56 protein-coding genes (2 of these 56 only partly in view) are annotated in these 55,670 nt (G+C 67.5%); 35 read left to right on the top strand and 21 right to left on the bottom strand.

Annotated elements, in window-relative coordinates; genetic code table 11:
* Positions 1-1,099, top strand: partial view of a UvrD-helicase domain-containing protein gene (locus tag ACFYRU_RS01650; protein ID WP_387651818.1) — the 3' portion only. It extends 2,126 nt beyond the left edge of the window; the window shows 1,099 of its 3,225 coding nt (coding positions 2,127-3,225); the start codon falls outside the window, past its left edge; its stop codon occupies positions 1,097-1,099.
* On the opposite strand, the gene ACFYRU_RS01645 is transcribed toward ACFYRU_RS01650, so the two are convergent.
* The 5 genes from ACFYRU_RS01645 to ACFYRU_RS01625 all read right to left on the bottom strand — a co-directional run bounded on the left by ACFYRU_RS01645 (position 1,077) and on the right by ACFYRU_RS01625 (position 5,191).
* Positions 1,077-1,628, bottom strand: a complete 552-nt coding sequence (locus tag ACFYRU_RS01645; protein WP_387651816.1) for a Uma2 family endonuclease — start codon at positions 1,626-1,628, stop codon at positions 1,077-1,079. The two genes, ACFYRU_RS01650 and ACFYRU_RS01645, sit on opposite strands and share 23 nt — an antisense overlap.
* A gap of 92 nt (positions 1,629-1,720) precedes the next feature.
* Positions 1,721-2,263, bottom strand: a complete 543-nt coding sequence (locus ACFYRU_RS01640) for a Uma2 family endonuclease (RefSeq protein WP_387651813.1) — start codon at positions 2,261-2,263, stop codon at positions 1,721-1,723.
* 124 nt (positions 2,264-2,387) lie between these two features.
* Complete coding sequence (locus ACFYRU_RS01635; protein ID WP_387651812.1) at positions 2,388-2,876, bottom strand: Uma2 family endonuclease; 489 nt, start codon at positions 2,874-2,876, stop codon at positions 2,388-2,390.
* A gap of 39 nt (positions 2,877-2,915) precedes the next feature.
* Positions 2,916-4,604 (bottom strand): IucA/IucC family protein, encoded by a 1,689-nt coding sequence (locus tag ACFYRU_RS01630; RefSeq protein ID WP_387651809.1) that lies wholly within the window; start codon positions 4,602-4,604, stop codon positions 2,916-2,918.
* Positions 4,604-5,191, bottom strand: coding sequence for a GNAT family N-acetyltransferase (locus ACFYRU_RS01625; protein ID WP_387651807.1), 588 nt, complete (start codon positions 5,189-5,191; stop codon positions 4,604-4,606). The genes ACFYRU_RS01630 and ACFYRU_RS01625 overlap by 1 nt, the downstream gene beginning before the upstream one ends.
* 118 nt (positions 5,192-5,309) lie before the next feature.
* Between ACFYRU_RS01625 and ACFYRU_RS01620 the strand changes: the two genes are divergently transcribed.
* Positions 5,310-5,972 (top strand): GPP34 family phosphoprotein, encoded by a 663-nt coding sequence (locus tag ACFYRU_RS01620; RefSeq protein WP_387651805.1) that lies wholly within the window; start codon positions 5,310-5,312, stop codon positions 5,970-5,972.
* Here the strand turns inward: ACFYRU_RS01620 and ACFYRU_RS01615 are convergent.
* From ACFYRU_RS01615 to ACFYRU_RS01605, 3 genes are read right to left on the bottom strand one after another with little or no spacing between them, the layout of a single operon-like run.
* Positions 5,958-7,523: an AMP-binding protein gene (locus ACFYRU_RS01615; RefSeq protein ID WP_387651802.1), complete on the bottom strand. Its 1,566-nt coding sequence runs from the start codon at positions 7,521-7,523 to the stop codon at positions 5,958-5,960. The genes ACFYRU_RS01620 and ACFYRU_RS01615 overlap by 15 nt on opposite strands.
* Positions 7,523-8,653 carry a DUF5938 domain-containing protein gene (locus tag ACFYRU_RS01610; RefSeq protein WP_387651800.1) on the bottom strand — a complete coding sequence of 377 codons (1,131 nt, stop codon included), beginning with the start codon at positions 8,651-8,653 and terminating at the stop codon, positions 7,523-7,525. The genes ACFYRU_RS01615 and ACFYRU_RS01610 overlap by 1 nt, the downstream gene beginning before the upstream one ends.
* Positions 8,653-9,459: an SDR family NAD(P)-dependent oxidoreductase gene (locus tag ACFYRU_RS01605; protein WP_387651799.1), complete on the bottom strand. Its 807-nt coding sequence runs from the start codon at positions 9,457-9,459 to the stop codon at positions 8,653-8,655. The genes ACFYRU_RS01610 and ACFYRU_RS01605 overlap by 1 nt, the downstream gene beginning before the upstream one ends.
* A gap of 158 nt (positions 9,460-9,617) precedes the next feature.
* On the opposite strand from ACFYRU_RS01605, the gene ACFYRU_RS01600 reads away from it, so the two are divergent.
* Entirely contained in the window at positions 9,618-10,253 is a 636-nt protein-coding gene (locus ACFYRU_RS01600; RefSeq protein WP_387651796.1) for a TetR/AcrR family transcriptional regulator, read from the top strand.
* Positions 10,254-10,258: 5 nt separating this feature from the next.
* On the opposite strand, the gene ACFYRU_RS01595 is transcribed toward ACFYRU_RS01600, so the two are convergent.
* Together ACFYRU_RS01595 and deoD are read right to left on the bottom strand one after the other, a co-directional pair.
* A complete protein-coding gene (locus tag ACFYRU_RS01595; RefSeq protein ID WP_387651794.1) occupies positions 10,259-10,558 on the bottom strand; it encodes a hypothetical protein in 300 nt (99 codons plus the stop codon).
* A gap of 260 nt (positions 10,559-10,818) precedes the next feature.
* Entirely contained in the window at positions 10,819-11,532 is a 714-nt protein-coding gene (deoD, locus tag ACFYRU_RS01590) for a purine-nucleoside phosphorylase (protein ID WP_387651792.1), read from the bottom strand.
* 39 nt (positions 11,533-11,571) lie between these two features.
* Here deoD and nudC point away from each other — a divergent pair, with 39 nt between their 5' ends.
* Positions 11,572-12,495 (top strand): NAD(+) diphosphatase, encoded by a 924-nt coding sequence (gene nudC / locus ACFYRU_RS01585; protein WP_387651789.1) that lies wholly within the window; start codon positions 11,572-11,574, stop codon positions 12,493-12,495.
* Here the strand turns inward: nudC and ACFYRU_RS01580 are convergent, their stop codons facing one another.
* Positions 12,496-14,853, bottom strand: coding sequence for a hypothetical protein (locus ACFYRU_RS01580; protein WP_387651786.1), 2,358 nt, complete (start codon positions 14,851-14,853; stop codon positions 12,496-12,498).
* A gap of 99 nt (positions 14,854-14,952) precedes the next feature.
* Positions 14,953-15,192: a mycoredoxin gene (locus ACFYRU_RS01575; protein ID WP_387651785.1), complete on the bottom strand. Its 240-nt coding sequence runs from the start codon at positions 15,190-15,192 to the stop codon at positions 14,953-14,955.
* Positions 15,193-15,283: 91 nt separating this feature from the next.
* Between ACFYRU_RS01575 and ACFYRU_RS01570 the strand changes: the two genes are divergently transcribed.
* From ACFYRU_RS01570 to ACFYRU_RS01560, 3 genes are all read left to right on the top strand, one after another.
* Positions 15,284-17,401 (top strand): ATP-dependent DNA helicase UvrD2, encoded by a 2,118-nt coding sequence (locus tag ACFYRU_RS01570; protein WP_387651784.1) that lies wholly within the window; start codon positions 15,284-15,286, stop codon positions 17,399-17,401.
* Positions 17,402-17,736: 335 nt separating this feature from the next.
* On the top strand, positions 17,737-17,934 hold the full coding sequence (locus ACFYRU_RS01565; protein WP_387651781.1) for a hypothetical protein: 198 nt from the start codon (positions 17,737-17,739) through the stop codon (positions 17,932-17,934).
* A gap of 151 nt (positions 17,935-18,085) precedes the next feature.
* Entirely contained in the window at positions 18,086-18,373 is a 288-nt protein-coding gene (locus ACFYRU_RS01560) for a WhiB family transcriptional regulator (protein WP_131285495.1), read from the top strand.
* 371 nt (positions 18,374-18,744) lie between these two features.
* Here ACFYRU_RS01560 and ACFYRU_RS01555 read toward each other — a convergent pair whose 3' ends face one another.
* The gene (locus ACFYRU_RS01555; protein ID WP_387651778.1) at positions 18,745-19,266 is read right to left on the bottom strand and encodes an NUDIX hydrolase; all 522 of its coding nucleotides are present in this window, start codon (positions 19,264-19,266) and stop codon (positions 18,745-18,747) included.
* A 19-nt stretch (positions 19,267-19,285) separates the two neighbouring features.
* Between ACFYRU_RS01555 and ACFYRU_RS01550 the strand changes: the two genes are divergently transcribed.
* On the top strand, positions 19,286-19,450 hold the full coding sequence (locus ACFYRU_RS01550; RefSeq protein ID WP_387651776.1) for a hypothetical protein: 165 nt from the start codon (positions 19,286-19,288) through the stop codon (positions 19,448-19,450).
* 207 nt (positions 19,451-19,657) lie between these two features.
* On the top strand, positions 19,658-21,115 hold the full coding sequence (locus ACFYRU_RS01545; protein WP_387651774.1) for an MFS transporter: 1,458 nt from the start codon (positions 19,658-19,660) through the stop codon (positions 21,113-21,115).
* Here the strand turns inward: ACFYRU_RS01545 and ACFYRU_RS01540 are convergent.
* Together ACFYRU_RS01540 and ACFYRU_RS01535 are read right to left on the bottom strand one after the other, a co-directional pair.
* Entirely contained in the window at positions 21,102-22,415 is a 1,314-nt protein-coding gene (locus tag ACFYRU_RS01540) for an ABC1 kinase family protein (RefSeq protein WP_387651771.1), read from the bottom strand. The genes ACFYRU_RS01545 and ACFYRU_RS01540 overlap by 14 nt on opposite strands.
* Before the next feature lie 160 nt (positions 22,416-22,575).
* Positions 22,576-22,734, bottom strand: coding sequence for a DUF5679 domain-containing protein (locus ACFYRU_RS01535; RefSeq protein WP_012922897.1), 159 nt, complete (start codon positions 22,732-22,734; stop codon positions 22,576-22,578).
* Between the two features lie 524 nt (positions 22,735-23,258).
* On the opposite strand from ACFYRU_RS01535, the gene ACFYRU_RS01530 reads away from it, so the two are divergent.
* The 3 genes from ACFYRU_RS01530 to ACFYRU_RS01520 all read left to right on the top strand — a co-directional run bounded on the left by ACFYRU_RS01530 (position 23,259) and on the right by ACFYRU_RS01520 (position 26,962).
* Positions 23,259-23,795 (top strand): YgjP-like metallopeptidase domain-containing protein, encoded by a 537-nt coding sequence (locus ACFYRU_RS01530; RefSeq protein WP_387651768.1) that lies wholly within the window; start codon positions 23,259-23,261, stop codon positions 23,793-23,795.
* 190 nt (positions 23,796-23,985) lie between these two features.
* Complete coding sequence (locus ACFYRU_RS01525) at positions 23,986-26,181, top strand: MMPL family transporter (protein WP_387651765.1); 2,196 nt, start codon at positions 23,986-23,988, stop codon at positions 26,179-26,181.
* A 106-nt stretch (positions 26,182-26,287) separates the two neighbouring features.
* Complete coding sequence (locus ACFYRU_RS01520) at positions 26,288-26,962, top strand: uridine kinase (protein WP_387651764.1); 675 nt, start codon at positions 26,288-26,290, stop codon at positions 26,960-26,962.
* Here ACFYRU_RS01520 and ACFYRU_RS01515 read toward each other — a convergent pair.
* Entirely contained in the window at positions 26,952-27,551 is a 600-nt protein-coding gene (locus ACFYRU_RS01515; protein ID WP_387651761.1) for a CGNR zinc finger domain-containing protein, read from the bottom strand. The two genes, ACFYRU_RS01520 and ACFYRU_RS01515, sit on opposite strands and share 11 nt — an antisense overlap.
* A gap of 69 nt (positions 27,552-27,620) precedes the next feature.
* On the opposite strand from ACFYRU_RS01515, the gene ACFYRU_RS01510 reads away from it, so the two are divergent.
* Positions 27,621-28,850: an MFS transporter gene (locus tag ACFYRU_RS01510; protein WP_387651758.1), complete on the top strand. Its 1,230-nt coding sequence runs from the start codon at positions 27,621-27,623 to the stop codon at positions 28,848-28,850.
* On the top strand, positions 28,825-29,085 hold the full coding sequence (locus tag ACFYRU_RS01505) for a hypothetical protein (protein WP_387651755.1): 261 nt from the start codon (positions 28,825-28,827) through the stop codon (positions 29,083-29,085). Before ACFYRU_RS01510 ends, ACFYRU_RS01505 begins: the two co-directional genes overlap by 26 nt.
* A gap of 5 nt (positions 29,086-29,090) precedes the next feature.
* Here the strand turns inward: ACFYRU_RS01505 and ACFYRU_RS01500 are convergent, their stop codons facing one another.
* Positions 29,091-31,343 carry an FdhF/YdeP family oxidoreductase gene (locus ACFYRU_RS01500; RefSeq protein WP_387651753.1) on the bottom strand — a complete coding sequence of 751 codons (2,253 nt, stop codon included), beginning with the start codon at positions 31,341-31,343 and terminating at the stop codon, positions 29,091-29,093.
* A gap of 146 nt (positions 31,344-31,489) precedes the next feature.
* Here ACFYRU_RS01500 and ACFYRU_RS01495 point away from each other — a divergent pair, with 146 nt between their 5' ends.
* The 13 genes from ACFYRU_RS01495 (at position 31,490) to ACFYRU_RS01435 (ending at position 45,298) form a co-directional block, all read left to right on the top strand.
* Entirely contained in the window at positions 31,490-32,218 is a 729-nt protein-coding gene (locus tag ACFYRU_RS01495; protein ID WP_387651750.1) for a 3-hydroxybutyrate dehydrogenase, read from the top strand.
* Positions 32,219-32,234: 16 nt separating this feature from the next.
* Positions 32,235-33,536 (top strand): MFS transporter, encoded by a 1,302-nt coding sequence (locus tag ACFYRU_RS01490; protein WP_387651747.1) that lies wholly within the window; start codon positions 32,235-32,237, stop codon positions 33,534-33,536.
* Between the two features lie 3 nt (positions 33,537-33,539).
* Complete coding sequence (locus tag ACFYRU_RS01485) at positions 33,540-35,294, top strand: helix-turn-helix domain-containing protein (RefSeq protein WP_387651744.1); 1,755 nt, start codon at positions 33,540-33,542, stop codon at positions 35,292-35,294.
* A gap of 120 nt (positions 35,295-35,414) precedes the next feature.
* The gene (locus ACFYRU_RS01480) at positions 35,415-36,176 is read left to right on the top strand and encodes a CpaE family protein (protein WP_387651742.1); all 762 of its coding nucleotides are present in this window, start codon (positions 35,415-35,417) and stop codon (positions 36,174-36,176) included.
* Positions 36,177-36,223: 47 nt separating this feature from the next.
* Complete coding sequence (locus ACFYRU_RS01475; protein WP_387651739.1) at positions 36,224-36,574, top strand: type II secretion system protein; 351 nt, start codon at positions 36,224-36,226, stop codon at positions 36,572-36,574.
* Between the two features lie 81 nt (positions 36,575-36,655).
* Positions 36,656-37,750 carry a type IV pilus twitching motility protein PilT gene (locus tag ACFYRU_RS01470; RefSeq protein ID WP_387651736.1) on the top strand — a complete coding sequence of 365 codons (1,095 nt, stop codon included), beginning with the start codon at positions 36,656-36,658 and terminating at the stop codon, positions 37,748-37,750.
* The gene (locus ACFYRU_RS01465; protein ID WP_387651734.1) at positions 37,747-39,384 is read left to right on the top strand and encodes a GspE/PulE family protein; all 1,638 of its coding nucleotides are present in this window, start codon (positions 37,747-37,749) and stop codon (positions 39,382-39,384) included. The genes ACFYRU_RS01470 and ACFYRU_RS01465 overlap by 4 nt, the downstream gene beginning before the upstream one ends.
* A 3-nt stretch (positions 39,385-39,387) precedes the next feature.
* Positions 39,388-40,593, top strand: a complete 1,206-nt coding sequence (locus ACFYRU_RS01460; protein WP_387651732.1) for a type II secretion system F family protein — start codon at positions 39,388-39,390, stop codon at positions 40,591-40,593.
* A complete protein-coding gene (locus tag ACFYRU_RS01455) occupies positions 40,590-41,033 on the top strand; it encodes a prepilin-type N-terminal cleavage/methylation domain-containing protein (RefSeq protein ID WP_387651730.1) in 444 nt (147 codons plus the stop codon). Before ACFYRU_RS01460 ends, ACFYRU_RS01455 begins: the two co-directional genes overlap by 4 nt.
* Positions 41,027-41,668 carry a type II secretion system protein J gene (locus ACFYRU_RS01450; RefSeq protein ID WP_387651727.1) on the top strand — a complete coding sequence of 214 codons (642 nt, stop codon included), beginning with the start codon at positions 41,027-41,029 and terminating at the stop codon, positions 41,666-41,668. The genes ACFYRU_RS01455 and ACFYRU_RS01450 overlap by 7 nt, the downstream gene beginning before the upstream one ends.
* Positions 41,665-43,719 carry a hypothetical protein gene (locus ACFYRU_RS01445; RefSeq protein WP_387651725.1) on the top strand — a complete coding sequence of 685 codons (2,055 nt, stop codon included), beginning with the start codon at positions 41,665-41,667 and terminating at the stop codon, positions 43,717-43,719. Before ACFYRU_RS01450 ends, ACFYRU_RS01445 begins: the two co-directional genes overlap by 4 nt.
* Entirely contained in the window at positions 43,716-44,486 is a 771-nt protein-coding gene (locus ACFYRU_RS01440; RefSeq protein WP_387657975.1) for a prepilin peptidase, read from the top strand. The genes ACFYRU_RS01445 and ACFYRU_RS01440 overlap by 4 nt, the downstream gene beginning before the upstream one ends.
* A gap of 146 nt (positions 44,487-44,632) precedes the next feature.
* Entirely contained in the window at positions 44,633-45,298 is a 666-nt protein-coding gene (locus ACFYRU_RS01435; protein ID WP_387651723.1) for a response regulator, read from the top strand.
* A 3-nt stretch (positions 45,299-45,301) separates the two neighbouring features.
* Here ACFYRU_RS01435 and ACFYRU_RS01430 read toward each other — a convergent pair whose 3' ends face one another.
* Positions 45,302-45,613, bottom strand: a complete 312-nt coding sequence (locus ACFYRU_RS01430; protein WP_387657972.1) for a zinc-binding dehydrogenase — start codon at positions 45,611-45,613, stop codon at positions 45,302-45,304.
* Here ACFYRU_RS01430 and ACFYRU_RS01425 point away from each other — a divergent pair.
* Entirely contained in the window at positions 45,527-45,700 is a 174-nt protein-coding gene (locus tag ACFYRU_RS01425; protein ID WP_387651721.1) for a hypothetical protein, read from the top strand. The genes ACFYRU_RS01430 and ACFYRU_RS01425 overlap by 87 nt on opposite strands.
* Before the next feature lie 23 nt (positions 45,701-45,723).
* Here the strand turns inward: ACFYRU_RS01425 and ACFYRU_RS01420 are convergent, their stop codons facing one another.
* Positions 45,724-46,224, bottom strand: coding sequence for an alcohol dehydrogenase catalytic domain-containing protein (locus ACFYRU_RS01420; RefSeq protein WP_387651719.1), 501 nt, complete (start codon positions 46,222-46,224; stop codon positions 45,724-45,726).
* Positions 46,225-46,329: 105 nt separating this feature from the next.
* On the opposite strand from ACFYRU_RS01420, the gene ACFYRU_RS01415 reads away from it, so the two are divergent.
* Both ACFYRU_RS01415 and ACFYRU_RS01410 read left to right on the top strand, forming a co-directional pair.
* The gene (locus ACFYRU_RS01415) at positions 46,330-46,734 is read left to right on the top strand and encodes a winged helix-turn-helix transcriptional regulator (protein ID WP_387651716.1); all 405 of its coding nucleotides are present in this window, start codon (positions 46,330-46,332) and stop codon (positions 46,732-46,734) included.
* Entirely contained in the window at positions 46,731-47,339 is a 609-nt protein-coding gene (locus tag ACFYRU_RS01410; protein ID WP_387651715.1) for a DUF2064 domain-containing protein, read from the top strand. Before ACFYRU_RS01415 ends, ACFYRU_RS01410 begins: the two co-directional genes overlap by 4 nt.
* An 883-nt stretch (positions 47,340-48,222) precedes the next feature.
* Here the strand turns inward: ACFYRU_RS01410 and ACFYRU_RS01405 are convergent.
* Together ACFYRU_RS01405 and ACFYRU_RS01400 are read right to left on the bottom strand one after the other, a co-directional pair.
* Positions 48,223-48,768 carry an NUDIX hydrolase gene (locus tag ACFYRU_RS01405; protein WP_387651712.1) on the bottom strand — a complete coding sequence of 182 codons (546 nt, stop codon included), beginning with the start codon at positions 48,766-48,768 and terminating at the stop codon, positions 48,223-48,225.
* A 69-nt stretch (positions 48,769-48,837) separates the two neighbouring features.
* Positions 48,838-50,148 carry a zinc-dependent metalloprotease gene (locus tag ACFYRU_RS01400; RefSeq protein ID WP_387651710.1) on the bottom strand — a complete coding sequence of 437 codons (1,311 nt, stop codon included), beginning with the start codon at positions 50,146-50,148 and terminating at the stop codon, positions 48,838-48,840.
* A 304-nt stretch (positions 50,149-50,452) separates the two neighbouring features.
* Here ACFYRU_RS01400 and ACFYRU_RS01395 point away from each other — a divergent pair, with 304 nt between their 5' ends.
* The 5 genes in view from ACFYRU_RS01395 to ACFYRU_RS01375 are tightly spaced (at most 43 nt apart) and all read left to right on the top strand, a layout consistent with a single transcriptional unit that may run on beyond the window.
* On the top strand, positions 50,453-50,878 hold the full coding sequence (locus tag ACFYRU_RS01395; protein ID WP_387651708.1) for a molybdenum cofactor biosynthesis protein MoaE: 426 nt from the start codon (positions 50,453-50,455) through the stop codon (positions 50,876-50,878).
* A 30-nt stretch (positions 50,879-50,908) separates the two neighbouring features.
* A complete protein-coding gene (locus tag ACFYRU_RS01390; protein WP_387651706.1) occupies positions 50,909-51,181 on the top strand; it encodes a hypothetical protein in 273 nt (90 codons plus the stop codon).
* Positions 51,178-52,215, top strand: coding sequence for a PDZ domain-containing protein (locus ACFYRU_RS01385; protein ID WP_387651703.1), 1,038 nt, complete (start codon positions 51,178-51,180; stop codon positions 52,213-52,215). The genes ACFYRU_RS01390 and ACFYRU_RS01385 overlap by 4 nt, the downstream gene beginning before the upstream one ends.
* Positions 52,216-52,258: 43 nt before the next feature.
* Complete coding sequence (locus tag ACFYRU_RS01380; protein ID WP_387651700.1) at positions 52,259-52,876, top strand: PPA1309 family protein; 618 nt, start codon at positions 52,259-52,261, stop codon at positions 52,874-52,876.
* Positions 52,873-55,670 carry the 5' portion of a UPF0182 family protein gene (locus ACFYRU_RS01375; RefSeq protein ID WP_387651698.1) on the top strand. Its footprint extends 172 nt past the window's final position, so only the first 2,798 of its 2,970 coding nucleotides appear in the window; the start codon lies at positions 52,873-52,875; the stop codon falls past the right edge of the window. The genes ACFYRU_RS01380 and ACFYRU_RS01375 overlap by 4 nt, the downstream gene beginning before the upstream one ends.

The raw sequence follows: 55,670 nt of genomic DNA, 5'->3' as shown, positions 1-55,670 counted from the left end.
CGGTGACGCCGACACGTTGCCGGACATCCACGACCTGACGAACGCCGGGCTGAAGGTGTTCGCCGACGAGTGCAAGGACCTGAACGCGCTGGAGGAGCGACGGCTCGGGTACGTCGCGTTCACCCGGGCGAAGGAGATGCTCGTCGCGACCGGGCACTGGTGGGGTCCGACGCAGAAGCGGCCACGCGGCCCGTCGTCGTACCTGTCTACTTTGAAGAAGTTCGCAGGCGAACGCGTGGTGCAGTGGGCCGAGCAGCCGGAGCTCACCGACGAGAACCCAGAGCTCGCCGAACAGACCCAGGCGCCGTGGCCCACGCCTTACGACCGGGACTCGTTCCAGCGCCGGCTGGAGTCGGCAGCCCTGGTCGAGCAGGCGCGTGCCGAAGGTCCGTCGGCCGAGGCGGAGGAGTCGCTGCTGCTCGACGAGCAGGCGACGGTCGCCCGCTGGGACTCCGAGCTCGAACGGTTGTTGTCCGAGGCAAAGGAAAGCCGGAGCCGGAAGGCGTACGACGTGACGCTGCCGGCCGCGCTGTCCGCGACCCAGCTGATGCGGCTGGCGAAGGACCCGGACGGGCTCGCCGCCGAACTCGCCCGGCCGATGCCGCGCAAACCCAACCGGGCGGCGCGGTTCGGCACCCGCTTCCACGCCTGGGTCGAGAGCTACTTCGGCCAGCAGCTACTCCTCGACCCCGACGACCTGCCCGGCGCCGCGGACGAGGACATCGTCGACGACACCGACCTGACCACGCTGATGGACGCCTTCCGCGACGGCCCGTTCGGCGACACCACCCCGTACGAGATCGAGGCCCCGTTCGCCCTGGCCCTCGACGGCCGGGTGATCCGCGGCCGCATCGACGCCGTCTACCAACTGGTCCGCCCCGACGGCTCCCGCGGCTACGACGTCATCGACTGGAAGACCACCCGCGGCGAAACCGCCGACCCCCTCCAGTTGGCCATCTACCGAGTCGCCTGGTCCGAACTGATGAACATCCCCCTGTCCCAAATCACCGCCGCCTTCTACTACGTCCGCACCGGCGACATAATCCGCCCCCAAAACCTCCCCGACAAGGCAGAACTCACCACCCTCCTGAACGGCTGACCCCCACCCGCACCGGAAACGGCACCTCCGCCTCGAACACCCCACCCTCACCAACCACAGCCCGCTCGACATACCGCCCACCCTCCAGCTCGAGCACGGTCAAAGTCCCCACCTCCACATCAAGCATCCAGTAAGCCGGCACACCGGCACGCTCGTACAACACAGGCTTGAGCACCCGATCCACGGTCCGTGTCGTCGACACGACAACCTCAACCGCCAACGCCAGGTCCTCGACCCATCGCGTCCCGGTGTCCTCGGCAGGCAGCACCAACAGGTCCGGCACTACCGCCAGACGACTGTTGGGCCGGAACTCCAGCGGCCCGTGCAGAACCTCGAGATGATCAGGGCACGCGGCAACCATCTGCATCAGCAGGTTGCTGAGCGCGCGCTGATGTGTCGCCGACGACATGTAGGTCAGTAGTAGGACTCCGTCAACAAGCTCGTACCGTGCGCCCTCGTCGGGCGCTGCGTCGAGGTCGGCAGTTGTGAACTCACCGGGTCTTATTGGCCACATGCTCCGACCCTGCACCAGGCAGGCACAGTTACGGGAGGGCAGATGAGCATCTGCCCCAGGTTGCCCCGAACGCGGGCGAGCCGGAGCGCTCGGCGTGTTGAGCGCGGCTAGTGGAGCCGGAACAGATCGGCCGGGACGATCCGTACCGGAAAGGGCAAGGTCGCGTCGAGGACGTCGTCGCCATGAACGACGTCCCGCTCGACATATGCGCCGTCCACAAGCTCAAGCACGGTGAGGCTCTCCTTGTCCGGATCGAGGATCCAGTACGAGTGGACGCCGGCCTGCTCGTAGACGCCCCGCTTCAGCAGGAGATCGATCATTCTGGAGCTGGGGGACAGAATCTCAACTGCGAGGAGCAGCGGCCGCTCGGCATGCTGCGGGTTCGTATCGTCTGGACCACAAACGAGCACGTCAGGCTGCAACGATCGCTCCGAGGTCGGCTGGTAGTCGAAAGGCGCCTCGAAGATGTCCAGTCCGCCAGGTGATGCGAGTTTCAGCTGGAAATGCAGTTCCGCGGCCGCTCGCTGATGGAGCCGCGAAGGTCCGGGAGTCACGAACAGGCCGCCGTCGATGATCTCGCGCCGCCTGCCGTCGTCGGGCGCGGTCTCGAGGTAGGCCAAGGTGTAGGCCCCTGACTCAAGTGGTTCCACGGACACAATGGTGCCTCCTTCTCGGTCACAGGACCAGCATGGTGGGCATGAGTGGGTGTTTGGAGCCGATTTGGCGATCTGCCCCGGGTTGCCCCGTGATCTGCCCCGGGATGCCCCGTTTGGGTTAGTTGGTGAGGGTTGCGGGGGTGAGGGTTATGGGGAAGGGGTCGGTGGTGTCGAAGGATTCTTCGGATTGGAGTACGGCTTGGCAGGTGTAGCCGGTGGGGGTTAGGGACAGGATGGTCAGTTCTTGGGTGGTGGGGTCCAGGAGCCAGTAGGACGGGACGCCGTGGGTTTCGTAGAGGGTGCGTTTGAGGACTACGTCTGTGGTTCGGGTGGTGGGGGAGAGGACTTCTACCGCCAGCAGGGGTGGGGTGGTGAGGAGTGAGGTCGGGGTGCGGTGGCAGACCAACACGTCGGGGCGTAGGGATGTGTTGAGGGTGGGGCGGAAGTCGATGGAGTCGACGGCGACGAGGAGGTCCGGTGGGCAGGCCTGTTTGAGCTGCACCATCAGGGCGAGCACGGCCGTCTGGTGGGCGGGTGGTTGGGGGCCGGTGACCAGGAGGCGGCCGTCGGCTACTTCGTAGCGGGTGGTGGCTTCTGCTGTCGGCACCACACCAGCGTGGACCATTTCGTCGTACCGGCGCGGAAGTTATCCACAGGCGAGAGGGTTCTGCAGGGTGCCGGCGAACTGCAGGGAGCCGGCCACGTCGGTGAGGTCGACCATCTGCTGGTTGTTGCGGAGCTGTAGCCGGTTCAAGCAGGACAGGGCGAACGAAGGCGTGAAGATGTCGTACTTCGCGAACGCTTCTGCCAGTTCGGGCGTCGCCGTCTGGTAGTCGCGGACCGCGGCCCCGACCACCGACCAGAACTCGTCGACCGTCAGCAGGCCTTCGCGGTCCAGCAACGGTGCGAGGAAGCGGAAGATGCAGTCGAACACGTCGGTGAAGATCGACAGCAACTTCTCGTCGTCCGGTACGTCGGCCCGTACCCGCTCCGCCTCCGGCGGCACGTCGGTCGACGGGCTGAGTACGGCGATCTCCTCCGCGATGTCCTTCATGATCACGCGGATCGGGATCGCGCCCCGCAGTACCAGGATCAGGTTCTCACCGTGCGGCATGAACACCAGTTCGTACGCGTAGAAGCTGTGCAGCAACGGGATCAGATAGGCGTCGACGTACGCGCGTACCCAGTCCGCCGGCGCCAGCCCCGACGCGCGTACCAAGGCCGCCGCGAGCGAAGCGCCATGCCGATCGACATGCAGCAACGACGCCATCGTCGCCAGCCGCTCGCCCGGCTCCAGCGCGGGCACCGGGCTCTCCCGCCAGAGCGCCGACAACATCTTCCGGTACGGAGACGTCTTGTCGGTCGCGTTCTCGTAGTAGTGGTTGTGGTACCCGACCGCGGCGATCTCCCGCAGTACGGTGAACCCGTAACGCTTGAAAACAAGGTCGTTCGAGACCACCGAATGCACCCAGTCGTTGATCGCCGGCGTCGCCGCCATGTACGACGGTGACAGCCCACGCATGAACCCCATGTTCAGCACCGACAACGCGGTCTTCACATAACACCGCTCCGGCGCCGACCGGTTGAAGAACGTACGGATCGACTGCTGCGGTTGGTAAACGTCATCGGTTGACCCGAGATACACGATGTGCCGCAATGCAATATCGGCGGCGAACGTGATCGAGGTCTTGTTGTCCCACTGCCACGGATGCACCGGCATGTAGACGTACTCCACCGGATCGGCAATCGCAGCGAAGCGAGCCAGTACGTCGTCGCCCAACTCCGACCGCATCAACGCGTCGAACTCCAGCGCGGCACTACAGGAAACCGTCGTCCGATCCCGCCGGGTGGCGATCCACGTCAGCCGAACGCCCGCACCGGTCTCCGGCGCGTACGCCAGGTAGTCCGACAGCCCGAACCCGAGCCGCCCGTTGTTGGCGACGAAACACGGATGGCCCTCGGTCATCGCGGCCTCGATCGTCTGGAAATCCGCACCGACGAGGTCCGCCGCGGTCAGATCCGGTTTCGACAGCTTGTACGCAGCCGACGCCAGCGTGCTGCTGATCTCCTCCAAATAGACGGGCAGCATCTCCCGCCCGATCCCGAGCTGCTCGTGAAACTCCGTGACGAACTCCAACGCGTCGACCGGCAACCCGTTGGACCGCTCGACCGACAACACATCCCAATGATTCAAGGCATAACGCCGCGCCGTGAACCGATAACCGCCAAGGACATACTCATTGCCGTCGGCAACCGGTTCCAGAATGCGCTCGTGGGTGAACTCCGCCAATGCCTTCCGGACCAGCGCCTGATTGACAACGCCCCAGGAATCCATCAGCCCGCCTCGTTCATTCGCAGTGCGTCGGCGTACTGGTCGCGGGTGCAGAAGCTCAACCACGCCTGCTTGTCCGGCAATGACACGATGCTGTGTTTCCGGAATCCCATCCGTGCGTTCAGCGCCTGGATCTTCGTGTTCCGTACGTCGGGTTCGACCACGACCCGGTCCACCAGCGGATCCCGGAACAGGCTGTCCATGATGGTCTCGAACACCGCCCCGGTGAAACCGGCCAACCGTACCGTCGGCGGACCGACGAGTACGTGCATCCCGATGTCTCCCGGCGCCACGTCGTACGTCTGCCCGACCGCGTCGTACGCCGGCAGGTACCGCTCCATCAGGAACGCCGGCCGCCCGTCGTGCTCGCCCAGCAACGCCTGATGGTGCTCGGAGGCAGCGATCCGCGAGTACTCGGCGCGGACGTCGGCGACCGTTGCCTCGAGCAACCCCCAGTACCGGGCATAGGGCTGGGTGACCCAGCTGTGCAACACCTCCACGTCCGCGTCGAGGTCGAACGGCCGGAGGCTGAGGGTGCCGAGACCGGGGACGAAGCGCCGGTACGTCGGCTCGGGCAGTGCTCTGGTCATAGCAGACTCCAAGGCGGTGGGGTTAGCTAAGGCTTACCTTACTCGACCTGAAGGCGGACCCGGCAAGTAGCCCGTACGACGGATGCGTCACACCGCCCGTCGTACCTACCGTGGTGCCATGTTGATCGCGGAGGATCTGCTGCTGCTCCTGTACGACGACCGGACCGGCAAGCCGATCGCCGGCTCGCCCGGGCTGGACTTCGCGCTGGCCGGTGCGGTGCTGATCGAGCTCACCCTGCAGCAGAAGCTCGACGTCACCACCAACGGCCGGCTGCAGGTGCTCAACGGCGCTCCGACCGGCGACCCGATCCTGGACGAGCGCCTGGCGTACGTGGCCAACCGGCCGGGTAAGAAGCCCAAGGATCAGATCAAGCCGCTCTCGAAACACCTGCGGGACCAACTGCTGAGCAGGCTCGCCCAGAAGGGCGTGCTGGAGGCTGAGCAGGGCAAGGTGCTCGGTCTGTTCCCGGTGACTCGTTGGCCGGCCAAGGACGCGCGGCACGAGCTGGAGGTACGGGCTCAACTCGAGAGTGTGCTGACCCACGGGCTGGCGCCGGACCAGCGTACGGCTGCGTTGATCGCGCTCGTCAGCGCTCTGAACATCGTGCCGAAGGTCGTCACCGACGCGGTCGACAATCGGGCGCTCAAGCGGCGTGCGAAGGAGATTGCGGACTCCGACTGGGCCGCGGCCGCGGTCAAGAAGGCAGTCGCCGAGATGCAGGCCGCGATCACGGCCGCCATCGTGGTGTCGGCGACCGCCGGAGCCTCAGCGAGCAGCTAGCCGCGCCTTGATGTCCGGCTTGACCACCTTGCCGACCTTGGAGCGCGGCAGGTCCGGCCAGACCAGGACCTCCTTCGGTGCCTTGACGCTCCCGATGCGTGCCTTCGCGAACGCAATCAGCTCGGCCGCGTCGACCGATGCGCCGGGCTGGAGTTGTACGACGGCCACCACCCGCTCGCCCCATTTCTCGTCCGGCTGACCGATCACCGCACAGTCCTGGACGGCGGCGTGCGCCATCAGCGCCTGCTCGACCTCGGTGGAGTACACGTTGAAGCCGCCGGTGATGATCATGTCCTTGGCGCGGTCGACGATGTAGAGGTAGTTGTCGTCGTCGAGGTACCCGATGTCGCCGGTGTGGTGCCAGCCGTACGCCGAAGCCGCTGCGGTGGCCTCGGCGTTCTGGTAGTACCCCTTCATCACCAGCGATCCGCGCACCACGATCTCGCCGCGCTCCCCGTGCGGCAGCAACGTACCGTCCGCGCCCATGATCGCCACCGTGACCAGGGGGGACGGCCGTCCCGCGGATGACAGCCGTCCCCAGGCGATGTTGCCGTCGGCATCGAAGTGTGCGGCGGGCGGCAACATCGAGATCATCATCGGTGCCTCGGTCTGCCCGAACAGCTGCGCCATCACCGGGCCGATCCGGTGCAGCGCCTCTTCGAGCCGGGCGACCGACATCGGCGCGGCGCCGTACCAGAAGCACCGCAACGACGACAGGTCCGTGGAGTCCAGCTCCGGCGCCGCCAGCACCATGTAGATCAGCGTCGGCGGCAGGAACGTGTGCGTCACCCCGTGTCGCGGTACGAGTTCCAGGAAGGCGTGGACGTCCGGAGTGCGCATGATCACGATCTCGCCGCCGGACGCGAGCACCGGGAAGCACAGCACGCCGGCCGCGTGCGTGAGTGGCGCCAGCGCCAGGTACACCGGCCGCTCGCCGAACGGGTACCCCATCAGGGTCAGCGCGGTCATCGTCTCCAGGTTGCCGTTGCCGAGCATGACCCCCTTCGGGCGTCCCGTCGTCCCTCCGGTGCCGACGATCATCGCGAGGTCGTCGGGGGAGGTCAGATCGGGTGCCGGCTGGGACGCGCCCCCGCAGAACGCGTCCCAGCCGACGGTGCTCCGGCCGCTGGGGTGGGGGTCTTGGCCGGAGCGGGAGGGCTCACGGTCGAGGCACACGAACGTGTGGATCTTCGGCAGTGAGTCCCGTATGCGGTCCACCAGCGGCGCGAACGCCGCCTGGTAGACGAGTACTTCACAGTCGAACTGGTCGAGCAGTTCCCGGTTCTCGGCCGCCTCGTTGCGCGGGTTGATCGGGCACCAGACCGCGCCGGCCCGGCTGATCCCGAACACGCAACTGAACGCTACCGGGTCGTTCGCGGACAGGATCGCGACCTTGCCGCCGGGCCGTACGCCGGTCGCCGCCAGCGCACCTGCGATCCGGTACGAGAGCTGCTGTACGTCGGCGTACGTCAGCGTCTCGCCGTCCGTGGTGAGACAGGCGGCGTCCGGCGCGAGCGAGGCGCCCTTGTCCAGGTACTCGACCAGTCTCATCAGTGTTGAACCGTCAGCTGCGGCTCCGCCACCAGTCCGAAGCTCCGCAGTACGCCGAGCAGTTCGCGGTGACCGAACGCCTGGCAGCCACTCGCGAACCCGACCCGCTTCGGCGGCGTCTGCAGCAACGAGTACGCCGCGTACGCCTGCATCAGACCGGTCTGCTGGTAGTTGCTGTTGCCGTGGATGACACAGTGCGCCCGCCCGAGCGGCCCGGACGCGTGCACCGAGTCCAGCGACTTGTTCACGCGTGGGTTCTCCCGAGGCGGCATCTGGTTCATCACCTGACGTGCCGTCTCGGTCAGCGCCGCGTTGCGGTCGTCGGGCGTCATGTCCTTCGTCGCTTCCAGTGCGGCCGCGACGATCTGCGGTACGCCGTTCATCAGCGCCGCGTTGAACACGCCGCCACGAACCTTGCAGTTGGCGACCCGCGGATCACGTTTGAACCAAACGGGATGTGAGGTGCCACCCCAGGGCAGCGACAGGGCCAGCTCGTGCTGGCCGGGCACGACCAGGGGCACCAGGCCCTGCTCTGCTTCGGCGAACTCGACGTAGGTGTTCTGCTCCAGGTAGTGCGCCTTCGAACCGGCCGCGTTCACCAGAATCGTGCGGGTCGAGGCGATGGTCGGGCTGCCTCCCCAGAACACTGCGATATCGAGCGTGTCGAGGCCGGGCTCTTCCAGGCACAGCTGCGCAGCGATCTCACCAGTCGTGTACATCTGCGCGATACCTGGTGCGAGTAGTAGACCCGCTTCGGCGAACTTGGCGCCGTACTGCTCGTCGCAGGTGATCAGCCAGTCCTGCTCGCCCGTGGTGTCGGTGTAGTGCGCCCCCGCCGCAAGAGCGGCCTCTACTGCTGCAGGGCCTAGCTCGCTGAACGGTCCGACCGTGTTGAGTACCACGGAGGCGCCCTTGAACAGGTCGGTCAGTGCTGCGACATCGTGGTCGACCGCAGCGATCTCGTAGTCCGCTGTCTCGATACCGGGGACGTTCGAGTCCATCGACGCCTTCAGCGTGTCCTCACTGCGACCGGCTGCGACGAACGGTACGTGGTAGTGCCGCAGGTACTCACAGATGAGGCGGCCGGTGTAGCCGGAGGCGCCGTAGACGACTACAGGTTTGGTCGCCATCACATCCCCATTCCGCCGTCGACCGGCAGGCCGATGCCTGTGATGAACCGAGCCTCGTCGGACGCCAGGAACACCACCGCGTCCGCCATGTCCGAGACCTCGCCGAGCCGCCCGGACGGAGTCAGTCCGATGACCGCGGCCACTGCGGCCTCGGGCGACTCGAACAGGCCGAGCTGGGCGACGTCGTTCGCCAGGCCGGCGCCCATCGCGGTCGGGACGAGACCCGGGTAGATGCAGTTGACGCGTACGCCGTACCCGAGCTTGCCGGATTCCATCGCGGCGACCCGGGTGAGCCTGTCGACGGCGGACTTGGTCGCGGAGTACACCGCGATGCCCGGGAACGCGATCGTGGCCGCGACCGACGCGACGTTGATGATCGCGCCGCCCTGACCCGCAAGACCCTCGGGCCGCATCGTGCGCAGGCCCCACTTGATGCCGAGCGTGGTGCCGAGGACGTTGACGTCGAGCATCTTGCGGATCTGGTCCGCGGTGACTTCGGTGAGCAGGCTGGTGATCTCTACCCCTGCGTTGTTCACCAGGATGTCCAGGCCGCCGAGGATGTCGTTCGCGGCGACCACGGCGTTCTCCCACTCGCCGTCGTCGGTGATGTCGTGGGCGACGAAGCCGTTGCCGTCGCCGAATTCCTTGTCCAGCGCGTCGGCGACCGCTTCGCCGGCGTCCTTCTGGATGTCGCTGATCACAACCTTCGCGCCGGCTGCTGCGAGGGCGCGTGCCATGCCCTCGCCCAGACCCTGCGCGCCGCCGGTGACCAGGGCCTTGCGGCCGGAGAGATCGAGTGCACCCATCTGAAGCTCCCTTTGCTCGTACGGGTTGAACACAGCCTGGCCAGTCCTTTGACACTCGTCAAGACTTTGTTTGACACTTGTCAAGAAATCATCCCGCGCCGGGACGCGCCTGGCCCGGCGCGGGGTACTCTGACGCAACGAGTCGAGCAGAAGAGTGGGTGAGTGCCGTGGTGTCCGCCGCTGAGGAGCGACCTGCCCGCGTCTCGGGGATCGACAAGATCGAGCGTCGCCGGGTCGCGCTGGCCGAGTCCGCGCTGAAGACCCTCGGCGAGCTCGGGTACGCGCGCACCAGCCTGCGCGAGATCGCGAACAACTCCGAATTCACGCACGGCGTCGTGCACTACTACTTCCGCGACAAGATCGACCTGATCAGCTACTGCGTGCGCTACTACAAGACCAAGTGCGCCCGGCGCTACGACGAGGTCGTGGAGACCGCGACGTCCGCGGAGGAACTCGCGACCGGCTTCCTGGGCAAGATGACCCAGACGCTGGTCGAGGAGACCCCGATGCACAAGCTCTGGTACGACCTGCGCGCGCAGAGCATGTTCGAGGAGCAGTTGCGCCCGGACGTCGAGGCGATCGACAAGCTGCTCGAGGAGATGATCTGGCGGATCCTCTCGCGCTACGCCGACCTCACGCAGACGATCCCGACCGTGGACGCGCCGACGGCGTACGCCCTGGTCGACGGCCTGTTCGAGCAGGCCGTGGTGGGCTACGCCGCGAACCCGGACAAGACACCCGCCCTGCTGGCCGACCGCATCATGCAGGTGCTGCCCAAACTGGTCGCGGCGTAGCTCTTCTACTCAGCCCCGCAGTCCGCCTTGCAGAGCTTGTCGGTCAGGGTCAGGATGGCGCCGGGCTGATCGGTGCCGGACTCGGTGGAGTACTCGACGGTCCAGTTGCCGGCCGTGGTGGTGCCGGCCTTCTTGCCCGACTGCTGCTTGAGCCAGTCGACGATCGTGCCGCGAGGGTTCACGTGCGCGAGCTCGAGTGCCCCAGGTGCGAACTCGACCAGCGCAGTCGCCGCCTCCGTCGCCGCACCGGTCGCCTGCAGTGAGAGCACCGCAGGGCGCGGCTGCGTACCGATCAGCACCTGCACGGACGTACTGCCCTTGCTGCAGGTCTGGTACGCCTCGTCGGTGGCGCACTGGTACTGCTGGCCGGCGAACGCGGCGACGACCTGTGCCTCAGTGAGATCGGGCAGCGTTTCCTCAGGACCTGGGGTCCCGCTGCTCGTCGGTCCAGTGGTGGAGGTGCTCGGGCTGCTGCCCCCGGACGTTGACGACGGCTTGTTGCCGGAGCAGGCCGTCGTACCTAGCAGCAGCGCGGCGCAGGCGAAGGCCGCGCCGAGCCGGCGGTTCAGACCGGCACCTCGATCGCCGCGTCCAGCGCGATCGTGATCATCTCGGAGAACGTCGTCTGGCGCTCCTCCGCGGACGTCACCTCATGCGTGATCAGGTGGTCCGAGACGGTCATGATGCCGAGCGCGCGACGGCCGAACTTCGCCGCCAGCGTGTACAGCGCGGCGGCCTCCATCTCGATGCCGAGAACGCCGTACTCCGCGGTCCGCGAGACCAGGTCCGGACGGTCGTTGTAGAACAGGTCGCCGGAGAACACCTGGCCGACATGTACGTTCAGCCCGGCCGCCTCGGCCGCGTCGACGGCCGCGCGGAGCAGCTTGTAGTCCGCGGTCGGTGCGTAGTCGATGCCGTGGAAGCGCAGCCGGTTCATCTGCGAGTCGGTGCTCGCGGACATCGCCACGATCACGTCGCGGACCCGGACCGCCTCGGTCAGCGCGCCACAGGTACCGACCCGGATCAGGGTCTGTACGTCGTACTCCTCGAACAGCTCGTTCGCGTAGATCGAGGCGGACGGCTGGCCCATGCCGGAGCCTTGCACGGAGATCCGCTCACCCTTGTAGGTGCCGGTGAACCCGAACATGTTGCGGATCTCGGTGTAGCAGATCACGTCGTCCAGATAGGTCTCGGCGATCCACTTGGCCCGCAGCGGGTCCCCCGGGAACAGCACCCGCGGTGCGATCTGCCCCTTCTCGGCGGCGATGTGAATACTCATGCGGGGATGCTCTCACGCCCTCGGGGTAGGTTGGCCCACGTGGCCTACTCCATCACTGCCGGCTCGCTGGCCCTGTCCCGCTCCGTCCTCGACCGCGCTGCCGATCGGCGCCGTGACGACGACTGGCTGGAGAAGGCCTGGGCCGCACCGGACACCCAGGTAGTAGCCGTGGTGGGCGACCAGATCCAGGTCGTCGACGACCGCTCGGCGCTGCGGTTCGTACCGCCGGCGGACGCACCGGACGGGATCCGGATCTTCCTCGGCATCGACCGGGAGTCCGGGGCCGGGATGACCGCGGACGGCCGGGCGGTGTTCGGCGTGCTCGTCGACGGTCCGGCCGACGAGTCGTACGGCGGCCTGCGCGAGCTGGGTGCGCTGCTGGACGACCGCGAGGCCGGCATCGCCGTACATGTTATCGGCCTGTCGAACTGGCACGGCGTGCACACGCACTGCGCGAACTGCGGCGAGCACACCGAGGTGGTGGAGGCCGGGCACGTCCGGCGCTGCCCCAACTGCGGTCTGTCGCACTTTCCCCGGAGCGACCCGGCGATCATCGTGCTGGTCACCGACGACCAGGACCGCGCGCTGCTCGGCCGGAACGAGGCCTGGCCCGCGGGGCGGTACTCCACACTGGCCGGCTTCGTGGAGCCTGGTGAGTCGCTGGAGGCCGCCGTCCGGCGGGAAGTGCTGGAGGAAACCGGGGTGATCGTCGGGGCGGAGATCGAGTACGCCGGCAGTCAGCCGTGGCCGTTGCCCGCCAGCCTGATGCTCGGGTTCTACGCGAAGGCGACGAACTTCGACATCGACGTGGACCAGGACGAGATCGCCGAGGCGAAGTGGTTCACCCGGGAGGACCTCCGCGTGCTGGTCGAAGCCGGCACGATGGCCCTCCCGGGTGCGATCTCCATCTCCCGCCGCCTGATCGAAGGCTGGTACGGCGAGAGCCTCAGCGGCAGCTGGTGATCAGCGGCCCACGTTCGACCGGGCTGCGGCCACGACGATGAGGGTGCCTTCCCAACGCTCGATGGAGCCGTCAGCCTGAAGCTCATGCACCTTCTTGACGACAGCTGCGACGTACGCGCTGTGGCTGGGCCAGTTGGCCTTCGCGCTGGGTAGTACGTCGGTCAGCGTGCAGCCGTACGTCAAGAACCGGTTCTGGACGTGGCTGTCGATGTTGCCGGTCCACACGGTTGGCCGTACGTCGGACTGCGGGCACGGGTCGACCGGTGGGGTGTACGACCCCAGGTTGGTCGGGTTGATGTACCCGTCCGGTCGCAGCAGCGTGTAGTACGTACCGTCCGGCGTCTGCGTCAGCCGGTTGAGCCCGTGGTCGCGCAGTACGGTCGCCTGGCCGCTCAGGATGTCCAGTACGAACAGCCGTCCGCCTGCGACCCCGTAGAGATAGCCGTCCCGCCAGGACAGTGCACCGTCCTGTGAGCCGGTGAACCCGCTGAACACGGGCAGCAGCCGCTTCACCGCACCGGTCGCCGGGTCGATGGCGAACACGATGCCGTCGGCCAGACCCCAGATGTTGCCGTCCGGACCGGTGATCAGTTCATTGATACTGGCTGCACCTGGTACCGGCACGACGTCGGTCAGGACCTGTCCGGTCGCCGGGTCCACCTTGACCAGGTGTGCCTCGCTCGCCTTCGGTTCGGTGCCCTGGCCGCCCTCGATGCTGGAGCCGAGCCAGACGTCGCTCCCGTCCGGAACGATCGAGGCGATCGTCTGGTCGGTCACGAGATTCCGGTAGACCGTGTGGGCTCCAGTCAGTACGTCGTACACGGTCAGCGCGCCACCGTACTCGCCGTACGCCGGGGTAGTACCGACGTACACGTGGTCGCCGTCAGGTACTACAGCCACCGGCCTGTTCTGGTGGTCGCTGTCGACGAGGCTGAACAGTTCCTTCGGGTTGGTGGCGCTGTCCGGTTGGGTCGGATCCCAGAGCGAGAGCCTGCCGTACGGATAGATGCCGACGTACATCTTGCCGTGTCCGTCCCACGCCCAGCCCTCCACCTGTCCCTGGCGGGTAGTGATGGTCGACTTACCGGTTGCGGGGTCGTAGATGGCGGTAGAGCCGTTCAGGTAGACGTTGACGAACACCTTGCCCGTACTGGGATCCGCCAGCTCGTGCATGAGCGGAGAGGGCACGTACTGGAACGGAGAGCTCCACTGGGCGAGCGTGCCGTCGGCAGGGTTGTAGCGGAACGTGCCGCCGGAGTAGTTCCCTGCAAGGCCGTACAGGACAGGCACACCGTTCTCTGTCACCCAGCCGTACCCGATGGACGCTCCACGTGTCAGCGTGCGTGCAGGCGTCACCGGGCCGACCGTGTTCGTGTCCAGGTCGTAGTGCGTGAGCTTCAGCGTGTTGTCGGTGAAGTAGACGCCGCCTGGTCCGGCAGCGGACACACCGCGCGCAGCGATCGGGTAGTCCATCACCTGCTGGCCCGTGGTCGCGTCGGTGTACTTGAGCTGTTCCCCGGTCACCGCGTCCACCACGACCAGCCGGCTGCTCGCGTTGGCGAACACCCTGCCGCCCGCGTAGTCCAGGTCGATGAAGTCCTTGGCCGTAGTACCCGGGGGAGTGATGTCCTCGACGGCCTTGGTGGCCACGTCGATGCGGAGCAGCCGCGCGTGTGGAGTGGAGACGCCGACGAACAGCTTGTTGTGGTCGGGGTCGTAGACCGTGGAGCGCGCGTACTGCTGCACGGGGTCCAGTGAGCCGTAGTCGGTGAACTCGCCGGTCGTGGCGTCGTACTTGAACGCGTGGGCGTTCGGGTACGTTCCGGCGTACACGTTGCCGTCCGGGTCGGACGTGAGGCCGTAGATCTGCGACTGTCCCGGGATCGGCTGGCCCAGGTCGGTCACCTCGCCGGTGACCGGGCTGTAGCGGTAGAGATGCGCGTTCGCGTACGTACCTAGGTACACGTCTGCGTTCGGTACGACGACGATCGCCCAGCCGCCGGCCGCGCCGGGCAGTGGGACCGTACGCAGCAGTTGGCGTGAATGGAGGTCGACGACGTTCAAACGGGCGTTCTCACCCGCGGGTACGGCGTACACGACGTCGCGACCGTCGGGGGTGCGGCCGACCGCACCCTCCATGATCGTCAGCGAACTGACCGGTGAGCCGAGGTCCTTGATGACATCGGCGGACGGCACCAGCGGTCTGACCGCCGGGCCGAGTGGCCAGTTCTCCGACGGGAACGGCTCCGGCAGATCACCCGGCGGAGCCGCGGCCGCGTGCAGCACACCCGATGCGAGCAGGCCGAACGCGGCGGCGAAAGTGATGAGGGCATGGCGGAATTGACGGCGCGAGAACATGGGCGGACTCCCTGCGACGTGGTTCATCGCAAGGTATAACGGCCATGGCCGTAAAGTCCATGGCTCAGGCTGAATACGGCCTGAGCCGTATTTACTTACTTACGCGGCGAGCTTCTCCGCGACCTGGGCCAGCGACGGGTTGGTCATCGCGGTGCCGTCCGGGAAGACCACCGTCGGCACCGTCTGGTTGCCGTTGTTGATCTTCTCGACGATCTCCGCGGCCCCCGGAACCTGTTCGATGTCGATCTCGGTGAACTCGATTCCGGCTCGGTCGAGCTGGCCCTTCAAGCGGTGGCAGTAGCCGCACCAGGGGGTCGAGTACATGGTGAAAGCCGACATCGGCGGACTCCTTCGGAGGTTTCTGTCGGACGACCGGTCTAGGGTTGCCCTCGACGTATTCGAACCATGGTCCAGGTGGTGCTGTTCCCGCATGTCTCAGTCCGTGAGCGACTTCACACGACCGGCCTCCGCCGATGACCTCTTGGAGGCACTCGACCCGGAGCAGCGGGCAGTCGCGACCGCCCTGCACGGGCCGGTCGTGGTGATGGCGGGCGCGGGCACCGGGAAGACGCGGGCGATCACGCACCGGATCGCGTACGGCGTGCGCACCGGCACGTTCGACCCGGTCCGGGTGCTCGCCGTGACGTTCACCCAGCGTGCGGCCGGCGAGATGCGCGGCCGGCTCGCGCAGCTCGGCGTCCAGGGCGTCCAGGCGCGGACGTTCCACTCGGCGGCGCTCCGCCAGGCGCGGTTCTTCTGGCCGAAGGTGTACGGCGGGGAGCTGCCGCCGATCGTGGACCGCAAGTTCCCGCTGCTCACCGAGGCCGCGTCGCGGTGCCGGATCCGCGTCGACACGCCCGCGCTGCGCGACCTCGCCGGCGAGGTCGAGTGGGCCAAGGTGAGCAACGTCCGGCCGGACGACTACGCGAAGCTGGCGCCTCGTTCCGGTCGTCAGCTCGCCGCCTTCGACCCGCCGACGATCGCCCGGATCTTCGCGGCGTACGAGGACGTCAAGCTCGAACGCGGCCGGATCGACCTCGAGGACGTGCTGCTCTGTGCGGTCGCGCTGCTCGCGGAGGACGAGCGGGTCGCGGCCGAGATCCGCCGGCAGTACCGCACCTTCGTCGTGGACGAGTACCAGGACGTCTCGCCGCTGCAGCAGAGCCTGCTCGACCTGTGGCTGGGCGGCCGCGAGGACGTCTGCGTGGTCGGCGATCCGGCGCAGACCATCTATTCCTGGGCCGGCGCCGAGCCGGAGAACCTGGTCCGGTTCGCGTCCCGGCACCCGTCCGCGACGCTGATCAAGCTGGTCCGCGACTACCGGTCGACCCCGCAGATCGTCGACGTGGCGAACAAGATCCTCGACGCGGCAGGTCCGACCGGTCTGCCCGGACGGGTCACGCTGCGCTCGCAGAAAGAGGCCGGCCCGGTTCCGGTCTACCGGGAGTACTCCGACGAGGTCGCGGAGGCGGACGCGGTCGGACGCGCCGTCGTCCGGCTCCAGGAGGAAGGCGTCGCGCTGCGCGACATCGCCGTACTGTTCCGCACCAACGCGCAGTCGGAGAACTTCGAGCAGGCGCTGGCCGAACGGAAGATCCCGACCGTGCTGAAGGGCGCGGAGCGGTTCTTCGAGCGGGCCGAGATCCGGCAGGCCGCCGTACTGCTGCGAGGGCAGGTGAAGGCCGGCGGGGTGTCGGACGACCTGCTGCCGACGGTGACCGGCGTACTGGCCGGTGCCGGGTGGACCGCGGAGCCGCCGACCGGGACCGGCGCGGTGCGGGACCGGTGGGAGTCGCTGAGCGCGCTCGTGACGATGACGGCCGACTTCGCCGCGGAGCATCCCGAGGCGCGGCTGCCCGAGTTGATGGCGGAGCTGGACCGGCGCGCGACGATCCAGCACGCACCGCTGGCGGAGGGAGTCACACTGGCGACCCTGCACGCCGCGAAGGGCCTGGAGTGGGAGTGCGTGTTCATCGTCGGGGCGCATGAGGGGACCCTGCCGATCGCGTACGCCCAGACGCCGTCCCAGGTGGAGGAGGAGCGGCGGCTGTTCTACGTCGGTGTCACGCGGGCGAAGCAGCAGCTGTTCGTCAGCTGGTCGACGTCTCGTTCGCCGGGCGGGCGGGGGACACGTGGGCCGACCCGGTTCCTGGACCCGATCGGCGTCCGTACGGCGCGGTCCGAGTGGACGCCGCCCTCGTCGGTCGGCTGGGAGCGCCCGGCGCGGTCCCAGCGGTCCGACCGGCCGATCCCGAAGTGCCGGGTGTGTGGGAAGGGCCTGCTGGACCCGGGCGCGCGCAAGCTCGGTCGCTGCGAGGACTGCCCGTCCTCGATGGACCAGAAGCTGTACGACGCGCTCCTGGAGTGGCGGACCGAGCAGGCGGAGTCCGAGAAGATGCCCGCGTTCGTGATCCTGACCGACGCCACGCTGACCGCGATCGCCGAGACCCGGCCCGCGGACGCGCAGGCGCTCCGGCAGATCCCGGGCATCGGCCACACCAAACTGAGCAAGTACGGCGAGCAGATCCTCAACCTCTGCACCCGGTGACAAACCTGTTGCCAGGCACGCGAACCGCGGCGCATGCTGGACGACAGGCCGTGTTCTGCTCATGGCAGACGTGGCAGTTAGGTGACAGAGGCAACGATCCCGCAGCGTGCGGACGGCGTCCCGGAGCGTGCTGGAAAGCTGTGACGACGGTCAGATCCGGTCGTCGGAGCGGCAACTTCCGGCCAACTTCGCGAACTGGCGATAAATAGTTTGCGGGGTCCGACGCGGACGGCGTACTGTTCTTTCTGCGGTCGAAGCCTGGCCGAAAACTTCAAACCACCATAGCGATCGAGCTAACCGCCCGCTTCGCCACAACGAGAGGAGGTGCCCTGGAAATGATTACCAACACGGTCAAGAAGCCGTTCAGCGACGCTGCCGCGCTGCCGTGCGCCCACATCCCGGGTGCCTCGCCGCGCCTGCACGTCGCGACCGTTGTGCTCATGGCTTCCGGCGCTGCCCAGTTCAAGGGCGGAGCTGTCGGCGATGTGAAGTACGGCGGTTCGGGTTCTCGAGCATGGAGTCCACCGGTCTGACAAGCGTCAGAGCCGGCACCTCCAGGCCGCGGAACCCACCCAAGGGTCCCGCGGCCCTTTTGTTTGTCAACACAGATTTGGCGGCTGCCAACCGGTAGCCGTCAGGGACGACAAGAGACCAGCAACAAACAGTCACTGGGAGGTGACCGGAATGAGCGTGAGCTTCCTCGATGTCTTCACCGAGGTGGCAACGTCGCAGGACCTGCCCTGTCGGTCCTACGCGCCAGAACTCTTCTTCGCCGAATCGCCGGCGGACGTCGAGTACGCGAAGTCGCTCTGCACGACCTGCCCGCTGAAGGCCGAGTGCCTGGCCGGAGCGCTCGAGCGTTCCGAGCCGTGGGGAGTGTGGGGTGGCGAGCTGTTCGTCCAGGGTGTGGTGGTTCCGCGCAAGCGGCCCCGTGGGCGTCCCCGCAAGAGCGACACCGTAACCGCTGCCTGACGACGACAACCCCTACGAAAACGAGTCCGAACGATGACTACCCAGACTTTCAACAGGAGCACCGAAATGCATTTACTCAATGAAGATCTCGCCCGTGCTCATTGTCGTTCCACACTGAACGACGCAGAGCAGAACCGGCGTTTCCACTTCGCTCGCCAGCTCGAGCGGGCGCAGAAACACGCCGAGCGGGCCTCGCAGCGAGCCGAGAGGGCCAGCGCACGCGCGCGCCTCGCACTCGCCCGCCTGGTCTGATCCACCCAGCAACATCCAGCCTGACCAGCTGAAACATCGAGGGGCGGCACCCACCGGGGGTGCCGCCCCTTTCAGCTGCCACCCCTTTCAGCCTGCGCCCCTTTCAGCTGCCGACCAGTTCAGTTGCCGACCAGCAACCGGAGCAGACCGATCAGCGTGATCCCGCTGACGATCTCGTGCCGGGCGATCATCGCGGTCAGGTCCGTGATCGGAACCCACTCGATCCGGTCCGACTCGTTCCGTTCGGTCGGCTCACCCACGCGCTTCGCCGACGCCGCCCGGAAGACGAAGTGCCGCGAGTCCATGATCCCGGCGGCCGGCTCGGACCGGATCAGCTCGGTCAGCCCGTCCGCCCGCCACCCGGTCTCCTCCAGCAACTCCCTCGCGGCCGCGTCCCGCGGCGTCTCACCGGGCTCGATGATCCCCATCGGGAGCTCCCACGCCCACGTGTCGGTCAGGAACCGGTGCCGCCACATCAGCAGTACGTGCTCGTCCCGGGTGACGACGGCCGCGGCGATGTCCTTCAACCGCACGGCGTGGTAGTCGAACCGTTCCCCATCCGGCTGCTCGACGTCCAGCCGCCGCACGCTCAACCACCGGTTACCCCAGACCTCCGCCTCAGCGTGAACTGTCCATCGCACGCAGTGCACACTAGGACACGTGAGAGCTACCTGTGCACTATGCGGTCAGCAGGCGGAGTCGGAGGATGTGCCGCTGACCTGGATGACGTCGATCGAGGACGGACGCAAGCTGGCGTACTGCGACCGCTGCGCCCGCGAAAACGTCCGCAGCATCGAGAGCAAACTCGACTCCGTCTACTGGTGAGAACCGCGCTCGATGGGCGCGACCTGCTGAGTTGATCCTATCGAGGCGGCGGCGGGGAAACTTCTGGTCACCCTGTGACGATTTGTTTCCCTGCCACCCGCCGGCAGCGCCTGCCGGGGGCACTGGGGATTCTCGGAGCCGAGTGTCGAATCGGGGCTGGTCCGCTCGACGTAGTGAGTGACAACACTCCTGCGGAAGGACCGGATCATGACCCTCGAGGCGGACACCGTGGCGACGGGCAAGCGGCAGTGGGTCGCGCTGGGCGTCCTGTGTCTGGCTACGCTGCTGGTCTCGTTGGATCTGTTCGTGATGCTGCTGGCGATCCCCGCGGTCACCGAGGCGCTCGGAGCGACCAGCAGTCAGCAACTGTGGATCCTGGACGTGTACGGGTTCATGGTGGCCGGCCTGATGATCACGATGGGCAACCTAGGTGACCGGCTCGGTCGCCGACGCCTGCTGCTGATCGCGGCCGCGGTGTTCGGCGTCGCCTCGATCGTCGCCGCGTACTCGGTGAACCCCGGGATGCTGATCGGCGCCCGCGCGGTACTGGGGATCGCCGGCGCCGCGATCGCGCCGTGCACGCTGTCGCTGATCTCCACGCTGTTCCCGGACGAACGGCGCCGCGCCACGGCCCTCGGCGTCTGGGGCGGCTGCTTCACCGTCGGCGCCATCGTCGGCCCGATCGTCGGCGGCGTACTGCTGAACCACTTCTGGTGGGGCTCCGCGTTCCTGATCGGCGTACCCGCGATGGTCGTGCTGCTGGCGGTCGGGCCGGTGCTGCTGCCGGAGTACCGCAACGAGCAGGCCGGGCGGATCGACGTACCGAGCGTGCTGCTGTCGCTGGCCGCGATCCTGCCGGCCATCCACGGCCTGAAGCACCTGGCGGCGCATGGCGCGGACCTGCAGGCGATCGGCGCACTGGCGTTCGGCATCGCCTTCGGTGTCGTCTTCGTACGGCGGCAGGCCCGGCTGGACGACCCGCTCGTGGACGTACGGCTGTTCACGCGGCGGACGTTCAGCGTGACGCTCGGGAGCATGACGGCGTACTCGATGCTGTCCGGCGGCGTGATGGTGTTCGTCGCGCAGTACTTCCAGCTGGTCAAGGGCATGACGCCGCTGCAGGCGGGGCTGGCGCTGGTCCCGGGGATGATCACGTCGACCATCGGGTTCCAGCTCGCGCCGCGGCTGGCGCAGCGGATCCGCCCGGGCGTACTGATCCCGATCGGGGTCACGTTCACCGTCGTCGGGATGATCGTGATCAGCCTGACCACGTCGACGACCGTGCTGGTGGCCGCCTTCGCGTTCGAGGCCTTCGGGCCGGGCGCGCTCGTGATCCTCGGTACGAACCTGGTGATCGGCTCGGTTCCGCCGGAGAAGGCGGGCTCGGCGGGCGCACTGACCCAGACCGGCAACGAGTTCGGGTACGCGCTCGGTATCGCCGTACTCGGCAGCGTCGTGACCGCCGTCTATCGCGGCCGGACGGGCAGCAACTCGCTCGGCGAGACGATCGCGTCCGGCGCGGCGGGCGACGTACTGGACCAGGCCCGGGACGCGTTCACCTCAGGCCTCCACCTGGCGGCCGGGATCACCGCCGCCGCGCTGGCCGTGATCACGATCCTGCTCGCGGTGACGCTCCGGGCGCTGCCGGCCCTCAGTCGTCGGTGAAGCCGGGCAGGAACTCCTCCAGCACCGCCCGGAACGGCGCGTGCGCCTCGAGCTGCGACAGTACGGCGATACCGCCGATCCAGACGCGGTGGATCAGCACGTACGACGGGGGCAGGTTCAGCCGCAGGGCGAGCGACGCGTTGGGCGAGCGGAAGTCACTGGTCCGGTTCGCCTGCGCGCGCATCCACGCCCGGCTGAACTGGAACGTCTCCTCCCGGGCCGGGTCCGCGAACGGCGCCAGGTAGTCCATCAGCTGTTCCGGGTCGATCTCCATCCGCGGCTTGATGAAGCCCTCGGCCTTGAGCCCGTCCCGGACGGCGATGCCGTCGCCGAGCAGCGAGATCCGCAGCAGCTTGCCGATCGCCGGCGGCAGCCCGTCCGGGAGCCGGGCGCAGAGGCCGAAGTCGACGACGCCGAGCCGGCCGTCGGCCAGGACCCGGAAGTTCCCGGGGTGCGGGTCCGAATGCAGCAGGCCGGCGTACTTCGGCCCGCTGAACATGAACCGCGCGTACTTCAGCCCGATCGCGTCCCGCTCCTCCTTGGTGCCGTCGCTGATGTACGACGACAGCGGCCGGCCCTCGATCCACTCCGACACGATCACCGTGGGGGAGTGCTTCACCACCCGCGGAACGACGAACTCCGGGTGGCCCTTGAAGGCGTCGGCGTACTGCTGCTGGGCCTGCGCCTCGCGGTCGTAGTCGAGCTCCTCGCCGATCCGCTCCTGCAGCTCGGCGATCAGTGGCTTCACGTCGAGGCCCGGGATCATCGTGCCGATCGTGCGGCCGACCCGCCCGAGCTGGCGCAGATCCGAGCGCAGCGCCTCGGCCGCACCCGGGTACTGCAGCTTGACCGCGACCTCACGGCCGTCCTTCAGCCGCCCGCGGTGCACCTGCCCGATCGACGCGGCGGCCGCGGGTACCTCGTTGAACTCGTCGAAACGGTCCCGCCAGCGCCTGCCGAGCTCCCGGGACAGGATCGTGTCCACGGTCGCGGCCGGCATCGGCGGGGCGGAGTCCTGCAGCTTGGTCAGGGTCGCCCGGTACGGCGCCGCGAACTCCTCCGGCATCGCCGACTCCATCAGGCTGAGCATCTGCCCGAACTTCATCGCGCCGCCCTTGAGCTCGCCCAGGACGGAGAACAGCTGGTCCGCGGTCCGGCGCTGGAACTCGGCGAAGACCGCCTCGGCGGGCGCGCCGCCGATCCGTTTGCCCAGGCCGACCGTCGCCCGCCCGGCGGCACCGAGCGGCAGGCTGGCAAGTTTCGCGGTCCGGCTCAGCGCCTTACGAGGAAGGTCCGACACGTACCCATTCTGTCCGGTCGCCCAAGTCCGGACGCCGCGGGGTGCCGGGTGTCGACCGGTTAGTTGCTTTCAAGGCGAGAGGCGGCGCCCGGCGGGATGCCGGGCACCGCCTCCGCGGTGCTACTGGTGTTGCTCGGTCCTACTGGTGCTACGTGGTGCGTCAGGCCTTGCCGAGGATCCGGTTCAGGTTCGTACCGCACTCGGGGCACTTGGCCTTCGCCATGCGCGTGCCCTTGTCGTTGACCTTGACCTCGCCGTCGGCGGTGCGCTTGGCCTTGCACTTGACGCAGTAGAACTCGCCGCTCCAGGTCTCTGCCATGAGGGCCCTCTCCTTGCTCTGAATTCCAGCCCGGGGGTCTGGCCCCGGGCAGTCGTTGGATGCTAACGGCAGACCGTCCTGCCGTAGGCCGTTCGGCCCAGTCGGGATTCACCCTACGGCAGCTTTCCGCAGGCTCAAGCGCACCTGGCGGTCCGCGTGCCGCGTCAGGCCGCCTGGGAAAACCCTTACCGAAACTTTCGGTGGCGCGGAACAGGCTCCCGGTGAGCCGCCTCCGGAGCCACTCGGCTTCCCCTCCGAGCAGCCCCGGAGGCGGTCCGGGAGCCTGTTGCAGACGACGCTAGGAGGCCGCGGCGGCGGTGGCAAGCCCAGGTTGTCCACCCCTGTGGATAACTCTGTGCGCAACCTGTGGGACGCGCCGCCGGGCGCTGTGGACGGGCGGGGGAACACGGTGTGAACAACCGGGGTCGGAGGGTTCAAGATCTGGCGTCTGACCTGCGGAAACACAAATTCACAGGCTGTGCGCGGAAGAAAGTTGTCGGATTCGGGGGGTACATTTTTGAGCCATGGCCGACTCCCCACCGCGCCCGATCCCGCCGTACGTGGACATCCGCCGCAGCAAGCGCCGCAAGCGCACGGTCAGCGCGTACCGCGACGGTGAGCGGGTGGTCGTACTGATGCCCGACCGGCTGTCCGCCGCCGAGGAGGCGCGCTGGGTCGAGACCATGCTGGCGCGGCTGGACAAGCAGCGCAGCCGATCGCGCGTGTCGGACGAAAAATTGTTGGCCAGAGCACACGAACTCGCGTGTCGTCACCTCCCCGAAGTGCCCGAACCTGCGTCTGTGAGGTGGGTTTCGAACCAAAACAGACGGTGGGGATCCTGCACTCCGGCGGACCGGTCGATCCGTTTGAGCACCCGGCTGCAGTCGATGCCGGCCTGGGTCGTGGACTACGTCCTGGTCCACGAACTGGCCCATCTGATCGAGCCGGCCCACAACGCGAACTTCTGGGACCTGGTCCACCGCTACCCCAAGGCCGAGCGTGCCGAGGGCTACCTCGAGGGTGTGTCGGCGGCCGCCTCGCTGGACTTCGAGGACTTCTGAGGTCCGATCACCCCGGCGGCGTACGGCGTACGGGAAAGGGTGGGGTGGGGCCTGCCCCAGGGGTGACTAGGGGGCTTCCTGCATAGTCCTGGCCGGTGCCTGCCAGCGAGGCTTTTGTCCCGTAGCCAGTGCCACGCCAGGTGCGCTGGGTGGGGCGCCGCCGGTGGGGGCGCAGAGGGGCAGGGAAGGTATGGCCAGGGGACAGATCACGGTGCGGGCGGCGCGCTGGAGCGCCACCCATCCGTGGCGGGCGATCGCGATGTGGGTGGTCGTCGTGGCCGCGTGCTTCGCGCTCGGCTCGGTGACCGGCACCAAGAAGTCCACCGACGAGGGCAACATCGGCGAGGTGACCCGGGCGGACAACATCGTCAAGTCCGGCAACTTCGACGACCCGGACGTGGAGAGTGTGCTGATCACGGCACCGTCCGGGCAGCTCGACCACGCCGCCGCGACGAAGGCGGCCGGCACGGTGATCCAGCAGATGCGCGCCCTCGGTGGGGTCGCGGAGGTCGGTCAGCCGATGCCGTCGCCGAAGAACGACGCGGTGATCGTCCGGGTGACGCTGAAGGACGCGGCGGAGGGTGCGGACGACAACGCCCGGGTCCAGCCGCTGCTCGACACCACCGCGAAGGTCCAGCAGCAGTACCCGAACCTCCGGATCGAGGAGGTCGGTGGACTCTCGATCGGCAAGGCGCTGAACGAGACGCTGGGCAAGGACTTCAAGCGGGCCGAGATGTTCAGCCTGCCGGTGACGCTGGCGATCCTGCTGATCGCGTTCGGTGCGCTCATCGCCGCCTCGGTACCAGTACTGCTCGCGCTGTCCGCCGTCGCAGCCGCCATCGGTCTCTCGGCCGCGGCGTCGCAGCTCGTACCGGCAGTCGACGCGGTCAACAGCGTGATCTTGCTGATCGGTATGGCGGTCGGCGTCGACTACTCACTCTTCTACCTGCGCCGTGAACGCGAGGAACGCGCGAAGGGCCGCGGCCACGTCGACGCTGTCGAGATCGCCGCGGCGACCTCGGGCCACGCGGTCGTGGTGTCCGGTACGGCAGTCATCATCTCGATGGCCGGACTGTTCCTGGCCCGGGACGCGGTGTTCTCGTCGTTCGCGGTCGGATCGATCCTCGTCGTCGCGGTGGCCGTTGTCGGTTCGCTGACCGTACTGCCCGCCGTACTCGCAAAGCTCGGCCGCTGGGTGGACCGCCCGCGCATTCCGGTGCTGTGGCGGCTGACCGCCAGCAACCGCCGGCCGCGGTTCTGGCCGACCGTACTGAAGCCCGCGCTGAAGCACCCGGTCGCCACGCTGCTCGTCGCCGTCACGGCCCTGCTCGCGGTCGCCTCGCCAGCGCTGGGCATGACGCTGAAGTTCCCCGGTACCGAGGATCTGCCGCGGACCACGTCGGTGATGAAGGCGTACGACCGGTTGACGGCCGCGTTCCCTAGTACGGGTACGAGCCACGAGGTCGCCGTACGAGCCCCCGCTAACGAGCTGCCCGCGGTGAAGGCCGCGCTCGCGGAGCTTCAGCAGAAGACCAAGGGCGACAAGCTGTTCGCGTCGGACGGTCTGGAGGAGCCGCGCTTCTCGAAGGACGGTACGGTCGCGACGCTGGAGGTCGCTACGCCGTACGAGGGTGGTAGTCAGCAAGCCCGTGATTCGCTGGCGAAGCTGCGCAAGGAGCTGATGCCGGAGACGGTCGGGAAGGTGCCCGGAGTCGAGTACGCCGTCGGTGGGTTCGTGGCGGCGGACGTGGACTACGCAGCCCACACCCGTGCCAAGCTGCCGCTGGTGATCGGCTTCGTGCTGCTGCTGACGATGATCGTGATGATGGTGACGTTCCGCTCGGTCGTCGTAGCCGTCACCGCGATCGTCCTGAACCTACTGAGCGCCGGGGCTGCGTACGGAGTCGTCACAGCGGTCTTCCAGAACACCTGGGCCGAGGGCTTGCTGCACTTCCGCTCCAACGGCTCAGTGGTGAGCTGGCTCCCGCTCTTCCTGTTCGTAGTGCTCTTCGGCCTCTCGATGGACTACCACGTCTTCGTGGTAAGCCGAATCCGCGAGGCCGTCCTCCGCGGCGTACCAACCCGCCAGGCCGTCGCCGAAGGCATCACAGGCTCAGCCGGCGTGGTTACCAGCGCGGCCGCCGTCATGATCGGCGTCTTCGCAGTCTTCGCCACCCTGAGCACCCTGGACATGAAGCAACTGGGCGTAGGCCTCGCAGTCGCAATCCTGATCGACGCCACGATCATCCGAGCGGTAGTCCTCCCCAGCATCATGACCCTCCTGGGCGACACCAACTGGTGGGCCCCCAAGTGGCTCCGCCCCAAGTCCCCCAAGCACGCCACGCTCCCTCCGTCCCCCGAACGCGAACTGACCCCGGTCGGCTGACCGGCGTACCCACGGCGGCCCACCCGAACCACTCGGGTGGGTCGCGTGGTTGCGGGATGATCGGCTTTCCGGAAGTTTTACGGCTGTGGGCGACGAAATTGTTCCGATGATCAGCGACCGCATCCGGGCTCGCGTCCTGCAGAAGCTGGCGTCCGAGGTGCTGGCCGTTGAACGGGCGCATCCGGTGCGGGTGGCGGTGGATGGATGTTCGGCGGCTGGGAAGACGACGTTGGCGGACGAGTTGGCCGACGTACTGCGGGGGCGTACGGGGCGGGAGGTGATCCGGGCCGAGGTCGACCACTTCAAGCGGGCGCCGGAGTTGCGTACGACGTACCCGCTCGAATCGCCGGAGAGCTACTACTACGAGGTCTATGACAACGAAGCGATCCGCGCCCGCCTGCTCGAGCCGCTCGGTCCCGGTGGCAACCGGCGCTACACGGCCGCAATCCGCGAGTCCAACGCCGTCACCGTCCTCGACACACCCATCCGAACCGCTTCACCCCAAGCGATCCTGATCGCAGACGGTTGCTTCCTGCAACGACCCGAACTGAACAACTACTGGGACCTCCGCATCTACGTACACGTCCCCTTCGAAACCGTCCTCCACCGAGGCGCCAACCGCGACGCCGCATGGATGCCCTCCCTCGCAGCAGCCGAGGAGCGCTACCGCACCCGCTACATCCCAGGCGAACAGCTCTACGTCTCCGAGGTCCACCCAGCCGAGTCAGCAGATCTGGTTGTCCACAACGAGGACCCGGCCAGTCCGGTCCTCACTCGGTAGCGGTCTGGCGGGCTCGGTGGGCGGCGGCTTTTACTCGGCTTTGGCATTGGGGGGAGTGGAAGCGGCGTTGGCCGTTCTTGGAGACGTCTACGAAGACTCGGTCGCAGTGGGGGGCTGCGCAGACGCCTAGGCGGCCGGCCAGGTCGCTGCCTACTGCCAGGGCGAGGCCTGCGGCGCAGCCGGCTGCCCAGCCGTTCGCCAGTTGTTCGTCGGGGCCGTGGAAGTGGAGGCTCCAGGGGCGGTCCCGGCCGCGGTCCAGTTGCGGGCGGGCATTGGTGTCGAGCAGGAGCGCGTTGATCTCGGTGGCAGCCGCGTCCAGGTCCCCGGCGTTGGCGGCCTCGAAGACGACCCGCATGCGCTGGGCGAGCTGGACCAGGCGGCGGGAGTCGTCCAGCGGCGGGCGCGCGCTCGGCGGGTACCCGATCGCGGTCAGCGCGTCCGCCACCGCAGCCGTGACCGATTCCGGGTCGTCGGCCGGCGCCGCGTATGGCGTACCGCCCGCGTAGCCCGCTGTCAGGCGGTTGACGTACTCGACCGACGCCGCCAGCACACTCCGGGCATGACTATCAAAAGACACTTGACCAGTCATGCGATCCCTCCGTAGGCTCAGGCTTGCGTGACCGATCATAGCCACTTAGACAGTCATGGGGGTACGAGGATGAGCGTCGTCACCGCGAGCGGCAGAATCTCCCGAACTGTCTGGATCCTGGTCGCCGCGCGGGCGGTCAACAAGATCGGCGCGTTCACGCTGCCGTTCCTCGGGGTGGTCCTGACGGTCGAGTTCAAGGCGTCGCTCAGCCAGACCGGGTTGATCCTCGCGGTGTTCGGCGCGGCGACGATCCCGTCGCGGTTGCTCGGCGGCCAGCTGGCGGACCGGCTCGGCCGGCGCCGGACGATCGTGCTCGGCCTGACCGGGTGCGCCGTCGCCCAGTTGTGGATCGCGCTGAGCCACGCGTTGTGGTCCGCCGTACTCGCGACCGTTCTGCTGGGCCTCGCGTTCGAGATCTACGAGCCGCCGAGCCAGGCGATGATCGCCGACGTCACGTCGCCCGAGGACCGTCCTGCTGCGTACGGTCTCTACAGCGCGGCACTGGCCGGTGCGGGAGTTCTCGCCGGTCTGCTCGCCGCCGCGATCAGCCACTGGGACCTGCGCTGGCTCTTCGTGGCCGACGCCGTCACCTGCCTCTCGTGCGCCACACTGGTCGCGCTCGCGTTGCCGGCCGACGTACGACGAGATGCCGGCGCAGGTGTGGACACAGGGGTGGAGAGTGGACGTGGGTATGACGGATCTGCCTGGCGGGATCGACGGCTCTTGTTGTTGCTGGCAAGTGGCACGGTCTTCGCGACGATCTACATGCAGCTCGTCGTCGGCATTCCGCTGACGCTGCTCGAGCAGGGCATTCCCAAGTCCGGTACGGGCGTGATTCTCGCAGTCTCCGCACTGGTCCTGATCGTCGCCCAGCGTCTCCTCCGCGTCCAGAAACTCGACGACTTCCGATCGATTGCGATCGGGTACGTACTGCTCGCCGCCGGCCTGCTGGTCAGCGCCGTCGCTCACACGTTGCCGGTCTTCCTGCTCGCCTCAGTCCTCTGGAGCCTTGGCGACCTCTTCCTCCTCACCCGCTACCTCACCCAGGCCTCGGGACTCGCGCCCGACAACGCCCGCGGCCGATACCTGGCGATCTTCGGCCTGAGCTGGGGGATCGCGACCACGATCGCCCCGCTCACGGTCACCCAACTCCTCGAGACCGCCGGCCCGCGGGGACTCTGGCTGACCAGCGCCGCGGTGGCCCTCGTACTCGCGATACTTCAACCGTGGGTCAAACGGCAGGTCGCCGACCGACGAACGCCAGGGAGGCACGGTGGACGCATCGCAACCGACGGGTGACCTGGACCTGGAGGCCGTCGTCCAGGAACTGACGGACATCGGCAAGGCCGAGAACTACCTGGACGCCGGCCCCGGCGAGGCCCGTGCCCGCGAGCTCGGTGCCCAACTGGACGCGCACGGCGGCATGCGGGCGATGCGTACGGCGCTGGCTCAGGTCGCGTCCCGCCTGCCGGATCCCGCTGTCGCGGACGAACTCGAGTACGCCTGGGACGGCGTCGGCTCCTGGTTGGGCTGACGTCCTCAGCTGCGCGGCTCCAACCTGACGGTGAGGCCTTTGGCGACCGGCGTATTACTGCCCTTCGCCAGGTCATCGGCCGACATGAGTACGTTCGTCTCCGGGTAGTACGCCGCCACGCACCCGCGCGCCGTCGGGTACGACACCAGCCGGAAGTGCGGCGCCCGCCGTTCAACCCCCTCGAACTCGCTCACGATGTCGACGTACTGACCGTCCTTCAGCCCGAGCTCCGCCAGGTCGTCCGGATGTACGAACACGACCTCGCGCGTCCCGTGAACCCCGCGATACCGGTCCTCGAGCCCGTAGATCGTCGTGTTGAACTGATCGTGGCTGCGCAACGTCTGCAGCAACAACCGGCCAGGCGCAGTCGGCAACCAGGTCAGGTCGTTCGCGGTGAACTGTGCCCGCGCGTCCGACGTCTTGAACTCCCGCTTGTCCCGCGCCGCATGCGCCAGCAGGAACCCGCCGTCCCCGGCCCGCAGCCGGTCCTCGTAGTTCTCGTACCCTTCCGCGACCCGCCCGATCCGCTGCCGGATCAGGCTGTAGTCGTCCGCGAAGTCCGCCCACGGAATCTCCCCGACGTCCGGCACGACGGCCTGCGCCAGCCCGCAGACGATCCCGATCTCGGACTTCATCTCCGGCGCCGGTGGAATCAGGTTCCCCTTCGACAGGTGGACAGCGCCTTGCGAGTCCTCGACCGACACCGACTGCGGTCCCGCGGCGGTGTGGTCGTGGTCCGTACGCCCGAGCGTCGGCAGGATCAGCGCCTCGCGGCCGGTGATCGTATGCGACCTGTTCAGCTTGGTCGACACGTGCACGGTCAGATCGCACGCGCGCAGCCCGCGATGTACGACCTCGGTGTCCGGCGTCGCGGACGCGAAGTTCCCGCCCATCGCGAAGAACACGCGGACGTCCTCGTCCCGCAATCGCTTCACCGTCGCCGCGGCGTCGACGCCGTGCTCGCGCGGCGAGGTGATCGAGAACTCGTGGTCCAGCCGGTCCAGGAACGCGTCGGGCATCTTCTCCCAGATCCCCATGCTGCGGTCGCCCTGGACGTTCGAGTGCCCGCGGACCGGGCACGGGCCCGCGCCCGGCTTGCCGATGTTGCCCTGTAGGAGCAGCACGTTGACGATCTCGCTGATCGTCGCGACCGCCTCGCGGTGCTGCGTCAGCCCCATCGCCCAGCACACCACGGTCGCCTTCGACGTGATGAAGCGCTGCGCGAGCTCCTCGATCTCGGTGCGCCGCAGCCCGGTCGCCTGCTCGACGGCCGGCCAGTCCAGCTCGGCGTTGTGCTTGGCGTACAGCTCGAACCCGCTGGTATGCGAATCGACGAACGACTTGTCCAGTACGGTGCCCGGGTGCGCCGCCTCGGCCTCGAGCAGGAGGTGGCCGAGGGCAAGGAACAGCGCCTGGTCGCCGCCGATCCGGATGCCGAGGTGCTGGTCGGCGAGCTGGGTCCCCTTACCGACCAGGCCGCGCGGCTTCTGCGGGTTCATGAAGCGCATCAGGCCGGGCTCGGGCAACGGGTTGACCGACACGATCGAGGCGCCGTTGCGCTTGGCGATCTCGAGATGGGTGAGCATCCGGGGCGCGTTGGTGCCCGGGTTCTGCCCGACGATCACGATCAGCTCGGACTCCTCGAGCATCTTCAGCGTGACCGCGCCCTTACCGCTGCCGATCACCTTCGACAGCGCCGTACCCGAGGACTCGTGGCACATGTTCGAGCAGTCGGGCAGGTTGTTCGTCCCGTACGCCCGGACGAAGAGCTGGTACAGGAACGCGGCCTCGTTGCTGGTCCGGCCGGAGGTGTAGAAGACGGCGTCGTTCGGGTCGGCGAGGGCCTTCAGGTGCCGGGCGACGACCTGGAACGCCTCGTCCCAGCCGACCGGCTCGTAGTGCGTGGCGCCGGACCGGAGCAGCATCGGCTCGGTGATCCGGCCGAGCTTGCCGAGGTCGAACTCGGAGATCCGGTCCAGGTCCGCGACCGAGGTGGCGGCGAAGAACTCCCGCGGCACCCGCTTCCGGGTCGCCTCCCAGGCCACCGCCTTCGCGCCGTTCTCGCAGAACTCGGCGGTGTGCTTGTGCTCCGGGTCCGGCCAGGCGCAGGAGGGGCAGTCGAAGCCGCGGTCCTGGTTCATCTTCAGGAAGGTGCGCGTACTGCGGACCGCGCCCATCTCGCGGAGACCGAACTTGAACGACGACAGCACGGCGGGCACGCCGGCGGCCTTCTGCTTCGGCTGTTCGATATCGACCATGTTTCAACAATAGGTCCAGCTATCGTGCCGCGCTGCCTTGATAGCCCCGCCTGTGGATAAGTGGCGCACCCTCCCACACCGCGGACACCGGATATGTGGGCTCATCCCATAGTCCCCGCGGGCTCGGATTCCTACAGTCGTCCGCCATGGAGACCCGTCGAGCCCTCGTCACCGGTGCAGCGTCCGGTATCGGTGCCGCCTGTGCCCAGCGCCTGGCAGCGGACGGCGTCCACGTGGTGGCCGTCGACCTGGACCAGGCCGGTCTCGACGCTCTGGAGGGTGTCGAGACCGTAGTAGCCGACCTGTCGGACCTGGAGCGTCTGCAGGACCTTCCGGCAGACATAGACATCCTGGTGAACAACGCAGGCGTACAGCAGGTCGCACCGGTCGAGCAGTTCCCACCGGAGCGGTTCAGCTACCTCGTACGCCTCATGCTGGAGGCCCCATTCCGGCTGATCCGCCAGACGCTGCCACACATGTACGGCGCCGGCTGGGGCCGTGTCGTGAACATCAGCTCGGTCCACGGGCTCAGGGCCAGCCCGTTCAAGGCGGCGTACGTCGCGGCGAAGCACGGGCTCGAAGGCCTCAGCAAGGTCGTCGCACTGGAGGGTGCGGCGCACGGGGTGACCAGCAACTGCGTGAACCCGGCGTACGTGCGCACGCCGCTCGTCACCGCGCAACTGGCGGACCAGGCCGCGACCCACGGTCTGTCCGAATCAGAGGTACTGGACAAGGTCCTGCTCGAGCCGGTCGCGGTGAAGCGGCTGATCGAACCGGCCGAAGTGGCGGAGCTCGTGGCCATGCTGTGCGGCCCCGCTTCCGCCTCCATCACGGGGAGCTCGTTCGTACTCGACGGCGGCTGGACCGCCCACTAACTGAGGAGTCCGCCCAATGACAGCCACAGATCCCGTCCGCACCCGTACGTCGATAGTCCGGGTGGTGGGCGCCAGTCTCGTCGGTACGACGGTGGAGTGGTACGACTTCTTCCTGTACGGGGTCGCCGCGTCGGTGGTGTTCGGCGACCTGTTCTTCCCGAAGGGCGAGCAGCTCACGGGAACGCTGCTGAGCTTCGCTACCTTCGCAGTCGGTTTCTTCGCACGCCCTATCGGCGGTGTCGTCTTCGGGCATTTCGGAGACCGCCTGGGACGCAAGCAGCTGCTGGTGCTGTCCCTGCTGATGATGGGGCTCGCCACCTTCGCCATCGGTCTGCTCCCCACGTACGCCCAAGTCGGTGCGCTCGCTCCGGTACTGCTGACAGTCCTCCGGCTCGTCCAGGGATTCGCACTGGGCGGGGAGTGGGGCGGAGCGGTTCTTATCGTGTCGGAGCATGGTGATCCGGCACGGCGTGGTTTCTGGGCGTCCTGGCCGCAAGCGGGAGCTCCGGCGGGTCAGCTGATCGCCAACGGCGTACTGGCCGGGCTGGCCGCGTTCCAGTCGGACGCCGACTTCAACCGCTGGGGTTGGCGCATTCCGTTCCTGCTGTCCGCAGTACTGGTCCTGGTGGGGCTGTGGGTACGGCTGCGGATCGAGGAGTCGCCTGTCTTCAAGCAGGCGCAGGCCAAGCAGGAGCCGGCCGACAAGATGCCGCTGCTGGAGGTCCTGACCCGCTACCCGCGCGAGGTACTGACCGCGATGGGCGCACGCATGGCGGAGAACGTCAGCTACTACATCTTCACGATCGTGATCGCGACCTACGCCAAGGAACACCTCGGGATGGGCAAGTCGTTCGCACTGAACGCAGTACTGATCGGTGCGGCCGTGCACTTCTTCGCGATCCCGCTGTGGGGTGCACTGTCGGACCGTATCGGCCGGCGGCCCGTGTACCTGATCGGTGCGATCGGCGTCGGGGTGTGGGGCTTCCTGTTCATCAGGCTGGTGGACACCAAGAACTTCGCCCTGGCGGCGCTTGCCGTCACGGTCGGGCTGGTGCTGCACGGTGCGATGTACGGACCGCAGGCGTCGTTCTTCACCGAGCTGTTCGGGACACGGGTGCGGTACTCCGGCGTCTCGGTGGGGTACCAGCTCGCCTCGATCATCGCGGGCGGTCTCGCCCCGTTCATCGCGGTCGCCCTGCTCAAGGCGTACGACTCCGGGTACGCGATCGCCGTCTACGTCGCGGTCTGCGCGGTGATCTCGATCGTCGCGGTCACGTCGTACTCCGAAACGCATCGCCGGGACCTCACTACCCTGTAGGCCATGGAGGAGCTCCTGCGCCTGCTGGCAGAGGACGCGCCCGGGAGCGAACTGGCCCGGGCGGCGGGCGAGGACGCGGTAGCACGCGACCTCGCCCTGCGCATCCGGGCCGGCATAGACGCCAGCAAGAAGCGTGAGGCCGAGCTTTCCGCACTGGTCGACGTAGCCCGAGAGCTGGCGTCCGCCCGGGACCCAGGAGCGGTACTTGGCACGATCGTGCACCGCACCCGCAGTCTGCTCGGTGTGGACGTCGCTTATCTGACTCTGTACGACCCCGCGCGTGGAGACACGTACATGCGCGCGACGGACGGGTCTGTGTCGGCGGAGTTCCAGCAGGTCCGGCTCCCGCTCGGCGCTGGACTCGGCGGCCTGGTCGCGGAGACCCACAAGCCGTACTGGACCGCGGACTACCCAACAGACCAGCGGTTCCGCCACACGACTGCGATCGACCACGCCGTAGGCGACGAAGGTCTTGTGGCGATCTGCGGAACGCCGCTGATCGTCGACGGAGCTTTCGTGGGCGTCCTGTTCGCCTCCAACCGCACCAGGCGCCCCTTCAGTCGCGATGAGGTCTCGCTGCTCGGCTCGATGGCAGCCCTGGCTGCTGTGACGATCGTCCAAGTGCGAGCCGCGGCTGAAACCGCGGCCGCATTGGAACAGCTCTCTGCGGCGCATGCGGGCGTGGAACACGCAGCAGCTGCGCATGACCGTTTTGCTGGGATCGTGCTGTCCGGTGGCGACGTAGATGCGATCGCTGCGGCCCTGGCCGAGCTGCTGGACGTGTGGGTCGTACTGGTTGATGCCAGCGGCAACGAGCTGGCCAACGCTGGACAGGTTCCCGGCGCACCTGTTCCTTGGCAGGAGTCGGTATCTGGTCGTTTGACTCGCAGCGGTGACTGCTGGGTCGTCGCAGCGACAGCCAAGGGCGAGAGGCTCGGCGCACTGGTCATTGGTGGCGCCGACGACCTGTCCGGTGCTGACCAACGCATCGTGGAGCGTGCAGCCGTAGTCACTGCGCTGGTACTACTCTTCCGCCGGCAGGCCGCTGAGCAATCCCAACGGGCACAGGCGGATCTGCTGGCCGACGTGCTCAGTGGAAGCGCCGACCCACGCACCCTGACCGACCGGCTCCGTCTACTCGCGCCACAGCACAGACACGACCGTCTAGTCGTCGCGGTGTGCCGCGGCGACCACTCCGGTGTACGCGCGCGGCTGTCTGCTCCACTAGAAGACCGCCTGGTGCTCTCCGGTCCGTACGGTGGAGACCTGGTGTTGCTGTTCACTCGAACCACGGCAGCAGATCTGTCTGAGCTCGCAAAGCGCACCGGAGTCACGATCGCGGTGACAGGACCTGCGTCGTGGGGAGAGCCGCTGGTCGAGGCCCACCGGCAAGCCGTACGACTTGTCACCACGATGCTCCGCCTGGGCCGCACGAGCGAGGCGGCAACTCCGGACGACCTAGGCGTGGCCGGACTGGTCGGAGCGTCCGAGGTCGACGTACGCATGCACGTGCGGCACGTACTCGGCCAGGTGCTCGACTACGACACCCAACGCGGCACCGACCTCATCGGCACCCTGCAGGCCTATTTCGCCGCCGGCCAAAGCCCAACCCGCGCCGCAACAACCCTCCACCTCCACCCCAACACAGTCCAACAACGCCTAGACCGCATCACCACCCTCCTCGGCACCTCCTGGCAATCCCCAGAACGAACCCTGGACATCCAAGTAGCCCTCCGCCTCCACACCGCCCTCACCTGACACCTGTCATCCGTTCGGCTGACAGGGTGTCGTCCTTTCACCCGCTGTGACGGATTCCCGCAGATCGACACTCTTTACTCCGTAATGGAGTGACACAGAGTGGCGGCGGGGGGTGCCGAAATGCCGAGTGGGCGTGTCATCACGGTCTTTGCCGCCAAGGGCGGCTGCGGAAAGACAACCGTGGCCACGAATCTGGCCGTCACCTTGTGCGCCCTCGGTACCCGGCGCGTTTGCTTGGTCGATCTGGACCTGCAGTTCGGCGACGTCGCATGCGTCCTCGGCCTCCGCGCCGAACGCGGCCTCTGCGACGCCGTCCGCTGGGCCGGCGCCCTGACCACCGACCAGCTGCCCGAACTGATGACGCCGTACCGTCCCAACTTCGACTGTCTCCTGGCTCCGACAGGGCCGGGAGAAGCCGCCCAGATCCCCCACGCCCTCGTCGACGAGCTGCTGCGCGTACTGCCGGAGGCGTACGACTACGTGGTCGTCGACACCCCGGCGCAGTTCGACGCGTCGGTACTGGCGGCGCTCGACGCGGCCGACCACCAGGTGCTGGTCGCGACGCCGGAACGGCCGTCGCTGAAGAACCTGCGACTGACCCTCGACATCCTCGACCTGTTGTACGACGCGAGTTCGCGGTCGGTCGTCGTCAACCGGTCGGACAGCCGCAACGGCCTCACCGTCGCCGACGTGGATCAGCTGCTCCGCAGCCCGATCACGATCCAGCTCCCCAACTGGACCGACGTACCCGCCTCGATCAATCGCGGCGAACCCATCACCGTCGGCTACCCGGACCACCCCGTCAGCCAGGCGATCCGCGAACTCGCGGCCTCCCTCGCCGCAAGCGACGGGAGGTGCAGCCGCGATCCGCCCTCCGCGTAGCACGCCCACAAACCATCAAACCCTTTGTACAGAAAGAGAAACACATCATGCTCAACCGAATCCACGAAGCCCGCAAGAACCAGTCCGGCTTCACCCTGATCGAACTCCTGATGGTCATCGTCATCCTCGGCATCCTGTCCGGCATCGTCGTCTTCGCGGTCAACGGCATCCAGGACCGGGGCGCCCAGTCCGCCTGCAAGGCAGACGTCAAGACGGTGTCGGTTGCGGCAGAAGCCGCATACGCGCAGAACACCAAGTACCCGCACGACATGGCGGGGCTCGTTAGTAGCGGGTTCCTGCACCAGCCGGCTGCTGACGTGGACTTCGCCGCCTCGGACACCACGATCACGACGCTCCAGGGCCTGGCCGGCAGCCCCTGCGCCGGCTACAAGGGCTAACCACCTGAGACCCCGGTGGGGAGGGGGGACCCCAAGCGCCTCTCCCCACCGGTTTCCATCGACCATCTCCTGGAGAGCACCATGATCAGTCTTGCTCGTGGCAGCCGGGTTGACCTGCTGCTCGAAGAGCTCTGGAACGCGGGCGGCACCGACCTCCTGTTGACCGCGGGCATGCCGCCCCAGATCCGCGTACACGGAAGCCTGTACTCCGTTCACGGCCTGGACCCCCTGACCCGCGACGACACCGACGCGCTGCTCGGCGAAGTACTCACCCGTGAGCAGGCGTCCGATTGGAACACCAAGCACGAACACGACTTCTCGTTCTCCTGGCGCGACGAGGCCCGGATCCGCGGCAACGCGTTCACCCAACGCGGTGACACCGCCGTCGCCCTCCGGATGATCCCGCGCCAGATTCCGACGATGGAGGAACTCGGCCTGCCGCCGATCCTGTACGACTTCGCGCGCAAGCACCAAGGCCTGGTCCTGGTCACCGGCCCGACCGGTTCCGGCAAGTCGACCACGCTGGCCGCGATGATCGGCAAGATCAACTCGGACCGCGCCTGCCACATCATCACGGTCGAGGACCCGATCGAGTACGTCCACGAGCACAAGCTGTCCGCCGTGAACCAGCGCGAGGTCGGCAGCGACACCGCGAGCTTCCCGGACGCGCTGCGATCGGCTCTCCGCGAGGACCCTGACGTCCTGCTGGTCGGTGAGATGCGCGACCTGGAGTCGATCCGGTTCGCCCTCACCATCGCCGAGACCGGCCACCTGGTGTTCGCCACGTTGCACACCAACGACACGGCGCAGTCCCTCGGCCGCATCATCGATGTCTTTCCTGGCGAGCAGCAGGCGCAGGTGCGGGTCCAGTTGGCCGCAGCCCTCACCGGCGTGGTGTACCAACGGTTGATCCCACGAATCGGCGGCGGCCTGATCGCGGCGTACGAGGTGATGGTTGCGGACGCCGCCATCCGCAACCTGATCAAGGAAGGCAAGACGCACCAGCTGCGCAACTCGGTCGTCACCGGCCAGCGCGACGGCATGCAGACGCTTGAGCAATCGCTCTCGACCCTGGTGCAGAACGGAGTCGTCTCGTACGACGATGCGGTCGCGCGCAGCCTCTACCCGAAGGACGTCGAGGCACGTCCGCGCCTTCGGGCGGGGGTGCCGGCATGAAGCTCCGCAAGCCCAACCAGCCCGAGCCGCGGCACGCCGCGCCGGCGCCACGCGCCGAGGTCCTCCCAGCAGCGACCGAGCAGGACCTGCACATCGAGCGGACCAGAACCCGTCATCTGGCAGAGCAGCGCAACCTCGAGCTTGTCGACCTGCGGACCGTCAGTCCTGACCCGGCTGCTGCCGCCCTGATCGATGAGCGAACCGCTCGCTACCTGGTCGCCGTACCGCTGGAAGTCCACGACGACATCGTCACGGCCGCGGTCGCCGATCCGGGCGTGCACGAGGAACTGCAGGCAGCCGTCGGCCGCCGGGTGATCCTCAAGCTCGCGGCGCCGACCGACGTCCTGCACGCGATCGGTACGGCGTACCGCGCGCTGACCGGGATCGACGACCGGGTCAAGGTCTTCGAGGCGCGCGACGCAGTGCGCAAGGACCTCCGTGACGACGGGCCCGGTGCGAGCGACGACGCTCCGGTCGTACAGGTCGTCCAGCTTGTCATCACCCAGGCACTGCGCGACCGCGCCTCGGATGTCCACATCGAGCCGCACGGCGACCGCGTCCGGGTCCGGTACCGGATCGACGGGGCGCTGCACGACGTACTCGAGCTTCCGGGCTCGATCGGACCCGCTGTCGTCAGCCGGATCAAGATCCTCGCCGACCTGAACATCGTCGAGCGCCGACGTCCGCAGGACGGTCAGATCAGCATGGACGTCGAGGGCCGCCCGGTCGACATCCGGGTTTCGACGACCGCTGTGGTCGGCGGCGAGAAGGTCGTCCTGCGGCTGCTGGACAAGAGCCGGCCGCTGTACCGCCTGGAGCAACTCGGGATGCCGGACGACATGGCGGCGACGTACTCGGGTCTGCTGCGGGCGCCGTACGGCATGGTGATCTGCGCCGGGCCTACCGGTAGCGGCAAGACCACCACCTTGTACGGATCGCTCGGCGAGATCAACAACCCCGAGCGAAACATCATGACGATCGAGGACCCGGTCGAGTACACCTTCGACTCGATCAACCAGATCCAGATCAACGAGGCAGCCGGCATCACGTTCGCCGGCGGGCTGCGCTCGATCCTGCGACAGGACCCCGACGTGATCCTGGTCGGCGAGGTCCGCGATGTCGAAACCGCGCGGATCGCCGTACAGTCCGCCCTCACCGGACACTTCGTATTGTCCTCGCTGCACGCCACCGACGCAGCGACCGCACTGCATCGCCTGCTGGACATGGGGATCGAGACCTTCCTCATCGCGTCCTCGGTGACCGCCGTCGTCTCGCAGCGCCTGGTACGCCGGATCTGCACGAACTGCCGCGAGTACTACCAACCGAAGGCGGAAGAGCTGGCCTTCCTCGCCAGTGCTGGTGGAAGCCTCCCGACAGAGGGCTTCGTCCGCGGCGCAGGCTGCAACTTCTGCGCCCACACCGGATACCTGGAGCGGACCGGCGTGTACGAGCTGATGCCGGTGTCGGACGCGATCCGCGAGCTGATCGTTGACCGCGCCTCCCACGACGAGATCCGGAAGGCTGCCAGGTACGAGGGCATGCGCACCTTGACCGAGGAGGGCATCCGACTGGTCGGGCAGGGCGTCACCACCATCGGTGAGGTCATGCGATCCATCTACATGGTCGGGAGCTGAACGATGGCCAGATACGCGTACGTCGCGATCGCTCCGAACGGCCAGGTCGCGAGAGGCACCACGAAGGCCGAGAGCCGTGAGGACGCCGAGCTCGCGCTCTACGAACGCGAACTGCGCGACATCCGGGTCACCGAGAAGCGCAGCGTCCTGCAGTTGGAGATCACGCCACGCCGGGTCAAGCGCGAGGAGGTCATGCACCTCTCCCGCCAGCTGGGTGCCTTCATCAAGGCGGGCATGCCGCTGATCGACGCCGTGCACTCCCTCGGCGAGGAGTCGGACAACGCCTCGGTACGGCGCATGATGGGCGAGGTCGAGCACGGATTGCGCGGCGGCGAGAAACTCTCGGACTGCTTCGACCGGCATCCGAAGATCTTCCCGGAGTTCTACCGCGGCATCCTCCGCTCGGCCGAGCTGAGCGGTCAGCTCGACACCGTACTCGGGCAACTGGCGAGATATCTGGAACGGGACCTGGAGGCGCGGCGCAAGGTCAAGCAGGCCATGATCTACCCGTCCGTCGTCGCGGTGATGTCGATGGTCACGGTCATCGTCCTCGCCGCGTTCGTGCTGCCGCAGTTCAAGGCCTTCTTCGCGAGCCTGCACGCCACGCTGCCGCTGCCGACGCGCATGCTGCTCGCCGTCACCGACTTCTTCGCCGCGTGGTGGTGGGCCTTGGCCGGCGGCGCGGCCGTACTTGCACTGTTGATCTTCAGCGTCGTGCAGACCCAAGGCGGCCGGTATCTGCGGGACAGGGTGTTCCTCGCGCTGCCGGTCCTCGGCGGGACGATCCAGTTCGCGCTGGTCGAGCGCTTCTGCCGCATCCTGTCGTCGATGGTCGGCGCGGGCGTACAACTCCCGGAGGCTCTGCGGGTCGCCACCGGTTCATTGCCGAACCTGGTCTTCCGGCGATCCCTCGGCGTGGCGGGTGAGGCCCTGTTGGAGGGTGAGGGCCTCGCCCGTCCACTCGCCGCGACCAAGCTGTTCCCGAAGACCGCCGCGCAGATGATGCGCGTAGGCGAGGAGACCGGGACGCTGGACACGCAACTGGAAGTCACCGCCGCGTACTACGAGGGCGAACTGGACTACAAACTCAAGAAACTCATCGGCCTCTTCGAACCCCTCGTCATCGTCGTCATGGGCATCATCGTCGGCTTCGTCGCCGTCGCCCTGGTCTCCGCGATGTACGGCATCTTCCGCCAGGTCCAGTCATGACCACGGACGAGAGTGGAGAATCCCTGCTGGAGTTGCTGATAGCAGTCGCGATCATGGGAATCGCGGTGGTCGCAATCATGGCCGGTCTGGTCACCAGCGTGTTGGTCTCCGACGTACACCGCAAGCAGGCGACCGCCGGCACGGCCGTCCGCGACTACGCCGAGGCGATCCAGACTTTCGTAGCCAATGGCAACTATGTGGACAGCTGTGGATCGATCACGCCGTACAACCTGCCGTCGTTCACCGTCCCCACCGGCTACACGAAATCGGTCGTCGCCGGCTCGGTCAGGTACTGGAGCGGCAGCTCGTGGCAGACCAGCTGCGCCACCGATCTCGGTCTGCAGCGGCTGATTCTCCAGGTCGCGAGCAACGACGGCCGCGCGAGCGAGCGAGTGACCGTCGTACTGCGGAAGCCGTGCGGACTGGACACGTCATGTTGACCCGCGTACGCCATCCCGACGACGGATTCACCCTGGTCGAACTGCTCGTCGCTGTCGCGATCCTCGCAGTGATCGTCGTACCGCTGGCGAATGTCGTCATCGGCGCCTTCCACAACACGGCCGAAACCTCGAACCGGCTCGAGTTGTCGCACGACGCACAGATCAGTTCGTCGTACTTCGCCCGCGACGTCGCCGAGGTCGGCCTGCGCGACTGGGCTTCGATCAACGCGAACTCGGTACCGTTCAAGCAGTCCGTCCAGCTGAATGCCGCATACAACGCCGGCGGATACACCTGCGGGACCTCGACGACTCCGGTTGCCGTACTGCGGCTGCTCTCGGACGCCTGGCAAGGCGTGCCGCAGACCGACCCTACGACGGATGTCGTCGCCTATTACCTGCTTCCGGCGGGCGCCGTCAGCGAGTTGCACCGGATCAAGTGCATCGGGCCGGCGATCACGCCCGGGAGCGATGTCGTACTGGCGCACAACGTGAAGCCGGGGAGCGTGGCCGTGACCTGTTCGAGCACTTGCGAGGCGTCCGCAGTACCGAGCCAGATCTCGCTGACCTTCCAGGTTACGAAGGGATCCGCTGCGGACTACGCGGTCACTCTCAACGGTCAGCGGAGGCAACAATGAGGAAGCGCATCACCAACGATGACGGGGCGGCACTGGTCCTGGCGCTGATCGTGATCACCGTGATCGCGCTCAGCCTGAGTGCGTTGCTGACGCTGTCCGACACCAGCGTCCGGACCACTGTGGGTCTGCGCTCGCAGGTATCCGATACGTACAACGCCGACGGCGCGATGCAGGCCGCGATCAACAACCTCCGGAACAGCAACTACAACGACAACGCCGGGCAGAACTGCTTCGGTACCAGCGACACCCTTCAACTGAGTAACTTCTACGGCACGAACTCGGCCGCGGTAACCTGCCAAGCCGACCCCAAGCAGGTCCTGATCCAGTGCCCGTCCCTGTCGAACTGCAACCGCCCCGGCAACGCGATCCTGACTCTCGGCAGGACGTCCGAAGACGGCCTGAACATCACCCAGAACACCGGCTCGACGTTCCGGGTCCACGGCAACGTGTTCTCCAACTCGAACATCAACGTGGTGAACGGCAGTCTCAACACGAACGCCGTCGTCGCGGCACGGACCTCCTGCAGCGGGTCGATCCAGAGCAGCCCGCCGCCCACCTGCAACATCGGCAACGCGAGCAACCAGCTCGGCGACGACCCCAACTACGTGTCCGACGCTGCATCGGTCCCGGTGCACCGTGCGCTGCCCAGCTGCACGACAGCCAACTCGGTCGTCGTCTTCGAGCCGGGCACCTACGACGACGCGGTCGGACTGACCACCATGATGCACGGCAACAGCCAATGCAGGCACAGCGTCTGGTGGTTCAAGCCCGGCACGTACTACTTCGACTTCCGCAACGGCGGCACCAACCCGAACCCGCTGCTGCCTTCCGGCCTTGACACCTGGACGATCGACGACGGTTACCTCGTCGCCGGGACCCCGGTCAACGGCGCCGGCACCCCGATCGCCCAACCGTCGGTGCCGCCAACGATCCCGGGCGCCTGTGACAACCCGATCAGCAACGCCAACGCGGTCGGCGTCCAGTTCATCTTCGGTGGGGACAGTCAACTGATCGTCGGCGCCGGTCAGTCCGAGATCTGCGGCTCGTACCACACCAACAAGGCGCCGGTCGCGGTCTACGGGCAGACGACTGGCGCCGACTCTCCGGTGGCGTGGACCGGGTCGAGCGCACTGACGATGTCCGGAGTTGCCAACGCCGGCACCTTCACCAACGCCGGCTGGATCGGCCAGACGGACGGTCAGAGCGCGACCTGGACCAAGAACGGAAACAACCAACAGACGGGCACAGTGACCGTCACCGGCTATCAGCCCACCACTCCCATTCCGGTGGGTTCCATCCTCACCTCCGCGAAGCTCGTTGCCGTCCACGGGAACACGGCCGGCTCGACACAAGACAGCCTGTCGGTGCAGGTCAGTCCGACCGGCGGTACGCCGTTCACGGTCACCGTCCCGTCCTACGGCGACACCGCCATGCACACCGACTCGCTGGACGTGTCACAAGGCGGGACAGGCCAACTGGCGCAACTGGTGAACGCCGGAACACTCAGCACCACCACGCTGGCTTACTCGGCAACGGTGAAGCACGCGGGGATCGAGCGGGTGGACAGCCTCAAGCTCGAGCTCACCTTCCTGCCGCCGACCCTGCGAGCCGGCAGCGGCTGCATCGCGACCGGTCCGTACACCCGCAACGGCCAGCACACGACCTCTTGCGCCCTCCTGACGTCGACCGGTGACCCGGGGAACAAGTTCTATGTGCAGGGTACGACGTACACGCCGAAGGCGGCCTTGGACATCACTCTCAACAACGCACAGGAGCAGGTGTTCCGGTTCGGGGTCATCTCGAGATCGCTCTGGGTCAAGGAGACAGGCAGCTTCTCGTACGGCGGCGTGGTGATCGAGGTGCCTGACGACTCGCCTGGGTTCGTGTTCAGCCTGTACTTGTCCGCCTACATCTGCTCCGGTGCAGGGCCTTGTTCGACGGGCGGTACGCCGGTCCTGCGGTCGAAGGTCGCACTCGTCGACACGAACCCGATGGCGCCGAGTCCTGGGCATCGGCAGGTCACCGTGCTCAGTTGGTCGAGGCCGGGATGATTGCCGCGTTCGCCGGCGTTCTGGGGCTGCTGGTCGGATCCTTCCTGAACGTCGTGGTGTATCGCGTGCCGCGGGGGGAGTCTGTGGTTCGGCCGCCGTCGCATTGTCCGCGGTGTGGGAGTTTGGTGCGGTCCAGGCACAACGCTCCGGTGTTGGGGTGGATCCTGTTGCGCGGGAGGTGTGCCGACTGCCGGCTGCCGATCAGCGTGAGGTATCCGTTGGTCGAGTTGGCGACCGGGGTGCTGTTCGCCGCGGTCGCGTTGCGGGTCGGGGTCGGTGCAGCGCTGCCGGCGTACCTGTGGTTCACGGGTGCGGGGATTGCGTTGGCGTTGATCGATCTCGACGTACGGCGGTTGCCGAACGCAATCGTCGCGCCGTCGTACCCGATCCTCCTGGGGTTGTTGGCCGGCGCCGCGGCGTGGGGGCACGACTGGGGAGCGTTCGCTCGGGCCGTGATCGGCGGGGCGATGTTGTTCGCGTTCTACATGTCGCTGGTGCTCGTGTATCCGGCCGGTATGGGGTGGGGGGACGTCAAGTTGGCCGGCCTCGTGGGCGGGGTATTGGCGTTCCTGTCGTGGCAGGCGTTCTTCGTCGGCGCCTTCGTCGCGTTCGTACTCGGCGCGCTCGTGGGTATCGCCGTGCTGGCCCTCGGACGGGGCGGGCGGAAGACTGCGCTGCCGTTCGGGCCGTTCATGATCGGTGGGGTTCTGTTGGCCCTCTTCGCGGCGGCGCCGGTGGCTTCCTGGTACGGCGCCCTGGTTGGTTGAGTTCGCAACTTGGTAACCAGGTGTTTAGGGCGTTTAGATTAAAAACACCCAGAGTGATCGGCGTAACAACCTGTGACGCATGTCCGATGATCATTACAGCACGTGATAGTCGTCACGTTGCGCTGGGGCTTCCACGGGGGCAGATCATGAGCGGACCAATCTCGGTCGTCGTTGTCGACGGCCACACCCTGACCAGATACGGGCTCGTCGGACTTGTCAGCGCCGACGCGGAGATCACCGTCGTCGGCGAGTGCGGTCTCGCCGCGGAGGCGCCCGCCCGGATCGCGGCCACTCATCCGGATGTCGTGGTGCTCGACGTGGTGCTACCGGACGCCGACGGCCTTCGGCTCGCCCGGGAGTTACGCGATCGGCACTCGTCGCTCGGCATCGTCGTACTGACGTCGCACGACGAGGACGACGTTCTCTTCCGCGCGCTGGAGACCGGGGTGTCCGCGTTCGTGGCCAAGACCGCCCCGAACACCGAGGTGCTCGGGGCGATCCGGCATGCCGCTGTGGCGGCGGCGTCCTTCACCGCGACAGGCCTCGCGTCGGCTCTCGCCCGGCGGGGACAGGCCACCCTGCCGACTGTCTGCTCCCTCGCACTGAGCCCGAGGGAGCAGGAAGTTCTGTCGTTGCTGGCGACCGGCCAGTCTGTCCCGGCCATCGCGGGCTCGATGTACGTGAGCCTGTCGACAGCGAAGACCTACGTCGCCCGGCTGTACGAGAAGTTGGGCGCTACCAATCGTGCCAACGCGATCATGACCGCTCTGCGGCTCGGCCTCATTACTACTGAGTTGTCGGCGATCGCTTGATGCCTACGGCATCAGTACCAGACGACCGCGGACCCCTCCCTCCGCGAGTCGTTTGTAGGCCTGCAGGGCGTTGCTGAGCTCGTAGGTGTCGGCGACCCGCGTTGAGATCACCTTGGTTTCTACGAGACGTGTGAGCTCCTCCAGCTCCTTGCGGTTCGCGTGGATGAATAGTTGCTCCACCGTGATGCCTCTCAGGTGAGGGGGTCGCGGACCGCCTAGCAGGTGAACGTGTTGGCCTCCGTTGCGGACTGCTTCCTGTGCACCGATTCCGACGATCGCTGCGTCCACCACGCCGTCAACGCCTATCGGTGCGATTCGTCGTACCGCAGCTGCCAGGTCGTGGTTGCGGTCGACGAAGTGGTCCGCGCCGAGTTGACGTACGAGCTCTTCGTCGGCCGCTGATGCGCTGGCGATGACTGTCTTGTCTAGGTGCTGGCCAGTTCGACGGCGTAGCCGCCGACGCCGCCTGCGGCTCCCGTGATGAGTACGGTCTCGCCACGGATCGCTTTGACCGCCTGCAGGGCTGTGAGGCCGTTCAGTCCGTACGTTGCTGCGCTCTCGAGCTCCATGCCCTGTGGGGCCGGAGTGACTGTGTCTGCGTTGAGTACGACGTACTCCGCATGCGTCTTGAGGGTCTGCGCCAGCAGGTCAGCCACGCCGACGACCGGGGTGCCGCGCTGAAACTGAGCACCTGGTCCGACGGCATCCACAACGCCGGCGACGTCCCAGCCGAGGCCGTACTGCTCCCGCGCTGCCGTCAGGCCGTAGTCGACCGGGGCGCCGCTGCTGACCGCCAGGTCCACCGGGTTGACCGCCGCCGCGGTCACCCTGATCCGTACCTGGCCCGCGGCCGGCTCGGGTACGTCGGTCTCGATCAGCTCGATCGTGTCCGGCCCGTCGAGCCGCCGGGCTACCAGTGCGCGCATATCGTTCTCTCCTTGATTCGTGGGTGTGAGCGCACCACTGTGGGAGAGCTACTCTCTGGTGGGAAGTACGTACTTCGGAGTGCGTACCGCACGAGGAGGAGAGCCATGCCGACCCGTACCGCCGCCCAACGCCGGGAGGACGCTGCCCGCGAGTACGACTCGTTCCTGGCGACCTGCCCGGCTCGGCAGCTGCTCGACCGGATCAGCGACAAGTGGGTGACGCTCGTGCTGACGGCGCTCGCTGACGGCCCCCAGCGGTACTCCGACCTGTCCCGCCGGATCGCCGGAGTCAGCCAGAAGATGCTCACCCAGACGCTGCGCTCGTTGGAACGGGACGGCCTGCTGACGCGCTCGGTCACCCCGTCGGTGCCGGTCCGCGTCGACTACGAACTCTCACCGCTGGGCGGCACGCTGATGCCCCTCATCTCCGCCATCAAGTCCTGGGCCGACGGGCACATGCCCGAGGTTGCGGCCGCCCGCGACGCGTACGACCTGAGCGCTCCCGCATGACGGATCGCCGAGTCGTTGTCGTCGTCGTACCAGGCCATGGTACGTGGGCGCCGCCGGGCCGGGATCCCGACGCGTGGCGGCTGGCGTTGGCCGAGGACACGTACGAGGTGCTGGCCGCTCTGGACCGGGTCGAGGTCGCCGTCGCGGTTGCTGGTGACGACAGGGCCGTGGCCGAGATGAGCGCGTTGACCTGGCCCGGAACGCCGACGTACGCCGTCGATCCTGCGAGGCCCGTGCTGCACGCGGTGGAGCTCGCCGGGCCGGCTGCGGCAGTCGTTGCGGTGTCGTACGACGTGCCTGATCTGCCGGGGCTGTTGATCGGCAAGTTGTTCCGGGCGCTTGCGCACGCCGATGTCGCGGTGACGCCCGCCGAGGACGGCACGGTGGCGGCGATCGGCGTGAGTGTGCCTGTCGCGGACTGGGTGGGCGAACTCGCACCCACTTTCGACACGCCACTCGCCGAACTGGAAGCCCGCAAGCCCCGTCGGCACGCCGTCGCGGTCGGGCCTGGTTGGCACCGTCTGCGATCGAATGCTGACTTAGCGCGACTGGATCCGGGGCTTGAGGGTTGGGACGCGACAAGATCCATACTTCGTCACTCCTGAGCCGTCACCTTCTTCTCGGCCGCTCGTTCACCATGCAGCAGGGACTTCGGGGGAAGCCCGGCACACCTCGCCGATGCCGTTCAGGGGCGGTACGCGACGAACCCAGCCGCATCGGGGGGATGCGGCGGCAACACAACGGGGACCGCGCCGACAACGGCGAAGAGGCACGGGGGACGCAACACCAACGGGGAACCATCGCAAGCGGGGGGAGCAGCGGCAGCGGCGGTTCACCGGGGGACGCTGAACCAACGGAGCAGGCGGAGCCACCGCGAACGGGGGAGCAGTAACGGCGGGGGTTCACGGGGACGCTGAATGAACGGGGGCACGGGGGTACGCGCGGGGGAGCAGCGGTCGCGGCGGTTCACGGGGAACGCTGAGCAACGGGTCACGGGGACGCAACACCAACGGGGACGCAACACCAACGGGGAAGCATCGCAAGCGGGGGAGCCGCGGCAGCGGCGGTTCACCGGGGGAGGCTGAACCAACGGAGCACGGCGGAGCCACCGCGAACGGGGGAGCAGTAACGGCGGGGGTTGACGGGGACGCTGAATGAACGGGGGCACGGGGGTACGCACGGGGGAGCAGCGGTAGCGGCGGCTCACGGGTCACGCTGAGCAACGGGTCACGGGGACGCAACACCAACGGGGACGTAACGCAAGCGGGGAGCCGTGACAGCGGCGGTTCACCGGGGATGCTGAAGCGACGGGGCACGGGGGAGTACGCACGGGGAGCAGTAACAGCGGGGATTACGGGGAAGCAATGCCATTCGGGGGCACGGGGAGCGGTATCGGTGGGGGAAGCAGAGCGGGGTGGGGGTGCTCTGTGGTGGGGAGGTGGGCCGGCTGACTTGGGCCGGCCCACAGGTTTTGTCCGCGAATCCCTGTCAGAGTTGGGGTATGCGCTGAAGTGCGCGCGCCGCGAGGGCTTGGACGCTTGTGTCCGTGTCCTGTGGGAGAGCGTCGAGGGCGAACCAGGCGAGGTCGTCCGACTCGTCGCTGACGACGTACTGCGTGTCCGTAGTTGCCGTCACCAGGAACTGGACGTCGAGGTGGTACGCGTCGGCGCATCCGCCCGCTTCAAGTAGGTGGCGTGAGAGCTGGAGGGGCTGCGAGCTGACCGTCAGACCGGTCAAACCGGACTCCTCGGTTGCTTCACGGAGCGCCGCGCCGGCCAGCGTGGTGTCGCCGGGCTCGCAATGCCCACCGAGCTGAAGCCAGCGGCCGACGGTCTTGTGCAACGTCAGCAGCGTCTTCTCGCCGAGCCCATCAACTACCAGCGCACTGGCTGTCACATGCTCCGGCCGACACGTCCGCCACATCCCATCCGCATGCTCAGCCAAGTGCCGCAGGTAGTGCACCCGCAACTCCTCCTGCCCAGGATCCGGCGCCTCCCACCCCTCCAAAACCCGAACCGCGTCCCCACGAAGCATGCCCCCAGTGTCCCGTGCGCCATCTCCCGCCACACACCCGGGACCCACCGGCACGATCCCGTGCGTCAGCTACTTGGGGGTGTCGCCGGAGTTGTCCTGAGGGTCAGAGGGGTCGGCGGGGTCGTCCAGGAAGTCGGTGATGTCGATGTTGGCTAGTTCGCCGGCGTGTTGGGCGAAGCCGATGGGGTCGTCGAGGTCGCTGGTGCTGGGCATCAGGTCGGGGTGGGACCACAGGTTGTCGCGGCCTTCGACACCGCGGGCGTCGCGGACGGCTGCCCAGAGGTTGGCGGCGTCGCGGAGGCGGCGCGGGCGGAGTTGGAGACCGACCAGGGTGGCGAACGTCTGCTCGGCGGGGCCTCCGGCGGCGCGGCGGCGGCGTACCGTCTCGGAGAGCTGAACGGCGGCGGGCATCCGGTCCTTGGTGGCTTCGCGTACGACGTCGTCGACCCAGCCTTCGACCAGGGCGAGTGTGGTCTCGAGGCGGACCAGGGCAGCCTTCTGCTGCTCGGAGTCCTCGGGCTCGAAGAGACCGCCGGCGAGGGCCTCCTGCATGGCTTCCGGGTTCTGCGGGTCGATGTCGGCCATCGCGCGCTCGATCTTGCCGGTGTCGACCTCGATCCCGGCCGCGTAGTCGGCGACCGCGGCGAGCAGGTGCTGCCGCAACCACGGGACACCGGCGTACAGCCGCTGGTGGGCGACCTCGCGGAGCGCCAGGTACAGCCGGACGTCCTCGTCGGTCAGCCCCAGACCCTCGGCGAACTTCGCGACGTTGTCCGGCAGCAGGATTGCCTGACCGGTCGGGCCGAGCGGCAGGCCGATGTCGGACGAGCTGACCACTTCGCCGGCGAGCTCGCCGAGGCCCTGCCCGACCTGGGCGCCGAACACCGAGCCGCCCAGTTGCCGCAGCATCCCGGCCATCGGACCGGCGAACTGCTGCGCCTCGGCGGGCAGCGCGTTGCCCATCGCACCGGCGACGTGCTCGGCCACCGGGTCGACGATGGTCTGCCAGACCGGGAGCGTGTTCTCGACCCACTCGGCGCGGCTCCACGCCTGCGAGGTCGCGGAGACCTCGGGCAATGTGGTCGCGTCGTCCAGCCAGTGCTCGGCGAGCCGGACCGCGTCGGCGACCCGGTCGCCGTCGGTCGCGGTCATCGACCGGTCCCCGGCGGCGGAGACCGTCTTGCGGGCGATGTCCTTGGCCAGGTCCCAGTTCACCGGCTTGCCGTCGGCCGAACCGCTGAGCAGTTGCTGGACCTGCGCGAAGATCGCGTTCAGGTCCGGGGTGCCGCCCGCGCCGGCCGCACCGGAGAACTGCTGGAACATGGCCTCGAACGGCGTGCCCTTGAAGGGGTTGTCCGGGTTTTCCGGTTCGTCGCTCATCGGAGGGCCTTCCTGTGCGGGTGGGGCGTACTACTCCAAACGTACTGGTTCGATCCACGAGTTCCGCGCCCGGTGAACTGTTCACGCCTGGTGTTCGCCGCGAGCTGAGCCGGGGGACGGTCCGGCAACTAGGTGAAGAGGGCAACAGTCTCTCCCGGTATACGCCGGGACACACAGCGCAGCGCCCGTTGACGCCGAAGCGGTAGGCGGTGTCGGGGAAATGCGGGGTTGGAGGGAGAATTGCGCTGCGGGGAATGGAATGGTGTGGTCTGCAGGTGGGGGACCCGGCGGGAATGAGGAAGCGATGAGCGACGCGATCAGGCTGCTGGACATCCGCGACGGCGCGTTGTCGAGCGACGAGGTGCTGGCTGCTGTCGCCGATCCGACGGCGGGTGGAACTGCGCTTTTCATCGGCACTGTGCGCAACCACGACCAGGAGAAGCCGGTCGACCGGCTCAGCTACGAGGCGCATCCGGACGCGATCGAGCATCTCCGGAAGGTCGCGCAGCGTGTTTGTGACGACCCCGCGGTGACTGCGCTGGCGGCCGTTCACCGGACCGGAGACCTCGTCATCGGGGACGCCGCGGTGATCGTCGCGGTGGCCGCATCGCACCGCGATGTCGCCTTCGCGGCCTGCCGGCAGCTGATCGACGACCTCAAGGCAGAGGTCCCGATTTGGAAACACCAGCACTTCGCCGACGGTGGCAGCGAGTGGGTCGGCGCTCACTGACCCGTACGCTGGGCGCATGAAGGTGGCCGGATGAAGGTTTTGGCGTGGCTGGCGTTCCCGCTGGTCGCCACGCTGCTCGCGATGTGCTGGGCAGCCTGGCGCGGCTGGCGCACCCGTGAGCCACGCCGGTCCGGTGGCCCTTTCGCGTCGGTGGACGAGTTCCGCCGCTTCAACGCAGCGCTCGCCGCGCCGGGCCCGCGGGCCACTCCGGAACGCCGGCGGGGCCTGGGTCGTCGTAACCATCAGCCGGTCTCCGAGGACCGTGGCTCCGGCTCCACCAAGATCGCAGGGCAGGGTTCGTGACACGTCGTACCGCCACATTGGTCACCTCGATCGTCGTGCTCGTCGTCTCGTTGGGGCTGGTGACCGCGTTCCCGGTGCCGTTCGTCTCGTTCAGCCCCGGACCGGTCAAGGACACGCTCGGATCGGCGAAGAGCAAGCCGGTCATCGAGATCACCGGCCACGAGACCTTCCCGACGTCGGGCCAGCTGGACCTGACCACGGTGTCGGTGACTTCGCCGGACCGGCAGTTGACGCTTCCGCAGGCGATGCGGAACTGGCTCGACCCGCACCACGACTTGTTCCCGCGCGACATCATCTATCCGCCGAGCCAGAGCGCCGACGAGGTCGAACAGCAGAACACCGCGGAGATGACCGGGTCCCAGGACAGTGCGGTCGCGGCGGCGCTGCAGGCGGCGAACGTCCCGTTCCACACGAAGGTGTCGACGGTCGCGGACAAGTCGCCGGCCGAGGGCAAGCTGAAGCCCGGTGACCTGATCCTGGCCGTCGACGGCCAGGCCGTGACGCAGGTCCCGCAGGTCGGTGAGTTCGTCCGCAAACACAAGGTCGGCCAGAGCGTCGTCTTCCTGATCCGGCGCGGCACCGCCGAGCAGACCGTCGAGCTGAAGACCGCCGCGACGCCCGGCGAGGAGACCCGTCCGATGGTCGGGATCACGATCGGTGTCGACTCGCAGGTGAAGGTGACGGTCAACCTCGGCCAGGACATCGGCGGCCCGAGCGCGGGCACTGCGTTCGCGCTGGCCATCTACGACAAGCTGACGCCGGGCGCACTGCTGAACGGCAAGCACGTCGCCGGCACGGGCACGATCGACGCACTCGGCCAGGTCGGCGCGATCGGCGGCATCCAGCAGAAGATCGCCGGCGCCAAGAACGACGGCGCCACCATCTTCCTGGTCCCGGCGCCGAACTGTGAGGCCGCGTTGCACGCGGACGTCAATGGCATCCAGTTGGTGAAGATCAGCACGCTGAAGGACGCGATCAGCGCCCTGCAGGCGGTCACCACCGGCAAGGGGGACGTCCCGTCGTGCAGCCAGTGAGCAACCTGAACGAACCGGCGAGCCGAAGGGAAGAACAGCCGGCATGGATTCCGTAGGCACGCTGCCTCCTGACGCGCTCAGCCGCGCGGTGGTCGAGATCGAGAAGCACGTGAGCGGCGCGGGCTGGGACCAGCCCGCGCAGTTGTTCGCGCTGGTCCCGACCGCCGAACTGCTCCGCGCCGAACCCCAACTGGCCGCCGAACTCGGCGCCGAGGACGCCTCCCAGCCACTGACCCCGGTGGCCCAGGGCGAGCTTCCCGGTGGCGTCGACGACGAAAACCTCGCCGACACGCTGGGCCGGATCGAGTGGCCTGACGGAGTCGCCGGCTGCGCCCTGGCGATCGAGCGGATCGTGCTGCCCGCGGCGGCAGAGTCCGGCCTGTCCAGCGTCGAGTCGGACGCCGACCTCGCCCGGCTGGCCGGTAGCGATCCGCGCCGGCACGAGGTCCGGATGGTCGCGGCCGTGCTGCGTGACGGGGACCGTTTCGGCGCGGTCCGGTTGCGCGCACATGACGAGGACAGTGCAGTGCTCACCGGCGCCGACTTGGTCCCCACGCTGTGCGAAGTACTGTCATTGACATTCGAACCTTCGGCCGGCAGCCGGTCGGGCGAAGGTCCTGGGGTCGACGGCGTGAGCGACGACGAGGAGAAGCGACCATGAGCGACGGCGTCTACGACATGCCTGAGGAGCCGCCCGCCCGGAGGATGCGACGGCCGGGCGGCCGTCCGCGCGCGCTGCTGCCGACGATCGCGACACTGATCGTGCTGCTGATCCTCTTCAGTGTCTTCACCGACGTCTGGACCCAGCGGCTCTGGTATAGGTCGGTGGACCTGGGCTCGGTGTTCAGCACGGTGCTCGGCACGCGGGTGCTGCTGTTCGTGGTGGTCGGCCTGCTGATGGCGGTCGCCGTCGTCGCGAACGTCGTCGTTGCGTTCCGCACCCGTCCGCGGGTCGCGCTCGCACCGTCGCCGAGCCCAGGATTCGAGCGGTACGGCGATCTGCTCCAGCAGCACGGGAAGATCGCGGTCGGTGTGGTCGCCACGCTGATGCTGATCTTCGGCGGCTCGGCAGCGTCGGGGGAGTGGAAGACCTTCCTGGCGTGGAAGAACCGCACACCGTTCGGCGTCACCGACCAGCACTTCAACAAAGACATCTCGTTCTTCGTCTTCGACTACCCGTGGCTGCGCGTGCTGCTCGGCTTCGGCTATTCGATCGTGCTGCTGTCGCTGGTGGCTGCCATCATCACGCACTACCTGTACGGCGGATTCCGCCCGTCGGCCAAGGGGCAGAAGGCCTCCGGCGCGGCGCAGGTGCAGTTCTCGGTGTTGCTGGGGCTGCTCGTGCTGCTCAAGGCGTTCAGCTACTGGCTCGACCGCTACGGCCTCACGACCAACGACGGAAGGCTCTTCACCGGTATCTCCTACACCGGCGACAACGCGATCCTGCCGAGCAAGGAGATCCTGGCAGTCATCGCGGTTCTCTGCGCCGGCCTGTTCTTCGCGAATGTGGTGCGCCGGACCTGGCTGCTTCCCGGCGTCGGCACGGTCGTACTGATCCTCTCGGCGATCCTCCTCGGTGCGCTCTGGCCGGCCGCCCTGCAGCAGTTGCGGGTCCGCCCGAGCGAGCCGGTGAAGGAAGGGCCGTACATCAGCAAGAACATCGCGGCCACGCGCCAGGCGTACAACCTCGAGAACACGGAGATCACCGAGTATCAGGCGAAGAGCACGGCTCAGCCGAGTGAGCTCACCGCGGACGCGGACGTCCTGCCCGGCATCCGGCTGATCGACCCGACGGTGATCGGTCCGACCTTCGAGCAGTTGCAGCAGGTCCGTGGGTTCTACTCCTTCCCGACCGACCTCGACGTCGACCGGTACCGGATCAAGGACAAATCCCAGGACACCGTCATCGCGGCCCGGGAGGTCCAGATCGACCGGCTGCCGGCCGGTCAGCGGAACTGGAACAACGACCACACGGTCTACACCCACGGCTACGGCGTGGTCGCCGCGAACGGGAACCAGCGGGCCACCGACGGCACGCCGGTCTGGACCGAGAAGGACCTGCCACCGCAGGGGCAGCTCGGCGACTACGAACCGCGGATCTACTTCGGTGAGCAGTCGCCGGACTACTCGATCGTCGGTGCGCCGGCGGGCTCCGCGCCGGTCGAGCTGGACACCCCGGAAGGCACCAAGGGCGGCGACCCGACGCTGAACACCTACAACGGCAAGGGTGGGGTCAAGGTCGGCTCGTTCTTCAATCGGTTGCTCTACGCAACCAAGTTCCGGGACGCGAACATCCTGCTGTCCAGCCGGGTGAACGCCGACTCGAAGATCCTCTACGACCGCACCCCGCGCGAGCGGGTCGAAAAGGCCGCGCCGTGGCTGACGCCGGACGGCGACCCGTACCCGGCGGTCGTCGACGGCCAGGTGGTCTGGATCGTCGACGGCTACACCACCTCGGACAACTACCCGTACTCCGAGAAGGTCGGCCTGGACACCAGCACCCGGGACACCACGACCGGGCGCGGCACGATCGCCCAGCAGCCGAGCGAGAAGATCAACTACATCCGGAACTCGGTCAAGGCGGTCGTCAACGCGTTCGACGGCTCGGTCGAGCTGTACGCCTGGGACGACAAGGACCCGGTGCTGAAGACCTGGATGAAGGCCTTCCCGGGCACGGTGAAGCCGCGCTCGGACATCTCCCCGGCGCTGATGGCACACCTGCGCTACCCGGAGGACATGTTCAAGGTGCAGCGCGACCTGCTCGCGAAGTACCACGTGCAGGACGCCGGCACCTGGTACCAGAACAGCGACCTGTGGCGCGTTCCGGCCGACCCGACCGCGGTGGCGACCGGCAGCGACTCGTCCAGTCAAATCAGTCAGCCTCCCTTCTACCTCTCGTTGCGGATGCCGGACCAGAGCGATCCGAAGTTCTCGCTGACGTCGGTCTACGTACCGAACGGTGAACGGGAGAACCTCACGGCATTCATGGCTGTCGACTCCGAGGCGACCTCCCCGGACTACGGCAAGTTCCGAATACTTCGATTGCCGGCGAACCTGCAGGTGCCTGGTCCGGGGCAGGTGTACAACAAGTTCCAGACCGACGAAGGCATCAGAGCGGCGTTGCTGCCGATCAACCAGCAGAACAGCGGCGCCAGAGCCCAGTTCGGAAACCTGCTGACACTGCCGCTCGGTGGTGGCTTGCTCTACGTCCAGCCGGTCTACTCGTCGCGGACCAGCGGGCCGGGTAACTACCCCGTCCTGCGCTACGTCCTGGTGTCCTTCGGGGACAACGTCGCCTACGGCTCGACGTTGCAGGAAGCCCTTGGCAAGGTGTTCAACACCAACGTCGACACGGGCGAGAACCCGCCGGGCACCAAGAACCCACCGGCACAGACGAACCAGACGGTGAAACAGGCCCTCGCCGATGCACAGGCCGCCTGGACGCGGGCACAGGA

Origin of the sequence: Kribbella sp. NPDC004536, assembly GCF_042873835.1 — a bacterium.
GTDB lineage: Bacteria > Actinomycetota > Actinomycetes > Propionibacteriales > Kribbellaceae > Kribbella.
This window is presented reverse-complemented; position numbering and strand designations above follow the sequence as displayed.

Excerpts from the sequence above, each read along its gene's own strand:
- ACFYRU_RS01630 (WP_387651809.1), bottom strand. The coding sequence starts at position 4,604 with ATGGATTCCTGGGGCGTTGTCAATCAGGCGCTGGTCCGGAAGGCATTG.
- ACFYRU_RS01625 (WP_387651807.1), bottom strand. The coding sequence starts at position 5,191 with ATGACCAGAGCACTGCCCGAGCCGACGTACCGGCGCTTCGTCCCCGGT.
- ACFYRU_RS01620 (WP_387651805.1), top strand. The coding sequence starts at position 5,310 with ATGTTGATCGCGGAGGATCTGCTGCTGCTCCTGTACGACGACCGGACC.
- ACFYRU_RS01615 (WP_387651802.1), bottom strand. The coding sequence starts at position 7,523 with ATGAGACTGGTCGAGTACCTGGACAAGGGCGCCTCGCTCGCGCCGGAC.
- ACFYRU_RS01610 (WP_387651800.1), bottom strand. The coding sequence starts at position 8,653 with ATGGCGACCAAACCTGTAGTCGTCTACGGCGCCTCCGGCTACACCGGC.
- ACFYRU_RS01605 (WP_387651799.1), bottom strand. The coding sequence starts at position 9,459 with ATGGGTGCACTCGATCTCTCCGGCCGCAAGGCCCTGGTCACCGGCGGC.
- deoD (WP_387651792.1), bottom strand. The coding sequence starts at position 11,532 with ATGAGTATTCACATCGCCGCCGAGAAGGGGCAGATCGCACCGCGGGTG.
- ACFYRU_RS01580 (WP_387651786.1), bottom strand. The coding sequence starts at position 14,853 with ATGTTCTCGCGCCGTCAATTCCGCCATGCCCTCATCACTTTCGCCGCC.
- ACFYRU_RS01575 (WP_387651785.1), bottom strand. The coding sequence starts at position 15,192 with ATGTCGGCTTTCACCATGTACTCGACCCCCTGGTGCGGCTACTGCCAC.
- ACFYRU_RS01570 (WP_387651784.1), top strand. The coding sequence starts at position 15,284 with ATGTCTCAGTCCGTGAGCGACTTCACACGACCGGCCTCCGCCGATGAC.
- ACFYRU_RS01565 (WP_387651781.1), top strand. The coding sequence starts at position 17,737 with ATGATTACCAACACGGTCAAGAAGCCGTTCAGCGACGCTGCCGCGCTG.
- ACFYRU_RS01560 (WP_131285495.1), top strand. The coding sequence starts at position 18,086 with ATGAGCGTGAGCTTCCTCGATGTCTTCACCGAGGTGGCAACGTCGCAG.
- ACFYRU_RS01545 (WP_387651774.1), top strand. The coding sequence starts at position 19,658 with ATGACCCTCGAGGCGGACACCGTGGCGACGGGCAAGCGGCAGTGGGTC.
- ACFYRU_RS01535 (WP_012922897.1), bottom strand. The coding sequence starts at position 22,734 with ATGGCAGAGACCTGGAGCGGCGAGTTCTACTGCGTCAAGTGCAAGGCC.
- ACFYRU_RS01530 (WP_387651768.1), top strand. The coding sequence starts at position 23,259 with ATGGCCGACTCCCCACCGCGCCCGATCCCGCCGTACGTGGACATCCGC.
- ACFYRU_RS01525 (WP_387651765.1), top strand. The coding sequence starts at position 23,986 with ATGGCCAGGGGACAGATCACGGTGCGGGCGGCGCGCTGGAGCGCCACC.
- ACFYRU_RS01520 (WP_387651764.1), top strand. The coding sequence starts at position 26,288 with ATGATCAGCGACCGCATCCGGGCTCGCGTCCTGCAGAAGCTGGCGTCC.
- ACFYRU_RS01515 (WP_387651761.1), bottom strand. The coding sequence starts at position 27,551 with ATGACTGGTCAAGTGTCTTTTGATAGTCATGCCCGGAGTGTGCTGGCG.
- ACFYRU_RS01510 (WP_387651758.1), top strand. The coding sequence starts at position 27,621 with ATGAGCGTCGTCACCGCGAGCGGCAGAATCTCCCGAACTGTCTGGATC.
- ACFYRU_RS01500 (WP_387651753.1), bottom strand. The coding sequence starts at position 31,343 with ATGGTCGATATCGAACAGCCGAAGCAGAAGGCCGCCGGCGTGCCCGCC.
- ACFYRU_RS01495 (WP_387651750.1), top strand. The coding sequence starts at position 31,490 with ATGGAGACCCGTCGAGCCCTCGTCACCGGTGCAGCGTCCGGTATCGGT.
- ACFYRU_RS01490 (WP_387651747.1), top strand. The coding sequence starts at position 32,235 with ATGACAGCCACAGATCCCGTCCGCACCCGTACGTCGATAGTCCGGGTG.
- ACFYRU_RS01485 (WP_387651744.1), top strand. The coding sequence starts at position 33,540 with ATGGAGGAGCTCCTGCGCCTGCTGGCAGAGGACGCGCCCGGGAGCGAA.
- ACFYRU_RS01480 (WP_387651742.1), top strand. The coding sequence starts at position 35,415 with ATGCCGAGTGGGCGTGTCATCACGGTCTTTGCCGCCAAGGGCGGCTGC.
- ACFYRU_RS01475 (WP_387651739.1), top strand. The coding sequence starts at position 36,224 with ATGCTCAACCGAATCCACGAAGCCCGCAAGAACCAGTCCGGCTTCACC.
- ACFYRU_RS01470 (WP_387651736.1), top strand. The coding sequence starts at position 36,656 with ATGATCAGTCTTGCTCGTGGCAGCCGGGTTGACCTGCTGCTCGAAGAG.
- ACFYRU_RS01465 (WP_387651734.1), top strand. The coding sequence starts at position 37,747 with ATGAAGCTCCGCAAGCCCAACCAGCCCGAGCCGCGGCACGCCGCGCCG.
- ACFYRU_RS01460 (WP_387651732.1), top strand. The coding sequence starts at position 39,388 with ATGGCCAGATACGCGTACGTCGCGATCGCTCCGAACGGCCAGGTCGCG.
- ACFYRU_RS01455 (WP_387651730.1), top strand. The coding sequence starts at position 40,590 with ATGACCACGGACGAGAGTGGAGAATCCCTGCTGGAGTTGCTGATAGCA.
- ACFYRU_RS01450 (WP_387651727.1), top strand. The coding sequence starts at position 41,027 with ATGTTGACCCGCGTACGCCATCCCGACGACGGATTCACCCTGGTCGAA.
- ACFYRU_RS01445 (WP_387651725.1), top strand. The coding sequence starts at position 41,665 with ATGAGGAAGCGCATCACCAACGATGACGGGGCGGCACTGGTCCTGGCG.
- ACFYRU_RS01440 (WP_387657975.1), top strand. The coding sequence starts at position 43,716 with ATGATTGCCGCGTTCGCCGGCGTTCTGGGGCTGCTGGTCGGATCCTTC.
- ACFYRU_RS01435 (WP_387651723.1), top strand. The coding sequence starts at position 44,633 with ATGAGCGGACCAATCTCGGTCGTCGTTGTCGACGGCCACACCCTGACC.
- ACFYRU_RS01420 (WP_387651719.1), bottom strand. The coding sequence starts at position 46,224 with ATGCGCGCACTGGTAGCCCGGCGGCTCGACGGGCCGGACACGATCGAG.
- ACFYRU_RS01415 (WP_387651716.1), top strand. The coding sequence starts at position 46,330 with ATGCCGACCCGTACCGCCGCCCAACGCCGGGAGGACGCTGCCCGCGAG.
- ACFYRU_RS01410 (WP_387651715.1), top strand. The coding sequence starts at position 46,731 with ATGACGGATCGCCGAGTCGTTGTCGTCGTCGTACCAGGCCATGGTACG.
- ACFYRU_RS01405 (WP_387651712.1), bottom strand. The coding sequence starts at position 48,768 with ATGCTTCGTGGGGACGCGGTTCGGGTTTTGGAGGGGTGGGAGGCGCCG.
- ACFYRU_RS01400 (WP_387651710.1), bottom strand. The coding sequence starts at position 50,148 with ATGAGCGACGAACCGGAAAACCCGGACAACCCCTTCAAGGGCACGCCG.
- ACFYRU_RS01395 (WP_387651708.1), top strand. The coding sequence starts at position 50,453 with ATGAGCGACGCGATCAGGCTGCTGGACATCCGCGACGGCGCGTTGTCG.
- ACFYRU_RS01390 (WP_387651706.1), top strand. The coding sequence starts at position 50,909 with ATGAAGGTTTTGGCGTGGCTGGCGTTCCCGCTGGTCGCCACGCTGCTC.
- ACFYRU_RS01380 (WP_387651700.1), top strand. The coding sequence starts at position 52,259 with ATGGATTCCGTAGGCACGCTGCCTCCTGACGCGCTCAGCCGCGCGGTG.